This is a genomic window from Paenibacillus sp. UASWS1643 (assembly GCF_008693195.1).
GTDB classification, from domain to species: domain Bacteria; phylum Bacillota; class Bacilli; order Paenibacillales; family Paenibacillaceae; genus Paenibacillus; species Paenibacillus amylolyticus_B.
Genome location: NZ_VXKZ01000090.1, coordinates 1 through 57671, shown reverse-complemented (window position 1 = coordinate 57671; position 57671 = coordinate 1). Strand labels below are relative to the sequence as shown.

Genomic DNA, 57671 nt, shown 5'->3' with positions numbered 1-57671 from the left:
AACCTTCCATTTCCGCTTGACTTGATATGCTCATTATTAAATACATGGTCTTTGATGCGTTGTATCCGGCTTTCTGCAATTCCTGTATTCTTTGAAATCCCCTGAACATCTGAAGTTGATGCTCTTATACTATCATACATTTTCGATGCTTCAGCTTCTTGACGGAAATATTCATCTACTGAGAGGTTATTACGACCTCCAGTCTGAATATTACCCGCTCCCTCAGTCCCACACTTCATCAACCCCAGTGGATCAATGTAACTCACCGGATTCCCGTTCACGTAGGCATATCGGTTAAATGTCAGCCCATCCTGAATTTCTCCACGGATCACATCTCGGTTCAAACCGCTTCAGCTTTGGATCATAGTACCGTGCTCGCATGTAATACAATCCGTTGACATCCGTCATAACCCCGTCCCGACCATTATACGCAAATGGCTGCTGGGTTGCTCCTTCATGCTGCTCCAGTTCGCCATATAATCCATATGTATAGCGATCCATCACCCGGTTCTGTTCATCCGTCAGCAAAGTTGTACTGCCGCGCATATCGTAGTGGTAACTTAGATAGGTTCCTTCTGCATCTTCTCTTCCAATCAATCCGAGCCCATACACGTACCGTGCCTTCACATTGCCCTCGCTGCGCCAGTTCAATTCGGTCCCCTTGTGAGTTGTACCGATACTTCAGTTTTCCTGCCTTCACCAGACGGTTGCGAACATCATATTCGTAGGCAGAAGCGGTGCTGCCATCGGTCGCATACAGCAGATTGCGGTTAGCATCCATCTCGACGGGATAGTCCCCTACCCGCTGTAGCTATAACAATTTTGACAATTAATAATTTTTTTTACTTCTACCAATGCGCCCCATCTATCATGGGAACCATAGTACAATTTTGGGATAGTCGGGTTTGTAATAATCCGGTCCATTTATATACTTTACATTGCACGTTTTCAATATGTACTCTTACAGTTTCTCTTTATTGTCAATTAGTAAGCAAGTATGAGCAGAATAATATGTAGTTAAATGAAAAGTTAGTTTCTCGATTCATTCATCACTAAATCCTTCTAAAAGAAATGACCTTGAGGCCAGAAGCCATCAAGGTCATGATCTCTCTTAAAAGAATTAATAAAAATCTTCTAGAGATATTGCTTCTATTGAACTACAATAAAATTCTATTTGATTAAATCCATCATTTTCACCATAACCACTGTCATCATGGACATGATATCTATTGCTGTTTTCCCATCCAAGCGCTTTCTGATCATGAATAATTAAACTGTCGGTAAGATTTATATTTGTTACCTTTCTTAGAGTTAAATCAGAAACATTATAATACTTAAATTTAAGCTTAAACCTCTGGTTACTTTTTATTAGTGCTACAAAGAAGGTAAGTTCTAAAGTCGATGAAGAGGAGTCCAAACCATCAATATTAATACTGTATTCCACTCCTATTATACCTTCATAGCTCCAAGATCCTAATTCATTTAATTTACCAGTAATTTTTTCGTAGTTTTCTATAAAATTCATTTTTGAACCTCCTACTTAATCAATAAACTCAATTTGATTTGTTTTTTTATTAATCTTCCCTTTTCTCAACCTCCCATTACTTTTATCCAAGAAGTATTTGATTTCTTTAACACTTTTCCCTGCGTCTTCATAAATAAATTCATGCATATGAGGATTCGTATGGTGGAGACTATTACCATGATTACTATAATCCACTCTATATTTTTGTTTCCCTGCCTTGTCATAAATAACTCTAGAATACTCAATCTGTCCGCTAGAACCCAGTCGATTAAAATCCATTCGTGTATTTGGTGTCCCTTGTTGAGGGGCATAGTTATTTTTATAATAATCCTCTGGTAAAAATGGCTCTTTAGCAAAATCATCATTTTTACTCTTCCCCCCAGTCTCACACTTCATCAACCCCAACGGGTCAATGTAGCTTACCGGATTCCCGTTGACATACCCATAGCGGTTAAAGGTCTGTCCGTCCTGAATCTCCCCGCGGATGACGTCCCGGTTCAGGAAACGCTTCAGCTTCGGATCATAGTACCGTGCTCGCATGTAATACAATCCGTTGACATCCGTCATAACCCCATCTCGACCATTATACGCAAACGGCTGCTGGGTTAATCCTTCATGTTGCTCCAGTTCACCATACAATCCATACGTATAGCGGTCCGTCACCTGATTCTTCTCGTCCGTTAGCAACGTCGTACTGCCACGTAGATCGTAGTGGTAACTCAGATAGGTTCCGTCGGCATCTTCACGTCCGATTAGCCCCAGACCATAGATGTAACGGGATTTCACATGCCCTTCCTCGTCCAGCTCCATCAGCACCCGGCTCAGTTCATGCGCATCGTCGATCACATAGCGGGTCACTTGCCCTCGCTGCGCGAGTTCAATCCGGTCTCCCTGCGGATTGTACCGATATTTCAGCTTGCCTGCCTTCACCAGTCGGTTACGGGCATCGTATTCATAAGCGGAAGCGGTGCTGCCATCCGTGGCATACAGGAGGTTACCATTCGCATCTATCTCTACGGGATAGTCCCCTACCCGTTGTAGGCGATTGTCCCAGGTGTAGTGTAACTGCTGCTGTATCAGCAAATTGCCAACGGGTTCAGACACCCCGACCTTTTCACTCGTCAGGTTGCCTGACGGGTCATACGTGTAGTGTACAATACGGCCAGGCTCTGCGCCACTGCTTAGGCGTTTCAAGGTATCGTACGTGTACTGTTTATTCTCTTCCTTCAGCAGCAAGCCGCTTGGGCTGTATGCGTACTTGAATTGCTGTAAACGAATGCCCTGTCCGCTCGTATCTGTCAGGCGAGTCAGTTGGCCCGCGGCATCATACTCCCGTTGCTCCTGGCTGCCGTTCGGGCGCCGAGTCTCGATGAGCTTCCCGCTTGCATCATAGCGGTACCGGGTCAGGCGGCCGTTCCAGTCCTTCACTTCAGCCAGTTCACCCGTGGCTTGGTAGCGATACTGCACCACTTTGCCATCCGGATAGGTCAGTGCCGTCATCCGGCCGGCGGCATCATACGCATATTGCAGCAGGTGTCCAAATCCATCGGTTCGGGTAAGTAATCGGCCTGCTGTATCGTAGGTTCGTTCCTCATGCTGCTCGGCTTCCAGCACACGGGTCACCTGTCCATCCGGCGTGTAGGTCAGCACGATTTCGCCTGCTTCATCCGTGGCACGGATCAGGCGGCCCGCGGCATCATACGCATACCGAGTTTCCTGTCCCTTGGCATCCAGCTTGGCACTTAACCAGCCGCGTTCATCATACCTATATGCCGTCCGTGCGCCTGCCGCATTCGTTTCCTGCAGCAAGCGACCGCTGCGGTCATAGGTTAGACGGGTCTCGTTTCCACTGGCATCGGTATAACTCGTATTGCGGTCTTCCCCATCCCATGTCTGACGATAGATCACTTCATCTGACCCTTCGCCTTGAATGACTTCGGTCAGGCGGTGCGCGGCATCGTAGCGATAATGGCGGGTATGGCCATCCGCGTCAGTATCTTCAATGCGTTGATGGAGGGCATTGAACCGCAGCCGCGTCCTGTGACCGAGTCCATCCTGCCATGCCACGGGACGACCTGCGGCATCATAGATCAGTTGCTGGACCGTCCGACCTTCGCCATCGATGACGGAGACTAGACGACCTGCACCATCGTACTCATACCGCGTAACGTGTCCTAATGCATCGGTCACGGTCTGCAATCGACCTGCGTTATCATAGGAGAGCTGAGTGGTTTCGCCCAGTGCATTCGTCTCGGCAATCAGCCTGTTTTCGACATCATAAGTATACTGCCGGGTGTGACCGAGCGCATCGGTGATGGTTGCCACTTCCCCGTTCGGCGTATACGTATACTGCATGGAGGCCCCAGACGGACGGGTCTCCCGAATGCGCTGCCCACTGGCATCATACACGGTCTGCCACATGAGGCCCAGCGGGTCGGTGACGGAGGTCAGGCGATCTGCACCATCGTAGCTCCGGCGGCTCACACTTCCGGCTGCATCCTTCAGTTCGACTAGTCGGCCTGCTTCATCCCAGCCAATCTGTAAACGTCGACCTTCCGGATCCAGCGTATGCTGCAGTTCACCTGTCTCGCTGTAGGCATAGGTCCAGATGGCTCCCGTGAAGTCCTGATACGTGGCGGTTTGTCCGGTTTCGGTATAGGTCCACTTGGCTGTACTACCATCTGGACGGGTCACTTCGGCCAGTCGTTGTTGTTCATCGTACTGGTAGGTAGTTACGCCACCTTCGGCATCGGTTTCACGCGCAACTTGGTGGTGCGCAGTGTAATGATATTCCGTTTCATGACCCAGTGGGTCAATTTCCCGGATCAGATGTCCCTCTTCATCGTAGACATACGTCGTCGTTTCGCCCAATGGGTTGGTGACACTGGCCATCTGCCCTTGTGACGTGTAGGTGTATCGAGTTATACCGCCAGCTTCGGCATGCACTTCGAGAAGCTGTAAGGCGTCATCATGCACGAGGATGCGCGCCTGACCCAGCCGATTGGTCACAGTGGTCCACGTCTGACCCGGATGACTCTCGGTATCATACGCCATCCGCCCCGCTACACCGGATGGGTCGGTTTGCGCAATGATTCGGTACTTCTCGTCATAGGTATTGGTAAACTGAACAACGCCGGCTTCGCTCAACGACATCAGACGCCCTTCGCCGTCATGGGTCATTTCTGTGATTGTACCGTCCGGTTCGGTTAGACGCACCAGAAATCCTGCGCTATCATAACCAAATGTCGCTTCACGCAAGGCATCCCTGACCGCGGCAAGGTTTCCTTCCGCGGTGTAGTCCAGTGTCAGCACACGTCCCGTGACCCGGTCCTGCAACTGCTGGAGTTTTCCTTCTTCATCATAGACCAGATCAAGTGACAATCCGTCCTTGTTGGTGTGACGAAGTAGTACGCCATTGAGATCGAATTGGTACATCTCGCGCGGACTACGGGCTGTATAGCGCCAACCCTGCTCGGTGTAGCTCAGCTCGTCATGGTTCACATCCAGGTCATCACTGCGGTAACAGCCGTCCCCTTGGTGCGTAAATCGGTTTTTCCGTCCCGGCGTCCAGCAAACATCTACGATGGGTTGATATACATCTCTAGCTTCAAAGGTAGTCTGGAAGTCTTTTGGACTCAAATCCAAACGTAATCCATATTGATGCGTCCAAGCCGGGCCAAGTTCTCCCCGCTGCAACAGTCCCGAATGGTAGATTAGGGTGAAGGGCCAGTCGGCTGCTCCGTGCAGCGTCAGCAGACGGTGATTCATAAACTGATGACCGGTCGCTGCGTGAATCGGGTCCTCCACTTTACTTTCTGCATGTGATTTTTGAGGATTCTGCGTTTCGGTGGTTCGCCCTGTAGAGGGAGATTGCGACGAAGAATCGATATCCTTCGACTTAGGCGCCCCTGGCGCATCTACGCCTTTCGGAGCGTTACCTCCGGGTGTCTTCTTCATCATTGAAGCGGCCGCTGCAGATCCCGTTCCTGCCGCCGTACCTGCTGCTGCCGCTGCCTTCTCGGCATCGGTGAGTCCCGTATCGTGTCGTGTGGACCCGGCATCGCTTGGCGCATCGTCTGCTTTGCCCGTGGGTTTGTTACTGGTCATCGGCGCGTCACCTGTATCCCTAGAGCCTGCGGGGGCTTCGCCTGCCTTGGTCGACTTCGGCGTTGCTCCAGCAATATCCTCCCCGGCTTCTCGGGTCGAGTTCCCGGGTACTCCCGCCTTGTTGGGGCTGGTCGGGATCGCATCGATCGCATCATCGGCGTTGCGACCGACGGTTTTTGCTGCATCTACGGCGTCGTCCGCATGCTTCACCGCTTTCCCGGTCAGATCCATGGCTTCATCCGCATATTTAAAGAGCGAAGCCGCTTTATTGGCCCCTTTCCCCAGCGGTCCCAGCACGGCAAGACCACGCTCATACCAGGCTAGTTTCTCTCCCGTGAGCAGATCCCGGCCAGTGATGGCCTCGATGATCCCTTTCACATTGCCAACGACAGGCAAGAAATCCAGCACCGTCCCCAATGCAAAGGTGAGGAAGCTCGCCAGCTTCCCCCAGTTGAATTTTTTGCCCTCCCGATCCGCTTGTTCATATTCTTCTCGTTTGCGGCGGGTCAATTCCGACAACAGTTCCAGCTTGGTTTGCAAGCCGTCCAGTTCCCGCATCAGGTGGGTGAATGTACTTTGTACCCCACCTTGGCTGAGAGTTTTATAACTTAGACTGTTCATGGACCGATTCAGGTCCGCACGCAGATCCCCCATCTCATCCGCGGCTCCGTTCAGACTTTTTGAGGTCCGCTTCAGGTCGGATAGGCTGACTTCCAATTTCACATTGCTTCCCCCTTATTTCTTCTTCGCAGCCGCAGCGGCTGCCGCTGCGGCCGCTCGTTGTCTTTCGCGCTCCTGACGCTCACGTTCCTGGCGTTCTCTCTCTCTGCGCTCTTCTTCAAGATCTTCCTGCATGAACTGATTGGCTAATGCTTCCAGTCGTCGTGCGAATTGTTCCATTTCATCCGCAGTCTGTCTCATCCGTTGAGTTGTGTCCCTGAAATCATCCATAAAGTGTTGATACACTCTACCCTTCCAGATCATAGACTGTACATTACTATTAATACTGGAGCGTTCATTCTCCAGCTTGTTGCTGTTGCTGCGTAATTTGGAGGCAATGCTCCGCAGTTTACCGACGTCAGGCCGAATTGGCATATGTACATCTCCTTACTTTATTGAATCTGCCTTACTGAATCTCTCGGAAATGGCTTTAAGTTCGTCCCCTACATCCTTCAGTACAGTTGATACACTTTCCAGCTGAACATGGGCATCTTTGTAAGAGGAATAGAAACGCTCTTGAGATTTCCCCTCCCATTCCCCGGTAATTCCATCGATCAATGACTTTAACTCTCTGGACAAAGCAATACTTTCCTGACTGCTGGCCAGAAATCGGGTAGCGATCTCCTTAATACGTTCAGGTTCAATTTTGATACGGTCTGCCATTTATTTGACCCCTTTTCCATCCAGTTTTTCGATTTGATCCGCAAATCGTAATAACGCTTTTTTTAATATCGCCGGCTTATATGGCTGGAACTGAAGCGTCCCCTCCGTCAATTCAACCGCCAGATACAGCTTGTCTCCCCATTGCGCATAGTGATAATCCTCCTGATGCCACATCAGTCCATGCCTCTTCATAAACATCATAGAGCCTGAGCGCTCCCCATTACTGAAGATGTCTAACGCAAGCTCTGCCTGTTCTTCGGTATGCCCTGCTTGAACTAGTCTATTATGCTGGTCTATTTCGGTAAGCTGATTCCATTGATCCCATGTGCAGTCTTTGATGACCGCCTTTTTGGCCGCACTCTTATATTGAAGTGTCAGTGGAAAGAACCCTTTCATAGCTTCTAACGTTAACTGGGCATCTGCCACAGGAACAAGGACAATGCCTCCTGATTCATCTACTGTTTGTTCAACAACGATTCGAGGAGTGAAATAGTAGTGACCTGCGTATTTCCCAGTGCCTTCAATCTTCTTACTCACATGCATCACATCGGCACTGCCGCATGCAGCAATGCAATAAGCGAGCATTTCATTCATATCATAGCCAGCCCCCTCTTGCTTCGGAACAAGATATCCTTTCTCTACAAATGTCTTTTCGATCACCTTATATTCCTCTTCCAATTCCTTAGCCAGATACCCGCGATAAGGATCATCAAAGTTAGCTATATGACGGACTCCCACCAACTGAGTCAAGAAGAAAAATTCTTCAGGAGAGAGTTGGAATGACCACTCTTCCGTTAATTCATTTCCCAAGATAAAGCACTCCTTCAATCACTATTTAAATAGACCAATAACATAAATAATTAGTGCAAAAACCAGCGCACCCACTGAAGCACCTATTACATAGATCCACATACGGTCATAGGTGGACTGTTTATTCTGTTGGATCAGTTGATTCCAGCCTTTTTTTACGAGGGTCTGCTTAGGTTCAGGGTTAAAGACAGTCTGATCTATGCCTCCTTGTACCTGCTCCATGGCAATGGAGATTTCAACATGAAATGGCGAACGATCGTTAAATTGCTCAATCAGCTTGCCATATTCCCAGAAGGCCGATGTCAGATTCCCCTGACGTTCCAATTGACGGGCTCGAGACAATTGATTCTCTTGGGCGTGACTCAAAGCGTTAACAGCATACTCACTCGGCAAGTGAATAGATTCCTCTGCTGGTTGCTCCAACTCTATTTCCATTTCAGATGTTGAAATCGCCTCTTGCTCCACGAATTGCTTCGCTGAAGCCAGTGCAATCTGCCACTCGCCAAAGGTTGGGCATTGCTGTAGTTGCTCTGCATTCCACAACCGGTCTAGCAACGCTGCTACTTCAGGGCCATACTGTTGCTCGAGCGTCGCTTGAAGAAGTACATAGCGCTCACTTTGTTGCTGGATTTCTTGTGGATCAAAATAACTATCTCCCCACGCTTGCTTACATATGTCTGTACTCGACCAAGCCAGCATCTCGGCAAGCAGGATTCCACCAGCAAATCGATCCGCAAGAGGACTCCAGTCCCCATACTCTCTAAGGAAAGTTGCGGTATATCCCGTTGCACCCTCTGGCAGATTATCGGGTTCCTCCAATTGCTTGGCGTACATTCCTTCCACATCAACTAATTCAACAGACATGTCCTCCGCCTCTTGATTAGGATTGACGATCAGCAGATTAGAAGCTGACAAGTCGGCATGGGCTATGCCAGCTTGCTCCAATACAGCCATGGTAGATACCAAAACCATTGCCAATTTCATTGATTGTTCCCGAGATAATGCCTCTCGGCCAAGCATTAATTCACTCCATGTCACACCATCAATCCATGGCATATGTGCACCGTAAAGTAATTCAGGATAATGTCCGAGCAACTCCATATCTTCTATCGGATTCAATATCGTTCGTGACCATACGCTCAGTCCCGAGTGGACTGTGAGGCCTGCCATGAGCTCTGTTAACTTCATGACAGAAGGCTGTCGGAAGGCTGGGCGGAACACCTTCAAGGCACTGTTTTCTCCCGAGCTGTTAATAAGCTTGTATACTGTGCCTTCCCTGCCCTCCTGACCATAAGGCATACCATCGAATTGAGGGTGCTGGGCCAGTCTGTAAACCTGGTTTCTGATTCGTAGTTCTGTATTAATATCAGGTGGAAACACGATTCTTGCTCCCCTTTGCACAAAAAAATGATTCGAAATTATATTGTTGAGAAGGAGTTAACCTGCTCAATGCGCAGATAGCTTCCATCCATTGCTTTTACATCCTCCAGAGACTGCTGAAGGTCCATGCTATTCCACTCGCTTCCATCACTGCTAAGATAGTAGCGATAGTTGGATGCTTGAAACGTAAGGGCCATACCTTCATTTAATCCTTTGAGCATGGGTTCAAGTAATTCATGCAGAGGTATCGTATTAGGTAGCTCTACATCTGTCTTTTTTCCAGTAGCATCAATAATTAAGGTCAATAATGTTCGATCCATGTGTTCTCCTCCTTACGGTTACATCGGGGTAGAAGCAGACATCTGCAGCCCTAGTGAAATTAGGTCTTTGCTTGTACCAGGCAGCATCATAAGTGCACCCTTCTGAATGGAATATCCGGATTCCATCATCATTTCGCGATAGCTTTCAGGTACAACCGAAGACATTCGTTTTAATTTCTCTGAATAAGGGTCCACCACGAAGGAATCCGGCATCATACCTTTCCAAGCTCGTGTATCTCGAATCCGGCTAGTGGAAGCATCCTCCGTAATAAAAATATTTTCGACCAGCACTTGTCCATCAGGGACAGACATGGTTTTGATCCGTTCAACAATCGGTTCAGGATCTTCCCCTGTGTAAATGCCATCCGTCATATGACAGATCAGAGGGGCAGGACAGTGCTCCATGTTACGAAGCTCAGACTGAATAATCTTCTCCGCTTGTTTGAATGCCTTCGCCGTGTCTGTGAATCGTTTCGGATATAGCGGTGGCAGACTTCCACGATTAGCGATACGATCAATAGATTTAACACCATCTAGTAGATCGTAGACTTCATCACTGTAGGCAAGAATCGCAATTCGATAACGAGGAGACACTTTTGACCCTTTCGTTGATCGGTAGACGATCTGGCGAATAATCGTCTGAAGTCCCTCGTTAACAATATCCATCCTCCGTTGTCCTTCAAGCTCAAGCGTCATGGAGCCGCTTATATCAATTAAATAGATTAGTAGAGCGGGGGTGCTTCCCGTCGCATGTACTGAATAACTCATAGGAATAACCTCACCTTTTCATACTTTGGATATAGAAAAAGCCAGGTATGTTTACCTGGCTTCTTATGTAACGACTACTGTTGGTCCGCTTGTCTGAAGCGAGTTGAGATAGCTTTTAATTCTGTTCCTACTGCACGAAGCATTTCAACATAAACGGTCATGTTCTTCTTATCGGATTCAAATCTGTCATAGAATCCTTGGGAAGTCATACCTTCCCACTGGGAGCGCATGGATTCCATCAAGGAATTCAATTGCTGAGCCAACTGCTCGCTTTCTTGTGCTGCTTGGTCAAACTTCGATCCTGCGTTATCAATTTCTTCTGGTGTAATTAAAATCTTTGCCATTCCCATCTTCCCCTTTATACCATTTTTATAAATTTTACCCATTAACTATTGTATACAAAGAACTAGTGAATTACCAAACATTTTTTGGGAAAAAAGACTCATATATGAGTCTTTTTTCCTTTAATGTCTTAATTTACGACAAGAACTGCGTTTCTATTTATTTCTGCTACTTGTTCTTCAACCTGAGCAACCCCATTGGCAAATGCATGTACTGCTTTCACACTTACGAATTTCCGTTTAATATAGTAACCTTCTCCATCCGGCAATACTCGACTGCCTGAGACATAAGGAACTTTAATATTAAACAGCTCAGTATCTGTAGATTCAGCCGTACCCAGCAACCAACCGATCTGACCGGATTTAATCTCTTTCATCCACTCATCATAATTACGGTTAATGGCATTGGCTTGCCCAGAAACGATAATATAGACACCGTGCTCCCGTCCATTTCGGGTGATGTATTCCAGATGACCTGTGATCGTTCTGGAGATACGCTTAGCCAGGAAATCAACATCATCCATCATTAGAACCATCTTCGGAGCGAATTCATCTGGATCAGCAACTCTCTCTTCCAGTTTCGTACGTAAGTTTTCGATCATTTCTTCCATCGTTGCTTCATTGGTTGCAAATGCCACTGTATGATGGAGATCTTTCAGGGCTCCCAACCCTTGAGGTGTGCGTCTAAAGTCGCATAGATAGAGTTCAAGCTCATCCGACGAATATTTCATGGCTGACATCAACCCTATTGTGACGAGCAATGACGTTTTACCAGATTCCATTCTTCCGGCAACCATGAAATATGGACCATCCGCTTCCATGTCCCATCCCAACATTCTCAAGCTATCAATGTTCATATGAACGGGTAGCGTAGGATCAGACACCCTATGGATATCTTTCAATACTTCTTGAATAGCAATAACTTCAGGTAATACTCGAATAGACTCTGGTTTAGCAGTCGTACAAGCAGCGTCAAGTACTGCAAACTGTTCACGCAATAACTTGGCACGGGAAGACTCATTCACCGCATTAATGGATAACGCCGTTTGGAACTCGTATGGGGGGATTGCTCCCTTCACAAAGGCTCTTCCTTCCGGCATCTGTGTTGGTGCTTTGGTCAACCTTCCTACGGCATAGTTATAGTCCGCTGCATCTGCAAGCATATATGAGACAGCATTTGGGAAGTTACTACGGATCCGTTCCAGCATGTCTGAAATCCGGTTAATGGTTGCAACAAAGTATATCCCTAATCCTGGTCCTTCACGAAGAAGGGGATCCAGCTTCTCATGAAGCTTCTCGAACTGTCCTCGGAAACTAACATAGCTATCGATAACAACAAGTATGGCTGGAAGCGTATTTCCGGTTTCGGCACAGTAAGACAGTCTGGATTTCACTCCTGTTTCAGCAAACAGTGTTTTCCGCTTACTAATGGTCTCTTCCAGATAATTGAACAATCGGTTCATCTTTTCTTCCTGATCATCCTGAATGACATCCGCCACATGAGGCAACAGTGTATAATCCTTCAGCATTCTTCCGAAATCGAGCGCATAGATATTCACATCATTAGGTGTCGTTTCCATTGCCAGTGAATACAGCAAGGTTTGGATAAATGTTGTTTTCCCCGTACCTGGCATACCATATATCAGCCAATGTCCTGATTCCAGATCGATCCGAAGTGGAAATTGTCTTTGGTTCACTACATCATCAATAAGTCCAACCTGTGGATTCAAAATTTTACCTGGTTCACTTGAACTAACAGCCAGATCTTCCAAGGTCAGATGATTAGGCAGCGGCTCCAGCCAAGGACCTGGTAGACGCTGAATACCTTCGCGTTCCGCTTTCATCGCGATATGCTCAATAAGAACGTTTAATTGTTTTTTACTGAGCGTCTTTTCTTCAGAAGGTTTTGTTTCCTGAATCAACTCCAGCTGGTCTCTTAACTTGGTCTTGCGGCCATCTAATTCATAAGCATACATATTGCGGTCAGATTGCGTAATACTTTGATCTGGTCGATACGGAGCACCGCTCCATGCGAATTGAACGGATTCAAATACTTCATTACTACCGACCTGTAGGAAACCACGCCCCGGGTTTGTAATATGAGCAGCATCCGGAATGCGGATCATCTCACGACTATCACTTTCGTCCTGAACTCGAAGGCAAACTTTATAACGGGAGTTACTCCAGATTTTATCATCTACAACGCCACCTGGTTTCTGGGTTGCCAAGAGCAAATGCACACCCAATGTCCGACCAATTGCCGCAATGGAAACCAATTCACTCATGAACTCCGGTTGGTCTTTTTTCAATTGGGCAAACTCATCGATGACGATGAATAGATGCGGGAGAGGATCCCGATCTTTCCACTCTGTAAGATAATATTCGTCAATATGCTGTACATTACCAGCAGCAATGAATAACCGCTGTCTTCGTTTAAGCTCGGCTTTAAGGGAAACCTTAGAACGTTCGATTAATCCTTCTTCTTCGAGATTGGTTACTGTCGCAATAACATGGGGCAATTCCTGGAACGTGTTGGACATGCCCCCACCCTTATAGTCAATCAGCATAAACGCCATATCATGGGGATGATATTCAACCGCAAGTGATGCAATAATGGATTGAATAACTTCACTTTTACCTGAACCGGTTGTTCCTGCCATAAGTCCATGAGGACCATGTCCTTTACGCTCGATCTTGTCGTGAAGGTTCAGCAGAACCGGCTTTTTCCCCCCTCTAACACCCACAGGGAAAGGCAGGGTATTGGGATAACGTGACTTCTGCCAATTGTTTTCCACATGAAACTGTTCAATATTCTGTATTCCAAATAGTTCAAACAACGTCAGTACATTGACAATCTCATCCGCAGAATTCCGCTTGATCCGATACGGAGCGATCTGACGTGCAAATTGATCTGCTTGTTCCAGTGTCATCTGATCTGATTTGAAAGGTTGTACAAATGGAACCTCATCCTTAGGCTTAGCATAGGTAGTATCGCCAGCGGAACCACCCGTTACATTCGTTGAACGCATGACCCCTTCAGCCGAATGCAAATCAATAACAAGTTCACATTCCTTCGGAAGAACGTCCTTACTCGGTGCAAGTACGATGCTGCAGACGCCAATGACCTCTGAGCTCTTCATCATCAAAGGAAGAATAGGTTCATGCTCCAGCATCTCAATGAACGGCAGGAAACATACGTAAAACGGGAGTGCTTTCTCCCCTTTATTCAACCATTGACGACGCTGTAGCATCGTAAATAATTGCTCCATCAATTGAGGTTGATATCCACGTTCTTCGAACAGATATCTGCCCGAACGGGTGTCGTTCCACACATGCGGAATCCACCTCATCCAGTCCCAATTTTCTCGCTGTATCTTATTCATAAATACAGCCATTTTAAGTTCGTCCGGTGCATGATGTGCCGCAAGTTGGGTCACAACAGTGCGACAGAACATATTTAGTTCTTCTTCGTCGCCAACAAGTCCGATAATGCGATATTTACTCAAGTCCAACAAGGCGGGAGCATTCGTAATTGTAGTGAATTTCTCCGTCATTTCCCTCGCTTTTTCAAGCATCGGATCCTTCTCTACCCCGTTTTGCTTAGGTATTGTAATGTCGAAGTTACTTGGCACGGTTCCAATGCCTACGCGAACTTTCAAAAAGTCGAAATCTTGTGGAATTCGCTCCCAAACCGAAGAGCTTCGATCCTTCACCATATTGATACAAAATTGCGGATCCAAGTGGGTTTGGTGCCAGTTCAGGATCAATTCGTTTTTCCAGTTCTGCAGCGTTTCCCTGTTCTCATTGATATGATTGTCGTATAAACGTTCACGATCTTTAATTTTCTTGCGATGCTTCGCTTTACTCTGAAAATGAACGAGTACAGGGACAAAATATGAAACGACCATCATACAGAGGGAAATCATCTGCACGGTTACAAATTGCCCATTCCCCCGACTTTGATAAAAAGTCATCATTGCCGCTCCACCTGCAACTGTAACCATGATGGGAACCATAATCGAGATAATGTTCAGTTGTGGTGGTTGAGGAAGTGAAGGTGGGGAGAAAATTTCCACTTCCTCTCCCGAAGTTTCCTTAATAATCCTAGGCGATCTCTTATAAAAAAAGTGGGACATGCTCAGTCTGCCTCCTCTACAACGTATTTTTTATCGATTCATGCAGCCCTTCGGATAATAACCTGCTGCTGCTGCATCTCTCTCACTTGAAAATGTCTCATCCTCCCGATAACCATAAGAACATGTACTAGGGTAATAATATTTAATACCGGTTGTCAGATCGACAGCGCCTTTAATCTCTGTTTTCTTGACCAGTCGGCCTCCACCAAGAGCGTAGTTGTTATAGAATTGGTCCCCTATCGGAATTCCTTGGATAAATGCCATAATTCCAATGTCATCGATGGAGTTGATCCATTCTTCCTGTGAAATTTGTGGAAGGCTAAAGGTATAATGGACTCCGTACCGAGTCGCGTACTCATTATGTTTGTTTATATAATAAGCCAGATCCTGTTGAATACTTTTCACGATGACACTTTTTCGCATCGCTTCAAAATTGGCTGCATTGTCTAATAAAGGAATGTTGGTTGTGCCCTCCAAATCTTCACGGAACCCTTCAACCCAAGCCTTTGCGTAAGAATCATACGCATATACATAACTGTCCAACGTGAAATTAATACTGTTTCCTCTGTCGTCCGAGTACGAATATGGTTTCTTCGGTCTCCACATATGCTTGAATACCCTCTCGCTATTAGCATCCCTATACTCATCCACTGCGTACAAGTCATAGCCATCGTAATCAATGACGGCAACTGCAGGAATATATCCGGCAAGAGCCCCCTGTCTGACAGGATCATTGACAACATCGAAATTTAAATAGAGTGTGCGAAAAAAAGTGTCCAGCGCTCTCTCTTTATTTGCAAAGAAAAATTTTCTCGACTGATAACCCGCCTCATATTCTTGAAGTACATTCATATTTAGCATCTGAGAAGCATCCTGAACTGCAGTATGCAGTGAAGCTGAATATTGATCAGATAAGGCCTGAGCCGTTTTTTGGTCTCCTGTTCGAAAATCCATGACGAGATAGAAAGGGACAAAGATACAGATAAACAATATTGCCAGATTAGTAATCTTCATTGATTACCATTCCCCCGTAAGGAACATAGACCTTAACGTTGCCATCCGTAATGCCTCCAGTAAAAACATCACTAAGAATTGTTGCCATAGTACGATTAACATTTTTCACTTTCACGGTGAAGAAGTCACCTACCGCCATGATATATCTGCGATCGAGATCAGATGCTGGGCTATTTGGAAACAACCTCTGCATAATTTCCTGATTGTAATGACCATCAAAGTAGGTCGTGAAACTATCACGGAAAGTAGCCGGATTAGCCGGATCAGTATATTCCGGATTGTACTTCTTGTGTAAATGTTCCATTTGGATGTCATACTGATTCCCCGTAGCTCCGAGCTTTTGGTTAAACTCCAGATACATCTCAGGAGTGATATACCCCTTGGTTCTAGCGGAATCCACGAATGTAGTCACAGCTGAGTGGATAACGATCTGAGACAAGTCATCCTGTCTTTGAGCCTGTTGGTACAACGGATACAAAAATAACAACACGATGGCAATGAAAATGCCTAATATTTTGGAGAAAGAGTTTTCCACACTAGCTCACCCTTTATGTAAAAACAATGGTTTGTACTTTGCCTTGACTGTCTCGAATATATGAAACAACATAGGTTCGATTGAGATCGACCCCTGATACATCAATACTTTCAATATCATCTGAACTATAGAAGTATTTATTAACTACACGAATATTGGCGTCCAAGGTTTTCATTTGTCTTATGCTTTGAAGAACCTCTGCACCCGTGTAGGTAATTTGCTCCGTAATTTCAAGACTTGTGAACAATCTTCGCTCTTCATTTACTGCAGATTTATGCGTAACGTTTACTGCCGCATCCTGAGACTGAATGCCTCCAAGAGCGAACATGCAAGCGATAATTACGATGCTGATCTCAGCCGCAACTAATATGAACTTTTCGACTGTTTCGCTCATTGGAGACCTCCTTGAGATAACTTATCGAAGAATTTTTCTTTATTGTTGTATAAAAATTATTCCACGAATCATATTATTTTTATCTCTGACAATAGTAGATTTGAATTTCCCGCTCGGGTTTATATAATCTGGGTAATACTGATCTTCCGCACGCTTTAAATCTAAATTTTTACTATCTTTAGATGCAACCGCACCAGTCGTAGTATCAAATTTACTTCCATAAAACACACCTTCTTTTTCATATTCAGATGATGAGTTTTGTTGCTTTCCCGTAATTACCTGTATACCAAATTGCTCCTGATTCATATATTGCCTAACCGCATTCAGAACCTGACTTCCTGACAAAGTGGTATTGCTATACGTCTGATACTCCGTATCCGACAACTGTGTCGTAATCGCAGCCATCTTGGTCTGTCCTTGTTTCGCCGCATCCTGCGACGAGATCGTAATAATAACTACAATCGTAATCAACATAATGGTGAGGAATATCCCGGCTGCGACCCGTATTCCGACGCCTGTATTTTCTTCCATGAAAAAATCAATCCCCTCTTAAATGGTTTGTAATTGTGTTGATATATCACTTAGTTGTTTGAATGACATGTAAAGGAATGGGAAGACCAGATATAGTGCAATCAGCAGTGCACCTGGTGTCCAGCCAAATAACTTGCCATACGATGTTTTCTTTCGAATCAAACGCTCAAGGCGTTCCTTCTTCTGCTCAGCATAATACTCTTGTTCCATCTCCAGATCGTCAAACGCTTCACGTAACGATAGCTTATCTACCGCCTGCATTAGACGTTTCACGATTCTACCAAATGAATCGAACGGCGCATCCGATTTCAGCATTTTCAAGGCTTCCTCTGCACCACTATCATAATTGAGCAGACATTTTTGCAACGCTGGTCTGAAAATGATACTGTATCGTTCCATCCACTCAAGTACGGTCTCCACAGAGATCCGTTCAAATTCACACAGAATCGAGATAAGCACATGGAACTGGTCCACTTCATTTTGCATTTCCAATGCGCGTAACCGACGCTGAAATTGTAAAATCCAGATCGTGATGTAATAGCCTGTAACTCCAAAGCCTATGGCTATAAGGAGTTCCCACCATTTCAGATACTCATTGTTCACAACAGTTACTTTACCGATAATCCGATTGACGGTATTATTCATAGCCACATCTGTTAATGGCTCATTTGAATGAGTTTCTATGGACTGAACAACCTGTTCTCGCGTCAAATCTTTATTTGTCCGAAGATCTTCGATAATTTGGTTGTCCATTGTTGTTACCTGATTAGCACGCTCCAATTCATCAGCATTCATATATCCAAGAATGTTCGTTGCTTCTGACGTCGGTTTGCTGAATATATGGTGTACGCTGTTGTAATGTAAAAACACAGAGAACACAATTACACCAATAAACGCGGAGACAGAGATAACGATTCGGTGGATATACAACCATTCCAATGTTAGATGAGAGTTTGCCTCTTTGAGGAGCATGTTGGTTCGATGATGCTTCCTCGTATTTGGTGACGGGACCAATCGATCCACGATCCACTTGACCCAAGACCAAGAATATGCTTTCTTTTCCCACTCTTTTCGCGGACCCTTAGCTACATATTTGGCTTCATCATTCTCCGATAATTTGCGAATTAGCAAGTAACAGATTACAGCTGAAGCGTATATGAACATTCGAACTAAAAAACCAATTCTGCTGTCATAGAACTCTGTCGTAATTGGAAAATAGTTTTCCGCCCAACGCTGCAACGGAAACGACAGCAGGATTGGAATAAGTGCAAGTAAGGTCAATCCGCCTAATTTGTAACGTAATTTTTGCCTTCTCATCAGGTCATATCTGATCTCTTGCACGAATTTATTAATGGCATTCAGATACATGGAGCCCTTTTGAACGTTGCGGTCACCGTACTCCATAATTAAATGAGACACTCCGGAAAAAACTTTCAAATAACGGTTAGGCGCAACCGCATAGTATTTTTCCAGCTCTCGAGCAGGGTCCTTGGATGTTAATACTTCGTGAATCCTCTCCGTCTGGAGCTTGATGTCATGCGGTGACGATTGTGCAGCCTGGTACAAGGCCTCATCAACCATCCGTACTTCCTGATAATGATGACGATCATCCTCCAGAACATTCGAGAACTGTTTTAACAGACGATCTTCAACCCGGTTCACAAAAATATCGATGCACAATTCGTTTATAACGATAGCTGCTAACGCTCCAAAGAATAATGCCATCCAACTTTTACTGATTATTGCCAGTACAATAAGACCAATAATGATAGATCCTAACGTCAAATAGGTAATTCGCATCGTTTCTTTACGCAATGAATACTCATCGTAGGTGTTGATCGCAGTCAGACGTTTACGAATCTTCAGAATCTGTGACTTGACGATCGGAACCTTGATCAGTTGATGATATGATTTCTGGTAAAATACCAACAATTGTCGTGGTGTTTTTCCTGTTACATTTTTAGAAGAAGGCCATACATTCTCACGATTCTTCTTCCGCTTGCGATCTTTGAGAATAAGATAAAGAAGTATTCCGCCCGAAATAAGCAGGGCACCGCCCGCAATGGCAAAAATCCATATCCACTTATTCATTGAGCCTGCCCCCAGTGTGCATTCAGAAACTGCCCGAAGTTCTCACGATCTTCCTCGTTCATGTTAAACAACATTTTTTCGATTTTTTCAGGAGAGATTGGAGACACAGCAACGTATTCACCATTACGGTATTCAATGATATTTCGTGCATTCCATACTCTTCCGCTATTTCTTCTGTACGCTTCTCTTTGAAGATTGACCAAAGCGTCCAACTTGCTCTCAATAGAATCATCTTTAGATAACACTTCTTCATGCTCCAACGTATCCGATTCAAATCGAACAGGTGTGATCTCAGTTATTCGCTCAATGTAACGTTTACCGTTCATTTCCTTACGCATGTGAACATCCCATTGCACCGCATTTGCTACCTGTTCTTCTGCGATACGCTCATTCTGGAACACACCGGTTTTGAGCAATGAGTTCCGCAAAGACCATACCAATTCACGTGCAGAGGTCGCATGATGTGTAAAGATCGTAAACAGACTTGCTACCTGCGACATTTGAATCATCCAAGCTGCCACGGGGTCCGTAGCGACCTCCCCCAGAATGTTTACGGAACCGTCCGTTTTCTTCTGAAGGTCTAGTCCAGCTTGTCCAGCAATGTTCTCGGTTTCTCGCAATGCTAGTGAGTTACGTTGTGGATATAGTCTTCTTAGATGCAGCTCAAATGTCATCTCTTGAATCCTCAAAGTTAACGTAGCGTATATGTATTTAACTGAGGCCATGACCAAAGATGTCTTTCCTGAACCCTGAGGTCCAGTAAATGCAGTAACCTGCGCACCTTTCATCAGGTACTTAATCATATCTCTAGCTAATTCTGCATTTACGGCATCTTTGGATGAGATCAGATGATCTAATTTCATATTAGGTAGATCAAACTTCCTAACGAAAAATGCCCAACTCTCTGCAAATGGCGGTCGAACAACTACGACCCTGGATCCATCTTTCATTTCATTGACTTTAAAACCGTTCGTCTCCGTTAGTTGACCTGGATTGTCATACTTATAGATGTTCTGACATACCCTCTTCAATTCTAGGTCGGTTTCAAAACTTAAAAACGATAAATGGATAGACTTACCTCGAAAGAAAATCCATACACTTTGGTACCCTGGATACTTATATTGCTTCATTCCTTGTAGCAATGAAATCTCGTCTTCCACAATCTGCATATTGGTAGGAACACCTGATACACCACCAGATACGCCATCAATGGACATATCACGAATTTCGTCAATCACGCCAAACCCTTTGTAATGCTGGTATACACGCTGTACAACGATAGCTAACTTGTCATCAAACTCCAAACCACCACGTGCTTCTTTGACAAAAATGGAGTCAATCTCATCACCCGTAATTACATATGAATCTACCGTTCCATCTTCAATAACTTTTTTTGGTTGATCCAATTGATACTTATCGATCAACTTGGATAGACCTTGAAATCCGTACTTCTTCTTATATAAATGAAGCAAAATATCAAATTTATCTTGTTGTGTTAATTGATCTTCATCCTCAAAAGGAATGATTCTATCGATATTATCATCGTTAAAACCATAATTACGTTCCAAAAGATCAGATATAAATTGCTTAAGATAAATCTTCTCTTGTATGTCACCTGAAGTCGCATTTTTCATGGCACTTCTTAGCTCAGCTACAACTCCCAGACGACGATTGTATTCCTCGCTTGTCATCCCCATATCCAACAAGTTACTGTTTACGTACTCATTAATCATGGTTTTAACGTATTCAAGAAGGTAATCAAATTGGAACCTTTCTTCATTTTCATTTTTCTGACGTGTTCCAACCTGACCAGGCTTTCTGTTCAGCTTCAAGAATAAATACGCAATTAAAACAGCTACGATCAAAACAATCGCGAGGAAATTAATGGTGAAATTCAGTCCCATCTTAATTCCCTCTTTCAATTCGCTTCAGTTTGGTGTTAATACCAATCTCATGCAGTATTGTTTTTGCAGCACGGCCAACTTCCTGTATGAAGTAATGATTCTCATGACTGCTGCCAACAAATCGATTTCTAGCAAAGAAACCTTTAATGTCACCATCATTTAAATGATCTTTGAAGCTTGTATTATAGGGAATTGTCAATATAGGAGCTTTGAGCTTGTACTTGTTGGCTATATTTTTGATCTTATATTTTGACATAGGATCATACTGCGTCATAAGAAGCAGATGTGGCTTTTCTTCAAGTACCTCTGGCCAATGATTCCTTTGATTGTCAAAATATTTTTCTAGTACACTTATATTTTGATTCACACAGATAATCACCAAATCTGCATCGCTGATCAGGCTGTTAGAGACCTCGTTATCCTGCCCACTTCTAGCATCCAAAAGTGAAATGCCATAGTATTCTGCTGCCATACGAAATACCATATTCACAGCTTCGATCGAACCCTGTTGTGGTCGATTAAGACGTTCACTTCCCCAAAGAAGGTCCAAACGATTGCGCTCTACCATTAGTGTATAATTTTTAACACTATTACGTTCAAGCTTACTGCTCTTCGCAACACGTTCTAATGAGTCAAGTCCCAATCCACCAATGGCAAAAAATTGCCGATTATATTGATTAATTGTTTTATTGAAAAACCGCTCCATATCTCCGTCCGTCCGCTGCGGCTGAGATACTAAAGTTCTCACATCATACTCCAACCCGATAAATGCAGCCAAAGCAGCGGTTGCACTGGTTACGCCTAATCCATGCTGCATGCCCCATAATGCAATTTTACCCATGTTAATTACTCCTTTCGGCCCGCTTCCATAGTGCGTTAACTTTTGACGTTTCCAACCCAAGGATGAACTCTATCACCTGTTTAATGACTAGCTTGTATGAACTGGACATACGTTTGACCATGACTGTATTTTTATATTGATTAATAATCTTCAGTGTCTGATCACGTTCATCAGGATAATAAACAAGACTTTCTTTCCACGATAAAGGTAGTTCATCCAGCAGACTATCCATATATTTTTCGTCCAGATGATTACTAACCTCATAAATAACTTTCGTTAATGGAATGTTAACAGAGGATAACTTTTCTCCCTGGAAGTAAGCGCGAATAAGATTAACGTTTTTCTGAATAACAGGATTCTCATAGGAAGTCACAACATAAACAAAATCCACTTCTGGCCAATCAACCAACGAAGCCTCGTCATTACAATCTATGAGTACAAAATCATATTTCTGTTCTTCCAAATTACGCATCAGTCCCTCATACGAGTGGACATCTTCCATAACATCAAATTGATCATGAGTGTTCATCGTGAGAGATTGATCAATTTTAGGGAATACGTATTCGTAATCCTTATTTTGCGTTGCATCTACAAGCAGCACCCGATGATCCATCGACAACAATTTACCAAGGTACATCATAAAATCCGTTTTATCATAGTGCCCAATAACAAGTATTTGCTTCATCTCGGTCTCCTTATTTACTGTGCAGGTTCACGTGTATTGCTATCTTTGAACATACCATCTGATTCTGAAGTTGCATTTGGTGCATTCCCAGTATTACTTTGCTGATTCATATCCGCTGGATTTTCATTCATCAGAGAATTATCTTGCTGGGATGTTGTTGCGTTCCCCTGTCCTTCTGTCTCAGTAATGTACTCCCTTGAGTTCATCTCCGTCGTATTACGTCCACTGATATACTTTTGTCTGTCTTCATCACTCATGGACTGAAGATCTTGTTCTAATTTTGCTCTTACTTGTCGTTCGAGAGCCGTGGTTGCTAATCCAACAATATTAGGATTAGATTCAATGAGATCCAATACTTTAGGATTAGATGGATAGTTGATGATTGCACCATCTTGCATGTAAGGATCGACATAACTTAATGCATAGATAGAGGCATCATTGATGTAAGCATCCACAATAGCACTTGACATCGTCAAAATTTCTTTTTCAGTCATTTTGTACCATATTGTTCCATTGTTTAAATCTTCTACTTTTTTCTTAGAAAGTACTATGTAATCCTGACCTGTTGCAAAACGAATCCGAACATCTACAAATTCATCTTTTCTCAACTTTAAAGGAAGCTGTACTAGACTAAACTCTTGGTTTCTAAGGTCATTTGGTGTTATTCCATCTTCAAACAACATTGGTGTGGTGATAATAGAGTTTTTCTGAAGATCAATCTTAATCCTTTTCCCTACAATCTTTGCTTGCTCTACTGTATTTTGGGGTACCGTACTAACCGGTACAACTAGAGAACTCACGTCATCTTCTGTAATTAAATCTCCGGCCTTATGATCATCATTCAGTACGATCACTTTCATCTTATCTTCATTCAACTTCTTCTGTGCATCTTGAAGTTGTTGCTCAATCTGAAGTGTTCGCTCAACATATCTTCCTTGAATATAGTCAATAATAAAATAACCAGCGATAACACAAACAAATAAAATGATCGCCCCCCCAATGGAAGCGGACAGAAGCAACTGCTTCTGCCTAAAACGAATCTTAGACATAACGAACTCCTCTCAATCCAACATGATTAAACTTAATTATTCACGACCAATAATATAATCAAAACAATAATAATAACGATGCACAGTCCGAGGACACCATACAATAATGCTTTTGAAGATATCTTCTTAGAGTCCCCCATGTAACTTTTCATCAACTTGTTTAATACTGAGTCTGTATCTCCTTGATGTTTATAGGGATCAGCATGTGGTGGAATTCGATATACGAGATTCCCTGGAAGATCTTTTCGAATATCTTGGATACTGAGATTTTCTACAAATGGTACACAATAAACCCAATTAGACTGATCCATTTTTTTATGTAAATCTCTAAATCTTCTAATTTTCCCTTGTCGCCATTCGCTACCCGCACCCAGCACAATGTTCACACTCGCTCTGTAGAACTCTTTACTCCAGTCACTCTCTTCAAAGCTCCCGATATCTAAAATTAAGTAGTCATGTCCTGCTGTAATCAGATGGTTAATATCCAATTTGTTATTATTCTTGTAATACTCCACGCCCTCTATAGAGAAGTGAATGTTATTGCTTTTGAAATCCTGTGTTCCTTCATATGCGTTCTCAATACTTGTAAAGTCACTTGAACTATTTGCCTCTACTAAACCTACTGAGTAGCCTTTACGTTTTAAATAGTTTGCAATTAATATACTCTGATGAGTTGAACCGACTTTGGATTCAACACCCATAACCGCAACTAAAATGGTTCCGATAATCCGATCTTTCAGAATTATTCTCTCTTGAATCGGCACATCTGGAAGTTCCAAATCCATAACATCTGATGAGTCAAAACTGCCAGCAGAGGTTAATTTCGCTGTATAGCGATAAATGCGATCCTTTATTTTTTCAAGATCAGAATCATTGGATTCCCAATCCTCTTGTCCACTACCAGTTACTTCGCCTGGATTTGGCAATAAATTGCGCAGTGCTGGAATAATGGACTTCGGCTTCGTTCCTGGCGAGGTTGTAACAACGTTGATCCCCATATCTGCCAATTCATGAACGACTCCGTCATCCTCATAACGATCAAGAGCAATGACAATAATTCGAGTATTTGAACGCACTGTTCGATATTGACTAATTCCACGTAGAAAAGTATTCGAATCGGTGCAGTCTAGATCAGTTATAAATGCATTGATGTTAATTCTAGCTACAGCTTCGCAAAATTCGATAAACTGACCACTCTCAAAGCGACCTACTTTTTCAAAACTAACATCTGTATTCCCTATGGCTTCATGCACTAGCGTAGAAGCTTTACTGGAAATGATAACCGCATTCACTATGGTTGCCTCCATTAATCCGCTAAAATTTTACTTTGGTCTAGATCAAAGATTCTATTAAGCCCACTTTGCTTCGTTCGAACAGCGCCCTCTTTCGCCTCACGGATATGGTCATCCAGTGTAAATTCAGGCTTAGTGTCAATATACCCAATCAGTACAGTACTTGAGGCTTCAACATCAATTTTCATCCTCATGGAGTTAGCCAGCTCTGCTAATGGCAAATTAGAACTTGTTATAAGAGCCACAATGACATCGCTTTGGTAACGTCCAGCAAATCCAATACCTTCCAAGATCCTTCCCACGGCTCTTCCCGCTCTCTTAAAAGACTCTTCTTCCGAAATGTGGGTTGGATTCTGAATTTCTATGTACAATACCCCAACTGTCTTCCCTTTGGATAAAGCTTGATTAGCTTGGTGAATAAAATGTTTTTGCGTGAATAAACCTGTTACCTCATCCCGTGTTGATGTGTATGTCGCAGCTTGCATAACCCCAATAATCTTTTCAAAAATCATCGTAAATACTATGAAGCTAGCAAAAACACTCAAAATCAAACTAATTTCTGCCAATAGTTCATAACCTGTAAATGCACTCGATAGATGCAACAGTAGCTGCATTGCAAAAAGGATCGTTACCATAAAATACTGTGGATTTAGCCCAACAGCCGGAAAAATCTTAACGAGTGTATACAATGTCACACCTACTACAGAAAGAAACACTAAAAAGGAACTCATTTGTACGGGTAAAAATAAAGACATTGCGGCAGTAATCAAAGTAACCGCAGTTCCGCCTAAATGTACATAAAGTTTGTCTGTTCGTTTGTTGTAGTAAAGTCGAAATATCCCGATTTGAGCAATTACCATTCCAGCTGAGTAAAGTGATAAGAAAAACATATATGCAGACATAAGCTTGTGAGGCATTAGAGCCATACCTACATTTGCAAATAACATTAAAGAAAAAGCTCCCAAAAACTTTAAGTATGTTGGGTTTCGCCATTTCCTGTACATTAAAAATCCAATGATAAATAAAACAATATTAATAGACAACATAGAACCAATTGTTAACTCTCCAAAATCCCCCATGTATACCTCCAAGCCATTTTCTTAAAAATTATGAAATTATATGAATTTTACAATTCCAATTTACCAATCATTTTTCCCAATTCAAACTATATCAATTTCTTATCTAATTTGGTTCTTAGTACCTAAGATTTGGATAAATAAGTAACAGCAAATTAAATAATAGACTCATTTCAGCAATTTTACAACATATTTTTGTTATTTATGACCAATTGTGCCTAAGAATATAGTCCTCCATTTTCACAATAGTCCTAGACATTATTTATTTTGTAATCGGAATTTCCTTTTTCATTTCCAATTAAATTGAACGGTATTTTAAAAAAAGAAATTTTCAAGTGTGTATTGAACAAAAAAACTGCCAGATCAATTGATCTAACAGCGTTTTCTTGGATATTTAACCCACTTGTTCTATAGTTTTTCATATTGCTCTTGTCACAAAATAAATGATTAAATAGTCTAAAATTACTAGTAATTTGCATTACGAATCCAACTTGCTCCCGAGTGTAATACCCGAATCCTCGAAGTTCTCCACCGCCGTCTTTTTTTCATAAAAGTGTACGGCATGTTGCATGATTCCTTCTCTTGTGTAAAATGAGTCTTCCGCCCTCAGTGGAAAAACAACCTTTTCTCCGGTACTCGCCGATTTGTAAATGCCTACAATCAGTTCAAGTGTATTCCGTCCACTATTCCCATCCACCAGTAGCGGTGAACCTGTCTCAATAGCATTTAACACATTCTCAACTTGCCCAGCGTGACCGACATGGATAACATCCGGTAATTCGTCAGCGAGCTTCTGAATCTGTTGCTCCAATACTCGATTTGATTCCGGAAACCCGTTACTCCGTGAGGTAGAAGCAACCACTTTCCAAGGTGCAGACACTCGGGCTTCCTTGCCCTGAAAAATTAACTGTTGCTCCTCTCCGTGATGTACGACCGAACTGGTAATCATGCCAAGCGCACCTGCCTGAAAACGGAGCATCGCCATGGATATATCCTCGACTTCCGCATTATCATGCGCCGTATTCGCCATCATGGCCTGCAATTCCATCGGAGGTCCCATCATCCATAACATGGCATCAATATGATGCACCGCATGATTAAGGGTACAGCCTCCACCTTCTTTTTCCCATGTACCGCGCCACCACAGATCATAATAATTGTGCCCACGCCACCAGAACGAATCAACCTGCACATGTACTATGGGGCCCATCTGTTTACTGTCTAAAACACCTTTCAGTTTCATCATCGGTGTCGTAAACCTATTCTGAGCTACAACAGATAGTAGCCTGCCACTTTCTTGCGCTACTTTCAGCATCAGATCCGCTTCCTCCAAGGAAGATGCCATCGGTTTTTCGACCAATACATGCGCACCTGCCTGCATGAAATCACATGCAATAGAAGCATGCGTATATGGCGGTGTACAGATGGATACCAGATCAATGTTTTGGGTAAGTAATTCCGTATAATCCGTAACGACTTGTGCACCTTCCAGTCCATATTCGTTCATTCGCTTCTGTGCTTTATCCACGTACATATCGACCACAGCCACAATCTGACATTGCTCAGGAAATGCCAAGTATGCCGAGATATGTGCTCCACTAATTGCTCCTGCGCCGATAATCGCCACTTTTAACATCGTTGCATACCTCCCTTATTCCCTTCACAATACACAATAATAAAGCGCTTTTATGCGTTCATCTTGTGCTAAAATGAAACTATCTTGCGCATGATAAGGGAGGTATTCATGATGTCCATCATCCTGGGAGAACAATTTAACTTGGCTTGTCGTCGTACTTCCAAGACTACGTTTCGCGAAGTGTTCCATGCTCATTCGCAGCTGGAGATAACCTATATCCACGAAGGATACGGGCAGTTGATAACCGAAGGTCAGGTCTTCTCCCTTGAACCCGGTATGCTCATGATTTTTCGACCTTTTCAATTGCACCACGTCCAGATTCAGGTCTCCAGACAGCAGCCCTTCATTCGAACTGTACTCATGGTTGAGCTTGATCTACTGAAGACACATTGGTCGCATTTTATGACGACTCACCGTTTCATACATGACCTGCTGGGAGAGCAATCTCCGATTCAGCCGATCCAACTTCCTACCACTTCCCCACTCATTCAACGAATGGAACAATATGCCGATACATATCCGGGTCTGCCTCCCCACGAAGTAGAGGAGGATACACGTCTCTTTTTATTGGATCTGTTCGCACAACTTCGCTATCTGTGGCAAGACGGGCAGCAACGCCGCTCCGAAGATGTACTCTCGTCCAGTGCAAACGTTCTTCACCCTCATGCCGAAGCCATCATGCAGTGGATTGAACAGCATTACCAAGAGCCTTTTCGTTTGGAGCATATCGCAGATACTCTTCATCTATCTCCCTATCATCTATCTCATGTATTCAAAAAAGCGACTGGCACCACCATCATTGCTTATGCTCAAGCTACCCGCATTCGTCATGCCTGTGTGCTGCTCACTCGCTCCTCGCTCACCGTTCCCGAAATCGGTCACCGTGTCGGTATGACCAGCCCCTCCTACTTTTGCAAAGTATTCCGTAACGCCACAGGTTCTACACCGCATCAATATCGGCTGAAGGTGCAGGGGAGGAAGTAACAGGTCACAACATAAAGAAAGAAGCGAAAGAATTCACTTCTCCGCTTCTTCTCGTACAAACCGTTTTACTTGCTTCACCGTACATCAAGCCCCAACCGTTTCAAATAGGGAACTAGGCGTCTCTCTAGCTGCCTTAAATCATCCTTCTGTTCCGCTGACAAGCGTTCCTCATGGATACTTCCATCCTTGTACAGTATCATCGCTTCATACTTCTTCATTTGTTCATAGACAGACTTGAACTCACGATATTGTTCCTTGGTAAATGTCTTCTCTGCCTGTTCCAACTGTTCTGTCCAAAATTGCTGCTCGTCCATCAGTTTTTTGGAGGACCCCACACTCACAGCTTCCAGCTTCTCAAAAAACGGTTCCAGCTCAGCTACAAGAAGGTTATATCGTTCCTGCTCCACTGTACTCCACTGCTCTGGATGCATATTGCCTTGAGAATCAGTATGCTTCACGGCCATTTGCCCCATTTGCTTCAGCAAGTCCATGTATTGAACAAATTCCTCTTCGCTTAAATGGGCCTTGGCCGTCTGCAGCTTTGCTTCCAACCTCATATAATCCTCAGCTGTTCCTCCCATAGCAGCGATATTTTCCTCTGAACCATATATTCCGTCTGCCAGATAGGTGTACCCTGCGTAGGCTCCGGTGGGAATAATGAGTACAGCAGCCAAGAGCCCCGTGACCAGCCATTTTTTTCGATTTCTTCTGATGTGAGAATCACTTCGAATACCATCCATCATTTTATGTTTAATTCTCGCAGGAACGGACCATTCTTTAGTCTCTTCCTGGTAGGCTGTCCGCAACTGTTCATCGAGTTTCATGCAAATCCTCCACCTTTCCCCGCAACCTTGGATTCAACTTCTCTTTTTGTCTCAACTTCGCCAGCGCCGCATGTATACGCGATTTCACGGTTCCAAGTGGAATCTCCAATATGCCAGCAATCTCCTCTTGCGTGTATTCATTCAAATAATGAAGTGTAACCACCTGCTGCAGCTTGTACGGCAAACGGTGTACCTGTTCCAGCAGAGGACGATTTGCCAGTTTGTTGACCAGATCAGTGGAAAAATCATATTCCATACCAACGTCAGATTTCTCGATCCGCTTGCCAAACCGAAACTGCATCAATCTTTTGCGTCGATAACTCTGAACCTGTCGCATTGTCACCCCCATCAACCAGGGACGAAAAGCACGCTCCGCATCATATCGCGCCAATGATCGATACGCCTGAATGTAAATCTCCTGTACTACATCCTCCGCGTCAGACTTGTCCTTGATGAGAAATCGCACAGTGTGATATATCCTCGTCACTGTTTTCTCATATAATTCTCCATATGCTTCTTCATGCCCCGCCCGTATTAACGTTACAAGTTTTATGTACTCATCTTGCTCACTCATTATCCATCCCCCTCCTCCTTACACTATATATTGGCATGCCAGCATCATATCGTTCGATTTATTTATTGAATGAGTAGGTATGGCTGAATCTGATACAAAAGTGTCCTCTGGTGTTTATCATGATATAATATACCTAATTTTGATATAATTGGATGTTCTGCATCTGAGTTATAAGATCCCCTTTGGTCTTTTGATATTATCTATATCGATCGTCGGATTTATAATCGCCAGAACAAACCTTGAGCCCTACGCCACGGTATACAGACTTATTGGGATCTTGGTTATCTTACCATCTCTTTTTCTTTCGAAAGCGAATATAAGGGAGTAACTTAGCAGGGGTGGTCACTACTGTAATGAATTTTTTCAGCAAATTGTACTCAGAATATCTCCTGATTCCACGACCTTTACGTTTGTTGTTTCTATGGGGATGGATTGTTTTGTTTTTTGTTGCCGGTGCCAAATTCAGATGGTTCTACTTTCTACAATAAACTGATTTCAAAGAAGTCTGATCCCCTGGGACATAAAAAAGAGCTGAGTCGTCATTATGACGTCTCGACTCTTCTTTTATGCTCATCCTCTTCCTTGCAGATAAAGATATAGGTAATCAACTCGAGCTTGCTTATACGTTCCTTTTTGAGACAAACTTTATTTGATATTCAGAAATTCATATCACTTGATCACCGCTCCTGAATAGTTCTACCTGTTCAAGTCTTGCCATTAAGTTGGCAAGGCTTTTTTCTCTTGAACGTAAGTGTTTGGCTTTGCTTATGTATTCTTTAGATTTTCTTCAGATTTATGCTTATTAATTCCTTAGTTTTTTTCATTAAGATTGCTATATCAACAAGAGAGGAGGCAAAACAATGATCAGTAATACGATCTTAGAGCTACTACATCAGTATGGATATCTGATTTTTTATTTTGCCTTCTCATTAGGGCCTTTCGGCATTCCAATTCCGAATGAGATCACGATTATCAGCGGTGCCATTTTGAGCCACACAGGAGTTATCAATTCGTGGATCACATATTTCTGTATTTTATCGGGACTATTAACGGCCATTACCTTTGCTTATTTAGCAGGGAAGTTATTTGGAACCAAGATAAAGCACAGATTTCAACATCATAAACACTTCGTCAAGGCCGAACTCATCCTGAATAAGAGTGGCAATTGGGCGATGTGCATCGGTTTGTTCATTCCAATCGTGCGGTATGTTCTCCCTTTGGTCATTGGACTGAGCGGCGTCCAGTATAGAAAATTTGTTATTATCTCCTATTCCAGTGCTTTGTTATGGACCATTACGTATTTTACAGCGGGAATTTACTTCGGCGGCCCCATACTATCGACGCTTCATTTATTACATTTCTAACTGGTTTGGATAACATAACATCACATTATGGAGGGACCCCTATGAATTCCAATGAACCTGTTTTATTTTTGAGAAGCTTTCTACAAAGCCCTAAACATGTCGGCAGTATCATACCCAGTTCCCGGTTTCTCGCCAGCAAAATGGTGAAGCAAGCCTCTTGGCTAGAGGCAAAAGCAGTCGCCGAGCTTGGATCGGGTACAGGTCCTATCACTCGCTATATTCATCAACAAGTACAGGATTCCACCAAAGTCCTATTGTTTGAGATGAACGAAACGATGAGGAATACTCTTAAGACGGCATACCCGGAGTTCTCTTGTTATCCAGACGCCGCTCGATTGGTAGAATCTATGAATCAAGAGGGCGTTCAGCAATTGGATTACATTTTTAGCGGGTTGCCCTTCTTCAACTTTGAGCCTGAATTAAGAAATACGTTGGTAGACCAGATCCATAAGGCACTCAAACCTGGAGGGTTATTCATCGCCTTTCAATATTCACTTCAAATGAAAAGAACATTATCGGAGCACTTTATCATCGAAAAAATAGAATTAGTGCCTTTGAATATCCCACCTGCGTTCGTTTATGTCTGTCGCAAAAAGGAAACAATTTAAACATTCCTGACTATCGTTTACACTGATGTTATCCTAATTTTTAAGGAGTGTTGAACCATGAGTACCGTTCTCGTTGTTGATGATGAACCCGATATCCGTGATGTCATTCATGTCTATTTACGTAACGAAGGATATCAGGTCATTGAAGCAGCCAATGGTGAAGAAGCGCTAACTATTATCAATACAACATCGGTCCAACTCGTCATATTGGACGTCATGATGCCCATTATGGACGGCATCAAAGCCTGCTTCAAAATAAGAGAAGTATCGACCACTCCCATTATTATGTTATCCGCCAAGGAAGAAGACATTGATAAAATTACAGGCCTGACTACCGGGGCCGACGATTACATGGTCAAACCGTTTAACCCGTTAGAATTACTGGCTCGCGTTAAAGCTCAGTTACGACGTCAAACACTCATTGGCAAAGCTGAATTTGATTCACTTATCCTAATTAAAGACCTTGTCATTGATACGAGTAAACATTCTGTGAAGCTCAAAGATAATGACATTTCACTTACACCACTGGAGTTTTCCATTCTGGTGCTGCTTGCCAGCCATCCTGGACAAGTATTTAGCTCCGAGAAAATTTACGAAACCGTATGGAAAGAACCTTACGGGTATTCGGATAATACGGTGATGGTTCATATTCGTAACCTGCGAGAGAAATTGGAAGTAAATCCGCGCGAACCTCGTTACATTAAAACGGTATGGGGAGTGGGATATAAAATTGATTGAACGATTACAGCAATCCAAGCAAACGAAAAAAATACAGATCCATATCCTCAATCGAATGGTGATCAGTTTTGTAATTTCAATTGTCGGATCAGTGATTATCAATAATATCCTTATTACGATTGTGGCAAAAATCAGTGAAGGTTTGGAGTGGAACTGGATTCTCAACTACTTCCCTTATATTCTGACACCTATATTTATCTTAATCTTTACGCTTACTTTTTTGGGTTCCACACGAAAAATTGTAAGAGACATCATTTCACTGGAGCAAGGGCTTCATATCATATCTGAAGGTAATTTAAACTACAGGGTTCCTGTAGTTCGACAAGATGAACTTGGCCGAGTCGCTTCCAACATTAATCACATGACTGAACAGTTACAGATGCAGATCATCAAGGAGCGCGAACTGGAGAAATCCAAAATGGACATGATTACGGGGATCTCTCATGACCTGCGCACACCGCTTACCAGCATAATCGGGTATATTGAGCTACTCAGAACAGAATCCTTTCAAGATAAAGCAGAGTATGAGCGCTTCATTCAGAACACCCATAACAAAGCAACGCATTTAAAGAAGTTACTTGATGATTTATTTGAATATACACGTCTTAACGCAGTGAACACCCAATTGGATTGGAAAAAGGTTGACCTATGTCAGCTATTGGATCAATTGTTGTTTGAATTCGAACCTTTAGCTCAGGAACATGGGATTCGTATTGAAAAAAAACTCGGTGAGGCTCCGATTATGGTCTCTCTGGATAGTGATAAGATTGCACGCGCCATCGACAACCTTCTCATGAATGCACTGAAGTATTCCTTTAAACCGGGTACGATTCATGTTCAGATGAGTGTGCGGCATAATCACGTTACCATTGAAGTAGAGAATAAAGGAATGCCCCTAACGATAGAACAAAAAAACAGACTGTTTGATCGCTTTTATAAGGTGGATTATTCGAGGAATAGCGAAGGTATTCAATCAGGATCTGGTCTGGGACTTTCTATTGCGAGAAACATTGCGGAGTTACATCAGGGGACTCTAACACTAGAACATACGCGTAACGTATTTATATTCCAACTAAGCTTGCCTTCTAACATCCAGTGAAACATCAATGAATTCAACCATGGAGGATACCACGATGAAAACACCCGAACCCTTTCTTTTCCTGCAAGGATTTCTGAGGAATCCCAAACGAGTAGGCAGTGTCCTGCCCAGTTCCAAATTTCTAGCCTATAAAATCGTCCAGTCTGTACGATGGGATGAGGTTAGAACCATTGCTGAGCTGGGGCCAGGAACAGGTGCTGTCACACGTCTCATGAGAGCACATTTACCGAACTCGGCAACCGTGTTTTTATTTGAAAGAGACCCCAAAATGAGAAGTAATCTGAAGAAAACATATCCTGAATTCATGTTCCATTCGAATGCATCCTATCTGTTGAAAAGAATCAATCAAGAACATGTGCAACAGTTGGATAGTATCATTTGCGGACTGCCCTTTTTTAATTTTTCCAGAGAAATGAGACAAAACATCCTGTCACAGATCCATACAGCGCTCCGACCTGGAGGCACATTAGTCTTGTACCAGTACTCACTTCATATGAGGAAACAATTAGCTGAGTTATTTGAGATGGAGAAAATTCAATTTGTGCCTTTCTGCTTTCCTCCTGTTTTTTTGTATGTTTGTCTTAAAAGACAAGATGAAGGAGACAGTGAAACGAGCGAATGGGGGAAGATATGATTTATCCTCTATAAATGTTTAATGTCCTGTCTTGTCCTGTGAGGATCTAATCATGCGAGTCATCATCTTACGCGGCAACAACCGCGGCATAAACGCGATGAATCGGTTTCGAGCACCAGGCATAATTAACGTCTTGCCACGCAAAAAGCCTTGATACCCTTCTTCGGCCACCTGTCCGGCTTCCATGATCGGGCCCTGCAACATCTTCGAGACACCCATGCCCGAGCGATCAACAAACCCGGTGGATGTTAGGCCTGGGCACAGTGCTGTCACCGTAACACCAGCACCGTTTACTTCATTCTCCAAAGCCTCAGTGAACGATAGCACATATGCCTTTGTTGCATAATATACCGACATCATCGGTCCAGGGAAAAAACCTACCAACGAAGCCACATTCATCACACCGCCGTGTCCACGTTGTATCATATCCGGCAAGAATAGCTTTGTCATGACGGTTAAAGCCTTGATATTCACGTCAATCATATTAACTTCTTGTTCCATATCCGTTTCCATAAACGTCCCGAACAGACCGAAACCTGCATTGTTGACAAGATAGTCAACAACAATGCCCTTTTCCTTCAGTTCATTATAAATCTCCTGTGGTACCCCTGGTGCCGCTACATCTTTGGCAATAACCGTCGCCTGAATGCCATACTTTTTCTGATACTCCTGAGCTAGTTCCTGTATTTTACCCTCGCTTCGTGCTACCAGCACAATATGATGTCCACCTTTGGCAAACCGATCTGCTAACTCTTTACCAATCCCACCCGATACCCCTGTGATTAGAACTGTCTTTCTCATATCGTTACCTGCCTCTCTTTTCTATAAATATATTTCATCTGGAACACCCATATTAGAACGAACATTCTTTTAAAGTAAAAAAAATAAACTACTTTATTATAAGATCCATGGATAGCGTCGCTATACGAAGAAGTTTTTCCTTGGTCATCGAAGTCTTGGCCATCACCCTTAACCCAACGCCTACATTATGCAGATATTCCGCCAATACTTCGGCGTTGTACTCGGTTGTGAATTCACCTTCCTGCTGTCCCCACACCATAATGTCCTTGATTAGTTTCTCCGTATTTGCAAACATCTCCGTTGATCGGTTGTTCATGTCTTCATCGCGTGCCGCCAATTCTACCGTCGAATTAACAATGAAGCAGCCTGATGCTGGAGATTCTTCTCCATGAATTAAAGAAAGAAATATAAACTGAAGTGCTTCCGTTGCTGTTTGAGAACGCTTTACGCCTGCTGCAAGGGCAGAGCTGATTTTGTGATCATACAGATCTACTGACTTTAGAAATAAGGTGTGTTTGTCACCAAATGTGTCATACAAGCTTTTACGATGAATTCCCATATGATTAACCAGATCCGTCATCGACGTCTTCTCATAGCCTTGTTCCCAAAAAAGTCTCATCGCTTTATCCAGTACAACACACTCTTCGAACTCTTTGCTTCTCGCCATTGCCTTCCCTCCTGTTCAGAAAACGAACATTGAATAACATGCTCTCGTTGGACCTTTAAAAGGTAAGAATGACTTTGCCCTGGGAGTGACCCGTTGATACTTTAATCAATGCCTTTTCAATGTCCTCAAACGTATACGTAGAATCGATCGAAGGTTTAATGTCTTCTTTTTCTACAAGAGCTGTGATTTCTTGCAATTGAATCCCACTGGAGTGTACAAATAAAAAACGGTATTCAGTATCAGTCTTACGTGCCATTGAATCCAAGCGTGCACCTACGAGACCAAACAATGATCTTTTCCACAACGGGAATTGACTGTCCACTGCAAAGCGATAATTGGGTCCTGCCTTCAAAGAGACTAATTTCCCCTGTGGTTTCAAAATGCTCAGTTCAGCTTTGATCTCATCCGCACCCAAGGTATCAATGACATAATCGATATCGGACAGAATATCAGCATACTGCTCGGTCTTATAATCAATGAATTGATCTGCTCCAATGGATAAACTACGTGCTCTGCCCCTTTCACTGCCACTAGTGATAACCGTTAATCCCATGGACTTGGCAATCGGGATGGCCATTGCACCAAATCCACCGGTTCCGCCAGGAATAAACAACTTTTTATTCGGTTCAGCTCGGAGTACATCATGCAATGCTTGATACGCGGTCAGGGCAGTAAGGGGGACAGCCGCAGCTTCGATAAAAGATAGATTTTCAGGCATAATGGATAAGGCATCCTCATGTACAGCTGCATATTCAGCAAAAGCACCAATTTTATTCAGTGGCAACCTGGTATACACCTTATCACCCACTTTAAAATTCAAAACATCATCACCAACGGCTTCAATGACACCCGATAGTTCATTCCCTAGAGTTAAAGGTAACTTATAGTCGGCAATCATCCGAACACTGCCATTCATATTCAAGATATCCAGTGGATTTACACCCGCAGCTTTCACTTTGACAAGGACCTCACGGCTCTGGATCTGAGGTAGCCCAATATCATTGATTTCCACTTGGATTTTTTTAGAGTATTTCTGTATTTGAGCTGCTCTCATCATTTATCCTCTTCCTTTGCTTAAAGACTAGGAACATGGCGCGCAATGTTCCGTTGTACGCCATGCTCCATGGTTGGTGCTAGTGTTGCCCCTCTTGCGACTTTAATTCTTCCAACGTAGGATAATCCGTGTAGCCTTTACTTCCCAATCCAAAGAAGGTTGTCGGATCTGCTTCATTCAGTGGCGCACCTTGTTGAAGTCGTTCCACCAAATCTGGATTAGCTAAGGACCATACACCTACAGGTACCACATCAGCGAGACCACGATCTAAATCGACACTGAGATCATCCAACGTTCTTCCAGCCCGATTGACCAACAGTGGATTTTGCCAGATCGAACGAATGTCTTGCAACAGGTTCTCATCTCCAAGATGCATAACATGAAGGTAAGCCAAATCCAATTGAGCCAATTCTTCTACAAGATAGCGATAGAGTTCAGGGCCTTGTTCGCCATCTTGAATTCCACCCAGCGGTGTGCCTGGTGAGATACGGAAGCCTGTCCGTTCTGCACCTATTTCCTCCACGATGGCTTTGGTTACTTCAATTGTAAAGCGAGCACGATTTTCAATAGACCCGCCATACTCATCTATCCGTGTATTTGAATTCTCTCCCAAGAATTGATTGATCAAGTATCCGTTGGCCCCATGAATCTCAACGCCATCCGCCCCTGCTTCGATCGTTGCGGCAGCTGCTTTTCGGAAATCGGCAATGGTCGTTTGAATATCCTCCTGACTCAATTCCCGGGGAACGGGGATATCCTGCATCCCTGTAGCCGTAAACATTTCTACACCCGGTGCGATTGCAGATGGAGCAACCGGTTGGCGATGATGCGGGGTATTGTCCGGATGTGACATGCGACCCGCATGCATTAATTGGATGTAAACATATCCGCCAGCTTCATGCACCGCATCCGTTACCTTTTTCCATCCTTCAATATGCTTATCGGTGTAGATGCCAGGTGACCACAAGTATCCCTGTCCATCATCGGAAGGTTGTGTTCCTTCCGTAATCAGAAGTCCCATCGTTGCACGCTGAGCATAATAAAGTGCCGCCAACTCTCCAGGTGTACCATCTTCTTGTGCTCGACTGCGTGTCATAGGTGCCATCGCTAGTCGATGAGGCAATTCCATGTTGCCAATCTTTGTTTTACTCCACATCTTTTCCAATTGAATGTACTCCTCTTCTTATTTGAGATTTTGTAAATGTATCCTCTGGATTTTGCTGTATTAATTCAATTCTGAAATCACCGGGTAGATCGCACCTGTCAGCTGAAAATCATAGTTCTGATCTACAATCCCTACAACCACTTCGCTGTGGTCATAGAGATCGATCATGAAGCCTGCCATTTCTTTAGCAGTATGATATTTGGACATATTCGCTTTGTAATCAAATCCTTCAGCATCTATTGATTTTTGTACAAATTCTGTTTCCGTGATCGCTGGTGCAAGCACCTTCGCTTTTAGTTTTGCACCCTTCAGTTCCAGTTCTTTTGCAAGACCTTCTGTGAAGGCACGTTAATCAATTGAGTACCTTCGACATTCGCATAATCTCGCACATACAGTGTAGAAAGAACGGTGAAGGATTCAATGTTTACACGCAGCATGGTCTCCACTTTATCCAAATTCTGATCAGCAATGAACGAGCCTTCTCCAAGCCCGGCATTATTAATCCAAGTCTCAATCTCATATTCTTTCAAATCGCCATTTCATATCCAATCCCTGAACTTGCTCCTGTAATTACGGTGTATTTCATCTCATTCTCTCCCTCATATTCTTTAGATTAGTGTAATTTCAGTTTTTAGAACGATCGTTCTTTAATATGCAAAAAAGTAGTTAGAACTAACTTGCTGTTAGCATATCATTTCTAGAACGAACAATAAAGAATTATTTTATATGTAGCAAATGTGCTTGGAACATACTTAAATGAGAATAAAATCACGCTATATAAACCATTTTTATATCATAAGTTAAGAATTCCTATATCGTTTCATAAGTAGTCAGGCCGCTGGCGAACACGCCTTACCCCGGCCTCGTTTATTGACTTCACATATTTTCCTTCCACCACTAAACATCAACCTTTCCTAGCTACGCTAATCTGAATTCGACATCATCCATGCCAAAAATTCTCCAAACGAATCGGATACCTTTTCAACCTCTTCAAATTCAGGCTCACATCCACGGACAACAGCTCCACTGTCGGTTGTTAAGTCAATGGCATAGAAGGAATATCCATCTTCCACAGACATTACAATCGGCAAGTGATGATCCCACCAGGCCGTTATCTCTGACTGCCAAATAGAATCACCCTCTGCTGCCTCCAAACTAAGCATTTCAAATTCATTCCATTGGAATGCGGTCTCCGTGCTATTGTTGAACTCAGCCTCACAAATAAACCAGATTTGCTCATCCGGTGCAACGCATTTTTCAACTACATTTAGGAATTCTAAATATTCATCTGGAAGTCCTTTATATCTTGAAGTGATGCCGCTGTTTAAATGTGACTGCGAACCGGATTTACTCATTATGTCCCAGCCCTTTTCCCCGGCCCAAGCCATAAATTCCCTAAAGTGAGTGTTTCCTTTTCCGTTATTCATTTCCAAAATGAACACCTGCCCATCAGCTTAAGAAATAGAAACTATATCACCTATTCAGGATTTGAATGGAAAATCCCTGCTGCGTTGCTTCAAAGAAAGACAAAAAGACTGGAAAATGGTTGGGAAAAGCGGCAACCAGATTCCAGCCTTTGGTGGTTTGGGGAAAGTTAATTTTAGTTAGGGTCAGTTAATTTGAAATTGGACGAGAATTATTAGTTATTTAAATATCCGCTGTCTCATCGCCTCAAACAGCAAAATCGTTGCCGCCATTGCCGCGTTAAGCGACTCTGCCTGTCCCTGCATCGGGATCGTAATCGCATCATCCACCAAACGTGCCGTAGCATCCGAGATGCCTTTGCCTTCGTTACCAATCACAAGCCATACCGACTGCGTAAAATCATAACTATAACATGAATGCTCTGCCTGCAAAGAAGTACTAACCAGCTTCACGCCCGCAGCCTTCGCTTCGGGAAGCACCGATTCCAACTGGCCCTCCACAATGGGCAAATGAAACAATGACCCCATCGTCGAGCGAATCGTCTTCGGGTTATATACATCAGCACTGCCCGCGCCAAGTACAACCCCAGCGGCCCCAGCGGCATCCGCACTACGGATGATCGTCCCCACATTACCCGGGTCTTGCACTCCGTCCAGCACCACAACTAGCCCCCGTGCTCCGGTAATTAGGCTTTCCAGTGGCTCACTGCCTTTACGCACAATCGCGAATACAGGCTGTGGCGTCATCGTATCCGTACATTTGGCGATAACCGCAGGAGATACACTAACCCACTCCACACGCTGTAGCGGATTCTCAAGCCCGGCCAGTTCGCTAGGTACGCCTTGCTCTCCGTCGTACACAATACACTCCAGATCCGCTCCAGCGCGCAATGCTTCCTGGACCAGATGAATGCCCTCAATGATATATTTATGTTGACGGGTACGATGCTTTTTCTCCAGCAACTGTGCCCATTCTTTTACACGTGTATTTTGCGGTGATACAATATCCATCTTTCCATCCTTCCCATCTGCATCCATCACTTCGGATACGCAAGCTCCATTTTCGTCAAATGATCCTTGTGACCTACAATGATCAGCACATCTCCAGCTTCGATCCGGTCCTCCGCGTACGGCGAGATGTTCATCGAATTCCCACTGCGAATCGCCATCACGTTACAACCAAAACGTGCACGGATGTTTAATTCCATCAGGTTTTTGCCGATCATCTGCTCGGAAGCTCTCATCTCCAGAATGCTGTAATCCTCAGATAACTCGATGTAATCCAGTATATTAGGCGAGGTCAGATGATGGGCTACGCGCAGTCCCATATCCCGCTCAGGATAGATGACTTTGTCTGCACCAATCTTTTGCAGCACCTTACCATGAAGCTCATTTTGAGCTTTTACGATCAGCACCGGTACACCCATATCTTTCAATATCAGGGTTGTCAGAATGCTCGCCTGTATATCTTCACCAATCGCCACAACGACAACGTCGAAATTCCGTATGCCCAGCGCACGCAGCGCTTCTTCATCTGTTGAATCTGCCGATACCGCATGGGTCACCACATTGGACATTTCCTGAGTCCTCTGCTCGTCCGCATCAATTGCCAGCACGTCGAATCCCATACCGCTCAGTGCATTGGCAACACTTGATCCGAACCGTCCCATACCAATTACGGCATACTGTTTCTTGGCCATTAGGGTCTTAACCTCCCGCTGCACTTCAGCATGACGCATCATTACGGATACCCATGCTAACGTAAATAATCCTTCGTAGTATACCACAAAGCCCGATAAACTTGAATGCGCTCGCGCTTCCCAGGGAACAGTATAAGAGCAGCCGAATATACGAGGAGGGAATTGCGATGCCCATTACATTAAGCCTGCGTGAAGCGATTGTTCATAAAGTTCATGACAAGAGTGATGATCAGCTCCGGGAGATGATTGAAGGTTCAGTAGATGGACCGGAAGCTGCTTTACCTGGACTTGGCGCCATTTTCGAGATGATCTGGAAGAACACAGAACCTGCCAAGCAGGAAGAACTCATTCAAATCGCGCAGGAGCATCTGCACACCATTCCCGTTCAACCGCTTCGCTAATCGAAGCATTGAAGGGCAAGGTAACCATCAAACCGTTTGTTCTGTCTGCAAAAGAAAGCTTTCCCTTATTCGGCTGGATCATACCCGCCTCCAGGTAAGGTGTATAGCAATAGATCCCTCCGCCACAATTGGCGGAGGGATCTTATTTTTAACAAGCTCTATCTCATCACATGAACTTGTCGCGTTTAACTAACCTTTTAACAATTCCCACGAAATACTTCTGTCTTAACTTAAGGCGCAGTCTCCAGGAATTGAGCTGTAGGATTTTTATCCATAGCCGTTCTCATGGCGTACTCATTTTCGAAGAGCACTACATAATTTCCTTTTTTATCTTTCACAAGCGCAGAGTTAATCCGGAATTTGCTTGCGTCTAGATTCTCGTCCACGATCCAGCGAGCGAACTGATAAGGCATGCGCTGTAATTGCACGTCTACCCCGTACTCACCTTTCATCCGGTATTCAAATACCTCGAACTGCAGTTGACCAATTACGCCGAGAATCGTCTCGTCGAAACTTGCCGTCTGGAACACCTGAATGGTTCCTTCCTCTGTCAACTGGTCAATCCCTTTTTGGTATTGTTTATGTTTCAATGCATTTTTTACGGTAACTTTGGCGAAAATCTCTGGCGAGAACGTTGGTAACTCCTCAAAGACAACCTCGCTGCCTTGGCTCAGTGAATCGCCAATCCGGAAGATTCCCGGATCGAACAAACCGATAATATCACCGGCATATGCCTCTTCGACAATATCCCGGTCTTGTGCCAGGAATTGCTGTGGCTGTGACAACTTGATCTCTTTACCTACACGGGTATGCTTCACACTCATTCCACGTTGGAATTTGCCTGAAACAATACGCAGGAACGCAATACGATCTCGGTGTGCCGGGTTCATGTTCGCTTGAATCTTGAATACATACCCACTGAATTTCTCATTCGTTGGCTGGATTTCTCCTGCCGTACTGCGACGTGGTTCAGGCTTCGGTGCCAGTTCCAGGAAGTTCTCCAGGAAGGTCTGCACACCAAAATTGTTAATCGCACTACCGAAGAAAATAGGCGTCAATTCGCCGCGTTGAACTTTCTCCATATCAAACGGATCTCCCGCAACGTCCAAAAGCTCCAGATCCTGAATTAACTGATCATGCAGATACTCTCCTGCCATCTCACGGATAATTGGATCTGTATAACCGTTTACTTTCTGAACTTTAATTATCGAGTGATCGTCCCCTTGGAACAACTCCACCTGATTTTTCATCCGGTCATATACACCGCATAGTTCGCGACCTGTACCAATAGGCCAGTTCATTGGAACTGAACGAATACCCAGTACATTTTCAAGTTCTTCCATCAGGTCAAATGGACTTTTACCCTCACGGTCGAGTTTGTTGATAAACGTAAAGATTGGAATACCACGTTTCGCACAAACCTGGAACAACTTAATCGTCTGTGCCTCGACACCCTTCGCTACGTCAATCAACATCACCGCGCTGTCGGCAGCCGTCAGTGTACGATACGTATCTTCACTGAAATCCTGGTGACCTGGTGTATCCAGAATGTTAACGCGATGGTTCAGGTAATCAAATTGCATTACGGAAGAAGTAACCGAGATCCCCCGTTGTTTCTCAATTTCCATCCAGTCACTTGTTGCGTGTTTGCTGGCTTTCCGAGCTTTTACCGTTCCCGCAAGGCGAATCGCGCCTCCGAACAGCAACAGTTTCTCGGTTAATGTAGTTTTACCCGCATCCGGGTGAGAGATAATGGCAAACGTCCGGCGTTTGTCCACTTCCTGTTGAAGAATATCATTTGCAGCTTTGCTCATAGGTTTAATCCCTTTCGTCCGTTCATTCACGTTAATCCGGCATGGCCGGTCCATCATTCAATCTTTATGCAATCCGGCGAGGCCGGTTGATTGTACACGAGTTTTTACGTACTAGGTATTTACACACTAGATTAATTTTACACATTTACAATGGAGTTCATCCTCCTCAAATCTGTGCTTTCCTGTATACCGTGAACTGCTTCTTAACCCAACTCTCCTATTGTACCATAATCTGTACCGAAAATAACCGATTACTACCGCAGATTCTTCTCTTTTCACTCGCAAAAAAAAAGCACCCTTCTGCCATAATCATGGCATCCAGGCACTCCTCATTTATTTCATGTTATTGTGTTTTAGAAAATTAATGCATCCAGCGCGTATTGTCCGCCACCTGTCAGGGCTAGCGCTACACCAATGACCAGAATCGCGAGATTATATTCGAATCCGTTCTGCGTGGACCAGTATCCGTTTGCACCATGGACTTTCACAATCGCAATGACCATTGTCAATGCAATCAGAATGCCACCTACCGGTGTGAGCAGACCCAGAGCCAGCAGCAATCCACCACCGAATTCCGCGAGTCCAGCCAGTAGAGCCACCAATGCACCTGGCTTCATGCCCATCGACTCAAACCAGCCGCCTGTACCCTTGATTCCGTAACCTCCGAACCAACCAAACAGCTTTTGAGCCCCGTGCGCCATGAACGACAATCCAATCACCAAACGAATCAACAACAACCCTACATCCAACATCATTTTCTTTTTCCTCCATTCAATATATACAAAATAGTATTCTCAGATTAAAGATATTATGCACATTTTTTTCATGATTCTCTGTGACGCAAACCCCTTCAACTGGTTTACATTTTATCTCATGAATGATAACTTATCCGAAACGTTTGTCCGAATGAAGTTTGTCATTTGCGTAACTCTTTAACTCATGTGTTGAGTATAAGTTACATACTTACTTTTTGTCAATAACTTAATTTAAATTACTTATTTCCTTATGATGGATACCTCCCTTTTACCCGCTAAAAAGCCTGGGGACACCGCAAAATTGCGAAGTCCCCAGGCTCAATCATGTTGTGTATGTTCTTATTACCTTAATGCCCTTACCCTAACCATTCACTTGCCAGATCACGCTGTCCTCGTCCTGACCATTCACCGGCCACCAGTGGAATCCGTCCTGCTCCAGCAGCTTATCTGTCGCTTCTGGTCCCCAAGTTCCAGCAGGGTACGTATGAAGCTCTCCCTGATTCTGTCCCCAGGCTGCTGCGATCCGATCCACAAAAGACCAGGCTGTTGCCACTTCATCCCAACGGGTAAAGTACGTAGAATCCCCCTCTGCAGCATCGTGCAGCAGACGTTCATACGCTTCAGGCGAGTTGATTCCAATCATGCAGCTCTGACAGAAATCCATCGCGAGCGGCTGAATCTCGGAATCCGATCCTGGTTTCTTGGCATTAATTTTGATATATATGCCTTCCATCGGATTCACCCGAATAACCAGCAGGTTCGGTTCGAGCTTATACTTTTTCCCAAGGTACACGTTGTTTGGCATCGACTTGAACTCAACTACGATCTCGGTCGTTTTCACCGGAAGACGCTTGCCTGTCCGAATGTAGAATGGAACACCCGCCCAGCGGAAATTATCCACAAATACACGTGCTGCAAAATAAGTTTCCGTATTCGACTGCGGATCAACCTTGTCTTCCTGGCGGTAACCGGGAAGCTGCTTGCCACGGTACTCTCCTTCAGCATACTGCCCTCGCACAACGTTGTTGCTGACTTCTTCGTCTGAAGTGAATGCCCGTAATGAACGTAATACCTTCACCTTCTCATCCCGAATGTCCTCCGGGAATAAGCGACTTGGCGGCTCCATCGCAATCATCGTTAGCATCTGAAGCATATGATTCTGCCCCATATCACGCAGTGCACCGGAGTGATCATAATAACCACCACGTTCTTCCACGCCTACCGTTTCACCAAGCGTAATCTGAACGTTGGCAATATGTTTGTTGTTCCAGAGCGGTTCAAAAAAAGCATTTCCGAAGCGGATCACTTCGATATTTTGCACCATTTCCTTACCCAGATAATGATCAATCCGATAGATTTCCTCTTCACGGAATACTTCACGAATCTGCTCATTCAGATGTTCGGCCGATTGCAGATCATAACCAAATGGTTTTTCGATCACCAAACGGTTCCACCCCTGACTTTCCAACATACCACCGTCCCGCAAACTGTACGAGACACTGCCAAACAGCTCAGGTGCCAGTGCCAGATAGAACAGCCGATTCCCCGGCGTGTTAAACTTTGATTCCAGATGCTCCGTCTGCGCACGCAGCTCTTTGAATCCTTCCACATTATTGATATCCAGTGCTTTGTATTCAAAATGATCGACAAAAGAGTTCCACTCATCAGGTTCCCCCGCTGGATAACGGCAGAACTCTTTAATGGATTCATAGATGTCTTCCCGGAATTCTTCTGGGGACCTCGGACGACGTGCTACGCCAATAACCGCAAAGTCTTCTGCAAGCTTGCCTTCACGGTAAAGACTGTAGATAGCCGGAAACAACTTCCGGCGGGCCAAATCACCCGTTGCTCCAAAAATGAAAAATACTGCACCTGGTGTCTGTACTTCATCTTGCAATTGTTTTTCAACCATGGGCTCCTCTTTCTTCCGGGAAGATAACCTTCACGCTCTCCCCGAGCTATGTAATGGTGTTATATATGCACGACATACAACTGTCAATTACCAGCAAGTTCCTTCTTGGATGTGATGCCATTTTAGCATATCAACTGAATGGATGCACTATTTCAAACTCATTTTTCTGATAAAGATTCTCAATATTGGGTCCTAATTCATGAAAAATTCATCCTTAATATTCAATCGTAATCACCGGAAATCCCACTGTAATTCGATTATCGACCTCGTTCCCAACCTGGTGAACTGCGAGTTGCATATTCAACATGTGCGAGCCACTCTTGATCGATAGGGGCAGCTCAGCCGCCTTATAAGAGACACTTGCAGTGCCTGCATCTGTATAACGTTCAACGGAGGCGATATCCACCTTTGTGGACAACTGTTCTTCGATCAGTTCCAGTTGCTGACTCGCATCATGTTCAGTAACATTAACTGCTGTACCTTGCACAGACATATTCCAGCTTGCCTTCATCCCTGAGTCTACAAGCAGTTGATCCACCTGTTCATGTACTGTCATTATTGCCTTCCGGTCTGTGTGTGCATCCCCTGAAATTTGTACGATGGCGTAGTAGCCGTTGTCTTCTGTCTCAACGACATTGACCAACATACCTGCTTCTCCAGCAGCCTCATTGACAACCATCTCACTGCGATACACATCATGGCCCGTCTGGCGTACGCGTACTGGTTGTTCCAGCCCCAAGTGACTAGCCAGTAATACGGCCTGGGATTGCGCGTCTCCCCGGCCTTCTCCTTGCCATTTAATCACCAGACGATCCACATTATCAATCACGCTGTCAGCCGTATAGATTAACTGTTCCAGTTGGGCTGCTTTGGGTTCGTTCTTTTCTGCGTATACCTGTGTCACACCGATAAGAATAATGATAGCCATTGCCAAGATACCTGCTGTCATCCAACGATTTAACATTTGAATCCCCCGTTCATTCTTGTATTCTATGAATCTATCAACAGCATGCCCTTTTCCCACATTAGCTATACTTCTTCTGAACACAGCAAAAAAAGCCCCACCCGCCACTTGCATGGCAGATCGGAGCTTTCCATTCAAACTTTTCTATCTAAATTGAACTCATATCTATAACTTCCGCACATTAATGCACGGTTCTTTGGCTTAATTATGTGATTGCATATAATTCTTGTTATTACTCTGCAAGTCCGTTTTTATAAGCATAGATCGCAGCCTGTGTACGGTCGTCTACGCCCAATTTTGCCAGTAAATTCGTGACATGGAATTTGACTGTCTTAATGCCGATGATCAGATCATCAGCGATGTCCTGATTCGATTTACCTTTGGCGAGCAACCGGAGCACATCCATTTCACGGTCTGTCAATTCATCATGCAAAGGAGCTGCTGCCTGTGGCTGCCGGAAGCGATTCATCATTTTCGAAGCCACCTGTGACTCCAGAACGGATTGCCCGCGAGCTGCTGCGCGAATCGCATCTGCCACTTCATTGGCTCTTGATGTTTTCAAAAGATAACTGAATGCGCCTGCTTCAATAACAGGATACATTTTTTCATCATCCAGGTAACTGGTCAATACGATGACTTTGCACTCCGGATACATTTTAAGTACCTGACGAGTAGCCTCAATGCCATCCATGCCTTCCATAACCAGATCCATCAGAACAACATCAGGCTTATACTCCTGTGCAAGCCGAATGCCTTCCTCTCCACTACCTGCTTCACCAACAACTTCAATTCCATCTTCGGTATCCAGTACCGCTGCAAGCCCAATACGTACCATCTCATGATCATCCACGAGCAATACTTTGATCGACGTTTCCGTCTCCGTTTCGACTTCCGGTTCCATTGACATGTTCTTCCTCACTTTCATCGTTCATCAAAGGTATCGTAATCTCAATCCGCGTTCCCTTACCAGGCGCTGTTACAAATTGTATGGCTCCACCAATCTCCGTAACACGTTCACGCATGTTAGCCAGACCGTAGGAAGCCTGTTTATTCTCATCCAGATCGAAGCCTTGCCCATCATCACGAATCAATACCCGGATCGCATCAGTACGTCGCTGGATCCGTATCTCCATTTTTTCCGCTTTTGCATGTCGTAACGTATTGGACATAGCCTCCTGAACGATTCGAAACAGATGATTCTCGATGCCTTTGATCAGTTCAATGTCTTCGTCCATTTCGAGCACAATGTCCATAGGTACTTTTGTTTTCAGTTCCATCACCAAATCACGCAGACCTTGTTCGAGATGTTTACCCTCCAGATAAACTGGCCGCAGATGTAACAGTAACGCACGCATCTCGGACTGAGCTACCGAAGCCATTTCCTCAATCAAAGCCACCTGCCGCTGAGCACGTTCAAAATCCTTCTCCATCTTCCGTCCAACGGCCGTTGCTGTCATGGATATCGCGAACAATTGCTGCGATACCGCATCATGTAGTTCCCGTGCCAAACGCTGCCGTTCTTCCACAATAGCCGTAATTCTGGATTGTTCAGCAAGCTGTGCATTATGAGTAGACAATCGCTGGAGCGAAGATACCTGATCTTCCCACTTTTTTCCGATTCGTCCGAGTTGCTCACTTAAACGGCCCACATCATCATCGCCCAGATCAGGTACAGTGCGTGATAGAGAGCCCTTCTCCCACAGTAGAAGTGTTTCCCGCAGCAGTTCGAGCCGGCGTTTAACCCGGTAACTCTGATAGAACCCAAAGACCGCACCAATCCCAATCAGAAGTAGCAATAGGGCCAGACCCGATTGAATCAGATGCCGCCAGCCTGCAAACGGAGCAAGATAACCATATGTATACAATACATACAAAATAACAGCGAGCACAATGAAAACCAGGAGGATCCCTTCACCCATACTTCGGGTTACCATGTCGGTATGTCGTTTTGTCTTCATCGGGGTCTCCTCCTTCTCTTCATCTATTTTACTACGGATTACTGATGTTTAGGTCGCCAACAATATAAGAAATGACAAATTTTGCTTTATGTTCACTGGATTCATATCCAGGCGTTCTCCATACTAATTTGTTCATCATGCCGCTATCTTGTTCTCCAAGAAGATTAATCCGGCCGAAAAGAACCGATGCTTCAATCTCCACACCATAATCTTCTGGTAGTGTGAGGCGAACATTACCCATAACTCCTTGCAGCAGCACAATTGTTTGTTTCTCCTCCGGAATCGAAAGAGATAGATCGGCGTTAACCTCACCTATGGCATGCCACAGACTCATACTACGTAACGTCCAGGATGATTGATCCCAGTAGTACCGAGCCATGAAATTCTGTTTCTTCATAACGCCTTCGTCCAGATGAATCTTTTTGTTTTTTGAATAAAAGTAAGCTAAAGAAGCCAGTACAATCAAAAATACAATCATCAAATTATCCAGCAATAACAGTGCCGCACCAATGCCAAGATACCGATGACCTTTGCGGGTATCCCCATTGCGGACTTGAAGCATTCCAACCGTTAACAGAATCAGTGCGGCAGCGGTCAGGAAGTTAATATTGTCATTCAATAACATCATTGTGCCAATAATCATAATGACAACTGCAAGCCATTTACTCTTTTGATTCATCCCCGCCGCACCTCCTCTGTAAGTTAATCTCTCTTTATTCAACGGAAAAGCCATATCAGGCAATGAAGTCCTGTATGGCTTAACTTTTGTTCTACCAACCGTACATTATACACGATTTATAGAATATCATATTGTCCACTAAGCGAACAGTTATTCTTTTGAAGTTCCGTTCGCTTCATTCTTGGAACCATTGCCCATTTTATTTTTGAGGGCTTGTAATTGCTGATCCACTTTGAACTGTTTTTCCACATCTACAGGATTTGTGTACGTGGATGATGTGTTGCGATAAGGTGCACGAGCTACGTCAGCTTCAGCTTCCAGCTGCATGATTTTCTCTTCCATGCGGTGGAATCCAAGGGATGCGCCGCCACTTTCGATCGAATGCAAGCTGTTGATGGAAGACATTTGTTTTTTAGCTTTTGCCATTTGTGCACGGGATACAAGTTCATTACGTTTGTTACGCATTTTGTAGAACTCATCTTTCATATCATGCAACTGTTGCAACAGATCTTTTGCTTGTGCTTCGGACTGTGCATGCAGTTCGCTGTACTCCGTAATTTTTTGATCAAAGTAGATTTTCTCTTCCAACAATTTGCGTGCAACTTCTTCCTGACCGTTGGCCAGAGCAGCTTCTGCTTGGGACTCACGTTGTACCGAAGTACGCTCCGCTTCATCCAAACGTTGTTTCATGCGACGCTCATTTGCCATTTGTTTGGCAACAGTTACCTCTGCCTCATGAATCTCAGCCTCCATATCACGCAAGTACTGGTTCAACATTACAATCGGGTCCTCTACTTTATCCAACATATCATTTACCGATGCTTTCGTCATATCCTTAATCCGTTTAAATACTCCCATTTTACTTTTCTCCCTTCTCGTAACGAGATAATTTTTGGCGAAGCTCTTCAACTTCTTTTTTCAGTGCTTTTTTCTCGATATCTTTCATCATGGAATCAAGTTCACTTTCTTGTGGTGCACCTGCTCCGTAGGCGTTGTTGTCATAAGAACGGGGACCAGATTGAGGTCTGCCGTTGAATCCAGGGCCAGGACCGAAGTTACCAGGACCTTGTTGGTTGTGATTATTTTGAAAAGGACCTCTTGGTGACTGATGATCATAGTTGTTGTATCCTCTGCCAGGACCAGGGCCTGGGCCCGGACCGTAGCCATATGGATCATAAGGCGGATAAGGTTCTTTTGGTACCACCAGTGCTGCAATAAAGTATATTAACAACGACGTGCCGCCAGTTACGAAGATACTGATAACAAAGATGATACGCAGCAGGGTGGAATCCATTCCGATGGTTTCGGAAATTCCGCCGCACAAGCCGGTTAACATCCGGTCACGCGTTGAGCGGTATAATTTGCTCATGTGCTTGCTCCTTTCGTTTACTTGTATCCTCTTACGTTGGAATCATAAGCATATGGATCAACGTGATTGGATTCCTTGGGTACCACCAATGCAGCGATGAAGTAGATCAACAATGATGTACCTCCCGTAGCGAAAATACTGATGAAGAAAATGATACGTAGCAGCGTGGTACTCAATCCGAGATTTTCAGAAATGCCGCCGATCAAACCTGTTAGCATTCGATTACGCGCCGAGCGGTATAATTTACTCATGTGACTACTCCTTTCTGTCATTGTTCAATTTCTGTCTTAAGCGTTCCAATTCCTTATCCAGCGTAGAGGATGACATGCTGCCAGTCACTCCTGAACCATCTTGATTCATCCGCCGGATATCGCGGAGACTTTGTGCTTCATATTCGAGATCAGAGACTTGATCATCCAGTCGGTTAAACATACGGGGTACATTCTGACCGTTGTGATTGCCTCTCTGGTTCATACGTTGTTGTAACTGAATCGTCTGCATACGAGCGTAGTAATATTGGCGTTTGCTGTATACATTCTGATATTCAACCTTCAGCTGGTCGATCTGTTCATCCAGCTCCTGTAATGCCGCATAACTTTGTGCATACAATTCATTGTACTGTTCCATTTTTTCCTCGTGGAGGATTTTCTCCTGCAAGGCCAGCTTAGCGAGATGTTCTTCCCCTGCTTTCAGAGCCATGGAAGCCTGTTCTTCCCGTTTGTTCACCATACCTGCTGCCTGATCGGCTTGTTGTTTCATTTGTCTGGTATGGCTTGCATATTGATGACGAAGTTTCTCGGCTTCACCGATGTCTTGGCGGGTCGAGACCAGAAACTGATCAATCAGTTTGACTGGGTCCTGACTTTGCTCCAAATGTTCGTTCAGATTGGCTACGGTAATATCCCGCATTCGACGAAATACACTCATTATGTTCTGTCCCTCCTTTTCATAATCGTGAAAGCTTAGTACCGACCACGACGACTGCGGTTATTGTTTAGCATTGAGATACCAAAGATGATTAACCCGATCGCGATGATCGGTCCGATCAACCATGCCAGTTTACCCATCAGTGAGATGATACCGATGATGAGAACAATCCAGCCAAGCATCACATTCCCTCGTTTAACTCCGTAGTATCCCAGTGCAATCATCAGGACCGGAATCAGATAACCCATTAAGTGTCCAAGAAGTGGAGTTAACTTTCCGAAGAGGAGTAGTGCACCCAGCGCAATCAATACAATCGCCCAGCCATTTCCCTTATTCAATCTCATAATTGTTGTTCACCGCCCTTTCCATTCGTTCCTTTTAATGTGTTGAGTCATTTGTTCGTTTGTTTCTTGTTTTTTTGTTTCCGTGTTTCTTGTTTAACCTTATGTCCTTATTCTAGGGGATTCCGCGACTTTTCAAAACAGACCGTGGACGGTTTTTCATCCTAGACTCAGGTCGGGGATCTAGTTGGACCTTTGACTGTCCCTATATAAGACCAACGTTCCACCTAAGCTGAATAGCACTCCAGATGCCTTCTATTACCCGTATTCAGGCTATCCTTTAGCCGATATCGACCTGTAGAGAGAATGATGTCCATGTCTCTATTTACGTTCACACTGCAATTCCGTTTCTCATGATTCCGTATTGGATAGTCAGTCCAAGCCGTTTCTCTAGCCTTTTCTGCAAGATCATCTATCAGCAATCCCTTATCTCTGCTCCTATACCCTCTCATAAAATTACTTATTTATCCAAATAAACAAAATTTAGATTGTTCTATATGTAAGCGTTTACTAAAATAGAAAGTGTTACTATTTCTAATGTCAGGGGTGGAACTGAAACTGTGCGACCAATCAGCTATCTCCATAAAATGATCATCTTCGGAATCCTGTTAAGCACCCTGCCCATTTTGTTAACGGGAATTGCCGCATTTATCTATTCATCGAACCAAACTGAGCTGCATCGTACACAGGCCAACAGACAGTTGCTGGAACAAATGCAATCCAACGTAGAGCACAAACTCGCTACAGTCAGTTATATGCTTGATCAGGCCGTTCGCTCTCCAGTAACCCTCCGTTCTCTGTCTGCTTCTTCTTCACTAGAAGGGAAAGGGCCTTTGCTTGCCGACAAGCTACAAAGTGAATTTAAGAATATGAGGTCATGGGAACCTTTGCTGGATATTACCCTCGTGAATCAATCTCAGAATTGGCTTATTGATCATGCCGGATTATATCGTAATACGGATTTTCCACTGGCTCTTCCCATGAAGGAATTGATATCGGATACGCTAACCTCCGGATGGCAGCTCTCCCCTTCATCGGTGTTCAGCAATGATGAGCGTTCACCCGGTACAGGCTGTATCTATCATATTGCCCTTGCAAGGTCTATTCCGAATCTGAATACGTCTTCCGATGCTGCCCTGATTGCGGGAATCCCTGCATGCTCTTTGCAAAATACACTAGGAGAAGCCTCCATAGGCAATGCTGCCTCAGGACTGATCATTTTGAATCGGGAACAACGTATCTTAGTCCATCCCGATCCTGTATACATTGGACAACCGTTTACTGCCATTGGATTACAGGATCGGGATACGGAAGCCAACATAACCAAACTATCACCCATTACATTTTCAACAGGCTTTGAAAAACGGGAAGTTAAGATCGCCGATATACATTATTCTCTGACGTATAGCCCTTCTACCTTAAAAGGATGGACTTATGTTCTAATCTCACCTACCAATGTTCTGACACAAGAATATATCGATATCGGATTACACACCTTGTATATCAGTATCTTCTTACTTTTACTTTCGTTATTACTCGCCTGGCTCGGCTCCAAGCGAATGCATGTCCCGATTCGTAAACTTTTAACCCAACTTGGTGACAACTACCTGTCCAAAGAAGGACACACGGTAGCTCAGCAATCACCACCATTTTCTGATGAGTTCGAACAGATCAGAGCAGGGGTCTCACAACTATCTGCCTCTCGCTCCCAATTAGAGAACACACTTAATATGCATCTGTTGCAGATTCGCACTCATTTTATGATGAATCTGTTCCAGGGCAAGATCCCTGTTCATACTCTTTATGACACCCTGAATGAATATGGCTACACGCATCAGGTTCGGGAATGGCAACAAATTGCTATTATTACACTACAGGCCGATCTCGTTAATCATACAAAATATAGTGCTAGTGATCGTGACCTCTTATTATTTGCTATTCAAAATATATTGGAGGAAACGGTTGTGCATAACCAACAATTGCTTCCCATTGTGCTGGAACATACGGTAGTCACGGTGATTGGCACCGTTGAACAGGATCATTTTATTTTTTCACAGCAGCTATATGTATTAACAGACCAGTTACAACAACAGATTGATAAGATTCTAGCTCTTCAAGTCAGTATAGGATTCAGCCAGCCGCACAGCTCTCTATATCACATCCCTCAAGCTTACACAGAAGCCATGGAAGCATTGAGGCATCGGATGAAGCTGGGAACAGGCATTATTTTTCAATATGAGAACATAGATCATTACACTCCCACTTGGCCCATGACCTACCCGGAATCATTGGAATATTCATTGATCCAAGCTATTCAAAATGCGGACGAAGTCCAGGCCTCTGCTCTTCTGAAACAACTGCTTGAAGTGATCTTTGGTATGGAGGTTACGCCCGAGGAGTATGAGGTGGCTCTTACGAGGCTACTCACACATATTTTGCAAATGACTCAGGAATCCGGCATACGACTCGGACAGATCTCCCAAGGTCGTGGCTCGATGTTTCATGAACTTCATGGTTTGCAGTACGCTGCTGAAGTTGAGGAATGGTTTAATCATCAAGTCATCTTGCCCGTCATCCAGGTTTTTAAAGCAAGACAGTATGCCCAGTATCAGCATATATCTGAGAAAATGATTGCCATGATTCATCAAGATTATGATAAGGATCTGACGCTTGAGGAATGTGCTGTTAAGCTTCACTACAATGCCAACTACTTAAGTAGTGTTTTCCGCAAAGAGACCGGCTGTGCATTTAGTGAATATCTGACCAAGTACCGATTTAACATCGCTAAAAAATGGCTGGACGAAAGTGATCTAACCGTTAAAGAGATCGCAGCACGACTGCGGTACAACAATCCGCAAAATTTCATCCGATCATTTCGTAAATGGGAAGGAATTACCCCCGGCCAGTACCGGGAACGTAAGCAAAAAGCAGAAGTGTCGAACCGAAATTAGAAAAGGAGCACGTTTGTAAGTCGTAATCCTTCGGACAGCTCGGCCACTTCTCCATATGGCTCCCCTAACAGGGCTCGGAGCCTGTGACAACTCGATTAACCGTCGAGTGCTCTCCTACTTGAAAATATCAGGGAATATGCTTCAGAGATCATTCTCTGAAAACGAGGTATGTGTTTTGTTTTTCGTTGTCTCGAATATCTCTAAATAAACGAGGGCTGGTGGGCTGGTTCAAAGCGGTCGATGAATTAGTGGCTTCAAAAAAGAGGGAGCACATAACCTGCTCCCTTCACTTACAACTTTACTTCTACAATCTTAACATCATATGTTTCAACCGTTCATCTTTTTGCGCAGTGTTGTGATGCTTCCTAGTGTCATCTTAGACGTTAGACTACATTGTCCGTCTCAATTCCTGATTATCAGTACATTTGCCAAGCTTATGCGATTTATCGCTTAGCCTTAGTACGAACTGTTTTCATATTTGGCTGTTCAAGTTGAATTAGAATTTTACCAAACCTTGCTCCTCGTGAGAAGGTCACCGTACTATCCTTGTACGTATCGCTAATGTACTTCTCAGCCAATCTGAGGGAATCTTCATCCGATGGTAACTCATACGTATTAAGCCATTCTGGCAGCTTCTCGATAATCTCTTCCACCGGTACTTCAAATGAGTTAACTTCTCTCGTAATGATCATCGTATAAGAATACCCCTTCAAATACAGCAACTGTTGGATATACCCCATATCACCGGTCTTGTATGAAGAAGTTACTCCCAGTACATCCTTAAGTTCATCCATTAGTGTGTGTTCCTTCTGTCCCGCCATAGTACTTATATACACATACTTCCGGGCACAATTGATCGCCTGCTCAATCGTTTCCCAATCCGACATTGCCGGACACATGGATGCAAATGCAAAGTCATATTTCTTCTCCCAGCCTTTATCCTGAATAGAGATTTCCTCATATCGTTCTTTTACGATTTCTATTTTGGATTCCAGAGCAGGAGGTATCGTCTCTTTCATAAGGGAGACAAGCAACTCAGAAGGCTCAACTGCGGTCACACTTGCCCCCTTTTCCGCAAAAGGAATGGTAAATATGCCTGAGGCGGCTCCAATGTCCAAAATAGATAACCCTGCAAACTCCACACCCTGGTTCTCGATCCAGCTCATGATGCGCTCAGAACGCTGCTTTCCTTCTTCAGTGAACGACTGTACATGATAATCCCTTGCCCACCGCTCAAAAGCTTCTTCTGTATTAAAGGAGGCGCTTTTTTTCTTATATTTTGAACTTCTCGGACGATTCTTCCATGCCTCATCCCATACAGAAAGATCAAATAACAAATCGGTATCCGATTCATTTTTTCCATTAGTCACTCTACTTCACTCCTCTATATTAAAGACTTCACTTATCTACAATATACTTAATATAATCATACGTCAATCTTTATTACCATCCATCTTTTCTTATTCTACATTTTCTTACTGCGCATAAATCGTTTCACATAAAATAAAATAGCCCTACACATTGCATAAGCAACATGTAGGGCTATTCAATATACCGGCGAGAGGACTCGAACCTCCACGGTTTCCCACTCGATTTTGAGTCGAGCGCGTCTGCCATTCCGCCACGCCGGCAAATGCTGGAGGCGCCACCCAGATTCGAACTGGGGATAAAGCTTTTGCAGAGCTGTGCCTTACCACTTGGCTATGGCGCCATATTTTGGAGCGGACGACGGGAATCGAACCCGCGACCCTCGCCTTGGCAAGGCGATGCTCTACCGCTGAGCCACGTCCGCATAATGGCTGGGGATATAGGATTTGAACCTATGCATGACGGAGTCAAAGTCCGTTGCCTTACCGCTTGGCTAATCCCCAATAAAAAATGAAAAAACAAAGGGGCGATCGAGGGGAATTGAACCCCCGAATGCCGGATCCACAAACCGGTGCGTTAACCACTTCGCCACGATCGCCACAAAAGGTTAATTTCTAAAAGTTAATTGGCAGGGGCAGCAGGAATTGAACCCACACCAACGGTTTTGGAGACCGTTGTTCTACCTTTAAACTATGCCCCTAAAAACTGGTGGAGGATGATGGATTCGAACCACCGAACCCGTACGGGAGCAGATTTACAGTCTGATGCGTTTGGCCAC

54 protein-coding genes, 6 tRNA genes and 1 pseudogene (1 of these 61 running past the window's edge) are annotated in these 57671 nt (G+C 44.0%); 8 read left to right on the top strand and 53 right to left on the bottom strand.

What is annotated here, in order from left to right:
• The 24 genes from FE296_RS33170 to FE296_RS02980 all read right to left on the bottom strand — a co-directional run.
• Positions 1-281 carry the 5' portion of a hypothetical protein gene (locus FE296_RS33170; RefSeq protein WP_223868744.1) on the bottom strand. 187 nt of this gene lie to the left of the window's left edge, so only the first 281 of its 468 coding nucleotides appear in the window; it begins with the start codon at positions 279-281; its stop codon lies beyond the left edge, outside the window.
• Between the two features lie 13 nt (positions 282-294).
• Positions 295-651, bottom strand: coding sequence for an RHS repeat-associated core domain-containing protein (locus FE296_RS33165; RefSeq protein WP_223868743.1), 357 nt, complete (start codon positions 649-651; stop codon positions 295-297).
• A gap of 469 nt (positions 652-1120) precedes the next feature.
• Positions 1121-1525, bottom strand: coding sequence for a hypothetical protein (locus tag FE296_RS03085; RefSeq protein ID WP_150364199.1), 405 nt, complete (start codon positions 1523-1525; stop codon positions 1121-1123).
• Between the two features lie 15 nt (positions 1526-1540).
• A complete protein-coding gene (locus tag FE296_RS03080; RefSeq protein ID WP_150364198.1) occupies positions 1541-6355 on the bottom strand; it encodes an RHS repeat-associated core domain-containing protein in 4815 nt (1604 codons plus the stop codon).
• A 12-nt stretch (positions 6356-6367) separates the two neighbouring features.
• The gene (locus FE296_RS03075) at positions 6368-6727 is read right to left on the bottom strand and encodes a WXG100 family type VII secretion target (protein WP_145153643.1); all 360 of its coding nucleotides are present in this window, start codon (positions 6725-6727) and stop codon (positions 6368-6370) included.
• 12 nt (positions 6728-6739) lie between these two features.
• Positions 6740-7015 carry a WXG100 family type VII secretion target gene (locus FE296_RS03070; protein ID WP_150364197.1) on the bottom strand — a complete coding sequence of 92 codons (276 nt, stop codon included), beginning with the start codon at positions 7013-7015 and terminating at the stop codon, positions 6740-6742.
• Positions 7016-7825, bottom strand: coding sequence for a hypothetical protein (locus FE296_RS03065; RefSeq protein ID WP_150364196.1), 810 nt, complete (start codon positions 7823-7825; stop codon positions 7016-7018).
• A 21-nt stretch (positions 7826-7846) separates the two neighbouring features.
• Entirely contained in the window at positions 7847-9205 is a 1359-nt protein-coding gene (locus tag FE296_RS03060) for a protein kinase family protein (protein ID WP_150364195.1), read from the bottom strand.
• Positions 9206-9243: 38 nt separating this feature from the next.
• Entirely contained in the window at positions 9244-9525 is a 282-nt protein-coding gene (locus FE296_RS03055; protein ID WP_017692349.1) for an EsaB/YukD family protein, read from the bottom strand.
• Positions 9526-9543: 18 nt separating this feature from the next.
• Positions 9544-10293, bottom strand: coding sequence for a vWA domain-containing protein (locus tag FE296_RS03050; protein ID WP_145153652.1), 750 nt, complete (start codon positions 10291-10293; stop codon positions 9544-9546).
• Positions 10294-10367: 74 nt separating this feature from the next.
• Positions 10368-10637 (bottom strand): WXG100 family type VII secretion target, encoded by a 270-nt coding sequence (locus FE296_RS03045; protein ID WP_190945006.1) that lies wholly within the window; start codon positions 10635-10637, stop codon positions 10368-10370.
• A 128-nt stretch (positions 10638-10765) separates the two neighbouring features.
• On the bottom strand, positions 10766-14770 hold the full coding sequence (essC, locus tag FE296_RS03040; RefSeq protein WP_150364193.1) for a type VII secretion protein EssC: 4005 nt from the start codon (positions 14768-14770) through the stop codon (positions 10766-10768).
• A gap of 30 nt (positions 14771-14800) precedes the next feature.
• Positions 14801-15784, bottom strand: coding sequence for a hypothetical protein (locus FE296_RS03035; RefSeq protein WP_145153658.1), 984 nt, complete (start codon positions 15782-15784; stop codon positions 14801-14803).
• Positions 15771-16319: a hypothetical protein gene (locus FE296_RS03030; protein WP_150364192.1), complete on the bottom strand. Its 549-nt coding sequence runs from the start codon at positions 16317-16319 to the stop codon at positions 15771-15773. The genes FE296_RS03035 and FE296_RS03030 overlap by 14 nt, the downstream gene beginning before the upstream one ends.
• A gap of 13 nt (positions 16320-16332) precedes the next feature.
• A complete protein-coding gene (locus tag FE296_RS03025; protein ID WP_150364191.1) occupies positions 16333-16713 on the bottom strand; it encodes a hypothetical protein in 381 nt (126 codons plus the stop codon).
• A gap of 39 nt (positions 16714-16752) precedes the next feature.
• Entirely contained in the window at positions 16753-17244 is a 492-nt protein-coding gene (locus FE296_RS03020) for an ABC transporter permease (protein ID WP_150364190.1), read from the bottom strand.
• A gap of 18 nt (positions 17245-17262) precedes the next feature.
• Complete coding sequence (locus FE296_RS03015) at positions 17263-19335, bottom strand: hypothetical protein (RefSeq protein WP_150364189.1); 2073 nt, start codon at positions 19333-19335, stop codon at positions 17263-17265.
• Positions 19332-21239: a P-loop NTPase family protein gene (locus tag FE296_RS03010; RefSeq protein ID WP_150364188.1), complete on the bottom strand. Its 1908-nt coding sequence runs from the start codon at positions 21237-21239 to the stop codon at positions 19332-19334. The genes FE296_RS03015 and FE296_RS03010 overlap by 4 nt, the downstream gene beginning before the upstream one ends.
• A 1-nt stretch (position 21240) precedes the next feature.
• Positions 21241-22080 carry a hypothetical protein gene (locus tag FE296_RS03005; protein ID WP_150364187.1) on the bottom strand — a complete coding sequence of 280 codons (840 nt, stop codon included), beginning with the start codon at positions 22078-22080 and terminating at the stop codon, positions 21241-21243.
• Position 22081: 1 nt separating this feature from the next.
• A complete protein-coding gene (locus tag FE296_RS03000; RefSeq protein ID WP_150364186.1) occupies positions 22082-22765 on the bottom strand; it encodes a hypothetical protein in 684 nt (227 codons plus the stop codon).
• 14 nt (positions 22766-22779) lie between these two features.
• The gene (locus tag FE296_RS02995; RefSeq protein ID WP_150364185.1) at positions 22780-23814 is read right to left on the bottom strand and encodes an SAF domain-containing protein; all 1035 of its coding nucleotides are present in this window, start codon (positions 23812-23814) and stop codon (positions 22780-22782) included.
• Between the two features lie 32 nt (positions 23815-23846).
• Complete coding sequence (locus FE296_RS02990; RefSeq protein WP_150364184.1) at positions 23847-25106, bottom strand: hypothetical protein; 1260 nt, start codon at positions 25104-25106, stop codon at positions 23847-23849.
• A 14-nt stretch (positions 25107-25120) separates the two neighbouring features.
• On the bottom strand, positions 25121-26185 hold the full coding sequence (locus tag FE296_RS02985; protein WP_150364183.1) for a nucleotidyl cyclase domain-containing protein: 1065 nt from the start codon (positions 26183-26185) through the stop codon (positions 25121-25123).
• 475 nt (positions 26186-26660) lie between these two features.
• Positions 26661-27818 (bottom strand): Gfo/Idh/MocA family protein, encoded by a 1158-nt coding sequence (locus FE296_RS02980; RefSeq protein ID WP_150364182.1) that lies wholly within the window; start codon positions 27816-27818, stop codon positions 26661-26663.
• A gap of 108 nt (positions 27819-27926) precedes the next feature.
• Between FE296_RS02980 and FE296_RS02975 the strand changes: the two genes are divergently transcribed.
• Positions 27927-28802, top strand: a complete 876-nt coding sequence (locus tag FE296_RS02975) for an AraC family transcriptional regulator (RefSeq protein ID WP_190945004.1) — start codon at positions 27927-27929, stop codon at positions 28800-28802.
• Positions 28803-28876: 74 nt separating this feature from the next.
• Here FE296_RS02975 and FE296_RS02970 read toward each other — a convergent pair whose 3' ends face one another.
• Together FE296_RS02970 and FE296_RS02965 are read right to left on the bottom strand one after the other, a co-directional pair.
• A complete protein-coding gene (locus tag FE296_RS02970) occupies positions 28877-29626 on the bottom strand; it encodes a DUF3600 domain-containing protein (protein WP_150364180.1) in 750 nt (249 codons plus the stop codon).
• A complete protein-coding gene (locus FE296_RS02965) occupies positions 29613-30200 on the bottom strand; it encodes a sigma-70 family RNA polymerase sigma factor (RefSeq protein ID WP_150364179.1) in 588 nt (195 codons plus the stop codon). Before FE296_RS02965 ends, FE296_RS02970 begins: the two co-directional genes overlap by 14 nt.
• An 860-nt stretch (positions 30201-31060) precedes the next feature.
• Here FE296_RS02965 and FE296_RS02960 point away from each other — a divergent pair.
• Genes FE296_RS02960 through FE296_RS02940 form a run of 5 tightly spaced genes read left to right on the top strand, consistent with a single transcriptional unit; the run spans position 31061 to position 34643 of the window.
• Complete coding sequence (locus tag FE296_RS02960) at positions 31061-31564, top strand: DedA family protein (RefSeq protein ID WP_124117421.1); 504 nt, start codon at positions 31061-31063, stop codon at positions 31562-31564.
• Between the two features lie 41 nt (positions 31565-31605).
• Positions 31606-32172: a class I SAM-dependent methyltransferase gene (locus FE296_RS02955; RefSeq protein WP_124117420.1), complete on the top strand. Its 567-nt coding sequence runs from the start codon at positions 31606-31608 to the stop codon at positions 32170-32172.
• A gap of 57 nt (positions 32173-32229) precedes the next feature.
• A complete protein-coding gene (locus FE296_RS02950; protein WP_150364178.1) occupies positions 32230-32910 on the top strand; it encodes a response regulator transcription factor in 681 nt (226 codons plus the stop codon).
• Positions 32903-34009, top strand: a complete 1107-nt coding sequence (locus FE296_RS02945; RefSeq protein WP_150364177.1) for a sensor histidine kinase — start codon at positions 32903-32905, stop codon at positions 34007-34009. Before FE296_RS02950 ends, FE296_RS02945 begins: the two co-directional genes overlap by 8 nt.
• Before the next feature lie 34 nt (positions 34010-34043).
• The gene (locus FE296_RS02940; RefSeq protein WP_150364176.1) at positions 34044-34643 is read left to right on the top strand and encodes a class I SAM-dependent methyltransferase; all 600 of its coding nucleotides are present in this window, start codon (positions 34044-34046) and stop codon (positions 34641-34643) included.
• 18 nt (positions 34644-34661) lie between these two features.
• On the opposite strand, the gene FE296_RS02935 is transcribed toward FE296_RS02940, so the two are convergent.
• The 8 genes and pseudogenes from FE296_RS02935 to FE296_RS02900 form a co-directional block, all read right to left on the bottom strand.
• Positions 34662-35444: an SDR family NAD(P)-dependent oxidoreductase gene (locus FE296_RS02935; protein ID WP_150364175.1), complete on the bottom strand. Its 783-nt coding sequence runs from the start codon at positions 35442-35444 to the stop codon at positions 34662-34664.
• Positions 35445-35532: 88 nt separating this feature from the next.
• On the bottom strand, positions 35533-36111 hold the full coding sequence (locus tag FE296_RS02930) for a TetR/AcrR family transcriptional regulator (protein WP_150364174.1): 579 nt from the start codon (positions 36109-36111) through the stop codon (positions 35533-35535).
• A 55-nt stretch (positions 36112-36166) separates the two neighbouring features.
• On the bottom strand, positions 36167-37165 hold the full coding sequence (locus FE296_RS02925; protein WP_150364209.1) for an NADP-dependent oxidoreductase: 999 nt from the start codon (positions 37163-37165) through the stop codon (positions 36167-36169).
• Between the two features lie 79 nt (positions 37166-37244).
• Entirely contained in the window at positions 37245-38330 is a 1086-nt protein-coding gene (locus FE296_RS02920; RefSeq protein WP_150364173.1) for an alkene reductase, read from the bottom strand.
• Positions 38331-38390: 60 nt separating this feature from the next.
• Positions 38391-38863: pseudogene (locus tag FE296_RS02915) on the bottom strand (SDR family oxidoreductase); the annotation flags it as partial.
• A 390-nt stretch (positions 38864-39253) separates the two neighbouring features.
• The gene (locus tag FE296_RS02910; RefSeq protein ID WP_150364172.1) at positions 39254-39757 is read right to left on the bottom strand and encodes an SMI1/KNR4 family protein; all 504 of its coding nucleotides are present in this window, start codon (positions 39755-39757) and stop codon (positions 39254-39256) included.
• 216 nt (positions 39758-39973) lie between these two features.
• Positions 39974-40765 (bottom strand): TrmH family RNA methyltransferase, encoded by a 792-nt coding sequence (locus FE296_RS02905; protein WP_124117412.1) that lies wholly within the window; start codon positions 40763-40765, stop codon positions 39974-39976.
• Positions 40766-40791: 26 nt separating this feature from the next.
• A complete protein-coding gene (locus FE296_RS02900) occupies positions 40792-41493 on the bottom strand; it encodes a potassium channel family protein (RefSeq protein ID WP_076211287.1) in 702 nt (233 codons plus the stop codon).
• 128 nt (positions 41494-41621) lie between these two features.
• On the opposite strand from FE296_RS02900, the gene sspI reads away from it, so the two are divergent.
• The gene (sspI, locus tag FE296_RS02895; RefSeq protein WP_036673259.1) at positions 41622-41855 is read left to right on the top strand and encodes a small acid-soluble spore protein SspI; all 234 of its coding nucleotides are present in this window, start codon (positions 41622-41624) and stop codon (positions 41853-41855) included.
• 230 nt (positions 41856-42085) lie between these two features.
• Here the strand turns inward: sspI and FE296_RS02890 are convergent, their stop codons facing one another.
• The 12 genes from FE296_RS02890 to FE296_RS02835 all read right to left on the bottom strand — a co-directional run bounded on the left by FE296_RS02890 (position 42086) and on the right by FE296_RS02835 (position 52577).
• Complete coding sequence (locus FE296_RS02890) at positions 42086-43669, bottom strand: peptide chain release factor 3 (RefSeq protein ID WP_124117411.1); 1584 nt, start codon at positions 43667-43669, stop codon at positions 42086-42088.
• A 353-nt stretch (positions 43670-44022) separates the two neighbouring features.
• The gene (locus FE296_RS02885) at positions 44023-44421 is read right to left on the bottom strand and encodes a DoxX family protein (protein WP_024634146.1); all 399 of its coding nucleotides are present in this window, start codon (positions 44419-44421) and stop codon (positions 44023-44025) included.
• Positions 44422-44785: 364 nt separating this feature from the next.
• Complete coding sequence (gene zwf, locus FE296_RS02880; RefSeq protein ID WP_150364171.1) at positions 44786-46336, bottom strand: glucose-6-phosphate dehydrogenase; 1551 nt, start codon at positions 46334-46336, stop codon at positions 44786-44788.
• A 214-nt stretch (positions 46337-46550) separates the two neighbouring features.
• Positions 46551-47300 (bottom strand): YwmB family TATA-box binding protein, encoded by a 750-nt coding sequence (locus tag FE296_RS02875; protein ID WP_190945002.1) that lies wholly within the window; start codon positions 47298-47300, stop codon positions 46551-46553.
• 232 nt (positions 47301-47532) lie between these two features.
• Positions 47533-48201 carry a response regulator transcription factor gene (locus tag FE296_RS02870; RefSeq protein WP_091020933.1) on the bottom strand — a complete coding sequence of 223 codons (669 nt, stop codon included), beginning with the start codon at positions 48199-48201 and terminating at the stop codon, positions 47533-47535.
• A complete protein-coding gene (locus tag FE296_RS02865; protein WP_091020934.1) occupies positions 48143-49258 on the bottom strand; it encodes a sensor histidine kinase in 1116 nt (371 codons plus the stop codon). Before FE296_RS02865 ends, FE296_RS02870 begins: the two co-directional genes overlap by 59 nt.
• A gap of 31 nt (positions 49259-49289) precedes the next feature.
• Entirely contained in the window at positions 49290-49937 is a 648-nt protein-coding gene (gene liaF, locus FE296_RS02860) for a cell wall-active antibiotics response protein LiaF (RefSeq protein ID WP_036605686.1), read from the bottom strand.
• Positions 49938-50087: 150 nt separating this feature from the next.
• The gene (locus FE296_RS02855) at positions 50088-50795 is read right to left on the bottom strand and encodes a PspA/IM30 family protein (protein ID WP_124117409.1); all 708 of its coding nucleotides are present in this window, start codon (positions 50793-50795) and stop codon (positions 50088-50090) included.
• Between the two features lies 1 nt (position 50796).
• Entirely contained in the window at positions 50797-51306 is a 510-nt protein-coding gene (locus FE296_RS02850) for a PspC domain-containing protein (protein ID WP_150364169.1), read from the bottom strand.
• Positions 51307-51323: 17 nt separating this feature from the next.
• Positions 51324-51557 carry a PspC domain-containing protein gene (locus FE296_RS02845; protein WP_017692313.1) on the bottom strand — a complete coding sequence of 78 codons (234 nt, stop codon included), beginning with the start codon at positions 51555-51557 and terminating at the stop codon, positions 51324-51326.
• 4 nt (positions 51558-51561) lie between these two features.
• Positions 51562-52233 (bottom strand): PspA/IM30 family protein, encoded by a 672-nt coding sequence (locus FE296_RS02840; RefSeq protein WP_017692312.1) that lies wholly within the window; start codon positions 52231-52233, stop codon positions 51562-51564.
• 35 nt (positions 52234-52268) lie between these two features.
• The gene (locus FE296_RS02835; protein ID WP_062838037.1) at positions 52269-52577 is read right to left on the bottom strand and encodes a LiaF transmembrane domain-containing protein; all 309 of its coding nucleotides are present in this window, start codon (positions 52575-52577) and stop codon (positions 52269-52271) included.
• A gap of 557 nt (positions 52578-53134) precedes the next feature.
• Between FE296_RS02835 and FE296_RS02830 the strand changes: the two genes are divergently transcribed.
• Positions 53135-55525, top strand: a complete 2391-nt coding sequence (locus FE296_RS02830; RefSeq protein ID WP_150364168.1) for a helix-turn-helix domain-containing protein — start codon at positions 53135-53137, stop codon at positions 55523-55525.
• A gap of 443 nt (positions 55526-55968) precedes the next feature.
• Here FE296_RS02830 and FE296_RS02825 read toward each other — a convergent pair whose 3' ends face one another.
• The 7 genes from FE296_RS02825 to FE296_RS02795 form a co-directional block, all read right to left on the bottom strand.
• Positions 55969-56895, bottom strand: coding sequence for a class I SAM-dependent methyltransferase (locus FE296_RS02825; protein ID WP_124117406.1), 927 nt, complete (start codon positions 56893-56895; stop codon positions 55969-55971).
• A gap of 182 nt (positions 56896-57077) precedes the next feature.
• Positions 57078-57156: transfer RNA gene (locus FE296_RS02820), tRNA-Leu, on the bottom strand.
• Positions 57157-57162: 6 nt separating this feature from the next.
• A tRNA-Cys gene (locus FE296_RS02815) sits at positions 57163-57236 on the bottom strand.
• 6 nt (positions 57237-57242) lie between these two features.
• Positions 57243-57317 (bottom strand) — tRNA-Gly (locus tag FE296_RS02810).
• Between the two features lie 4 nt (positions 57318-57321).
• Positions 57322-57396: transfer RNA gene (locus FE296_RS02805), tRNA-Gln, on the bottom strand.
• A 22-nt stretch (positions 57397-57418) separates the two neighbouring features.
• Positions 57419-57491: transfer RNA gene (locus FE296_RS02800), tRNA-His, on the bottom strand.
• 28 nt (positions 57492-57519) lie between these two features.
• Positions 57520-57593: transfer RNA gene (locus tag FE296_RS02795), tRNA-Trp, on the bottom strand.
• Positions 57594-57671 lie beyond the last annotated feature (78 nt).

What these genes read in the sequence shown, in the direction of transcription:
- FE296_RS02885 (WP_024634146.1), bottom strand. Translation starts at nt 44,421, where the DNA reads ATGTTGGATGTAGGGTTGTTGTTGATTCGTTTGGTGATTGGATTGTCG.
- FE296_RS02930 (WP_150364174.1), bottom strand. Translation starts at nt 36,111, where the DNA reads ATGGCGAGAAGCAAAGAGTTCGAAGAGTGTGTTGTACTGGATAAAGCG.
- FE296_RS03010 (WP_150364188.1), bottom strand. Translation starts at nt 21,239, where the DNA reads ATGGGACTGAATTTCACCATTAATTTCCTCGCGATTGTTTTGATCGTA.
- FE296_RS03015 (WP_150364189.1), bottom strand. Translation starts at nt 19,335, where the DNA reads ATGAATAAGTGGATATGGATTTTTGCCATTGCGGGCGGTGCCCTGCTT.
- FE296_RS02875 (WP_190945002.1), bottom strand. Translation starts at nt 47,300, where the DNA reads ATGTTAAATCGTTGGATGACAGCAGGTATCTTGGCAATGGCTATCATT.
- FE296_RS02835 (WP_062838037.1), bottom strand. Translation starts at nt 52,577, where the DNA reads ATGAGATTGAATAAGGGAAATGGCTGGGCGATTGTATTGATTGCGCTG.
- zwf (WP_150364171.1), bottom strand. Translation starts at nt 46,336, where the DNA reads ATGGTTGAAAAACAATTGCAAGATGAAGTACAGACACCAGGTGCAGTA.
- FE296_RS03000 (WP_150364186.1), bottom strand. Translation starts at nt 22,765, where the DNA reads ATGAAGCAAATACTTGTTATTGGGCACTATGATAAAACGGATTTTATG.
- FE296_RS02905 (WP_124117412.1), bottom strand. Translation starts at nt 40,765, where the DNA reads ATGGATATTGTATCACCGCAAAATACACGTGTAAAAGAATGGGCACAG.
- FE296_RS03070 (WP_150364197.1), bottom strand. Translation starts at nt 7,015, where the DNA reads ATGGCAGACCGTATCAAAATTGAACCTGAACGTATTAAGGAGATCGCT.
- FE296_RS03035 (WP_145153658.1), bottom strand. Translation starts at nt 15,784, where the DNA reads ATGAAGATTACTAATCTGGCAATATTGTTTATCTGTATCTTTGTCCCT.
- FE296_RS02955 (WP_124117420.1), top strand. Translation starts at nt 31,606, where the DNA reads ATGAATTCCAATGAACCTGTTTTATTTTTGAGAAGCTTTCTACAAAGC.
- FE296_RS02855 (WP_124117409.1), bottom strand. Translation starts at nt 50,795, where the DNA reads ATGGGAGTATTTAAACGGATTAAGGATATGACGAAAGCATCGGTAAAT.
- FE296_RS02890 (WP_124117411.1), bottom strand. Translation starts at nt 43,669, where the DNA reads ATGAGCAAAGCTGCAAATGATATTCTTCAACAGGAAGTGGACAAACGC.
- FE296_RS02950 (WP_150364178.1), top strand. Translation starts at nt 32,230, where the DNA reads ATGAGTACCGTTCTCGTTGTTGATGATGAACCCGATATCCGTGATGTC.
- FE296_RS02980 (WP_150364182.1), bottom strand. Translation starts at nt 27,818, where the DNA reads ATGTTAAAAGTGGCGATTATCGGCGCAGGAGCAATTAGTGGAGCACAT.
- FE296_RS02865 (WP_091020934.1), bottom strand. Translation starts at nt 49,258, where the DNA reads ATGAAGACAAAACGACATACCGACATGGTAACCCGAAGTATGGGTGAA.
- FE296_RS02985 (WP_150364183.1), bottom strand. Translation starts at nt 26,185, where the DNA reads ATGGGGGATTTTGGAGAGTTAACAATTGGTTCTATGTTGTCTATTAAT.
- FE296_RS02870 (WP_091020933.1), bottom strand. Translation starts at nt 48,201, where the DNA reads ATGGAACCGGAAGTCGAAACGGAGACGGAAACGTCGATCAAAGTATTG.
- sspI (WP_036673259.1), top strand. Translation starts at nt 41,622, where the DNA reads ATGCCCATTACATTAAGCCTGCGTGAAGCGATTGTTCATAAAGTTCAT.
- FE296_RS02975 (WP_190945004.1), top strand. Translation starts at nt 27,927, where the DNA reads ATGATGTCCATCATCCTGGGAGAACAATTTAACTTGGCTTGTCGTCGT.
- FE296_RS02970 (WP_150364180.1), bottom strand. Translation starts at nt 29,626, where the DNA reads ATGAAACTCGATGAACAGTTGCGGACAGCCTACCAGGAAGAGACTAAA.
- FE296_RS02995 (WP_150364185.1), bottom strand. Translation starts at nt 23,814, where the DNA reads ATGTCTAAGATTCGTTTTAGGCAGAAGCAGTTGCTTCTGTCCGCTTCC.
- FE296_RS02965 (WP_150364179.1), bottom strand. Translation starts at nt 30,200, where the DNA reads ATGAGTGAGCAAGATGAGTACATAAAACTTGTAACGTTAATACGGGCG.
- FE296_RS02940 (WP_150364176.1), top strand. Translation starts at nt 34,044, where the DNA reads ATGAAAACACCCGAACCCTTTCTTTTCCTGCAAGGATTTCTGAGGAAT.
- FE296_RS02840 (WP_017692312.1), bottom strand. Translation starts at nt 52,233, where the DNA reads ATGAGTGTATTTCGTCGAATGCGGGATATTACCGTAGCCAATCTGAAC.
- FE296_RS03005 (WP_150364187.1), bottom strand. Translation starts at nt 22,080, where the DNA reads ATGGGTAAAATTGCATTATGGGGCATGCAGCATGGATTAGGCGTAACC.
- FE296_RS03050 (WP_145153652.1), bottom strand. Translation starts at nt 10,293, where the DNA reads ATGAGTTATTCAGTACATGCGACGGGAAGCACCCCCGCTCTACTAATC.
- FE296_RS02925 (WP_150364209.1), bottom strand. Translation starts at nt 37,165, where the DNA reads ATGAGAGCAGCTCAAATACAGAAATACTCTAAAAAAATCCAAGTGGAA.
- FE296_RS02845 (WP_017692313.1), bottom strand. Translation starts at nt 51,557, where the DNA reads ATGAGTAAATTATACCGCTCGGCGCGTAATCGAATGCTAACAGGTTTG.
- FE296_RS03085 (WP_150364199.1), bottom strand. Translation starts at nt 1,525, where the DNA reads ATGAATTTTATAGAAAACTACGAAAAAATTACTGGTAAATTAAATGAA.
- FE296_RS02910 (WP_150364172.1), bottom strand. Translation starts at nt 39,757, where the DNA reads ATGAATAACGGAAAAGGAAACACTCACTTTAGGGAATTTATGGCTTGG.
- FE296_RS02960 (WP_124117421.1), top strand. Translation starts at nt 31,061, where the DNA reads ATGATCAGTAATACGATCTTAGAGCTACTACATCAGTATGGATATCTG.
- FE296_RS02935 (WP_150364175.1), bottom strand. Translation starts at nt 35,444, where the DNA reads ATGAGAAAGACAGTTCTAATCACAGGGGTATCGGGTGGGATTGGTAAA.
- FE296_RS02900 (WP_076211287.1), bottom strand. Translation starts at nt 41,493, where the DNA reads ATGCGTCATGCTGAAGTGCAGCGGGAGGTTAAGACCCTAATGGCCAAG.
- FE296_RS03045 (WP_190945006.1), bottom strand. Translation starts at nt 10,637, where the DNA reads ATGGCAAAGATTTTAATTACACCAGAAGAAATTGATAACGCAGGATCG.
- FE296_RS03020 (WP_150364190.1), bottom strand. Translation starts at nt 17,244, where the DNA reads ATGGAAGAAAATACAGGCGTCGGAATACGGGTCGCAGCCGGGATATTC.
- FE296_RS02850 (WP_150364169.1), bottom strand. Translation starts at nt 51,306, where the DNA reads ATGAGCAAATTATACCGCTCAACGCGTGACCGGATGTTAACCGGCTTG.
- essC (WP_150364193.1), bottom strand. Translation starts at nt 14,770, where the DNA reads ATGTCCCACTTTTTTTATAAGAGATCGCCTAGGATTATTAAGGAAACT.
- FE296_RS03055 (WP_017692349.1), bottom strand. Translation starts at nt 9,525, where the DNA reads ATGGATCGAACATTATTGACCTTAATTATTGATGCTACTGGAAAAAAG.
- FE296_RS03025 (WP_150364191.1), bottom strand. Translation starts at nt 16,713, where the DNA reads ATGAGCGAAACAGTCGAAAAGTTCATATTAGTTGCGGCTGAGATCAGC.
- liaF (WP_036605686.1), bottom strand. Translation starts at nt 49,937, where the DNA reads ATGAATCAAAAGAGTAAATGGCTTGCAGTTGTCATTATGATTATTGGC.
- FE296_RS03075 (WP_145153643.1), bottom strand. Translation starts at nt 6,727, where the DNA reads ATGCCAATTCGGCCTGACGTCGGTAAACTGCGGAGCATTGCCTCCAAA.